This window comes from Streptomyces sp. NPDC045846 (assembly GCF_056431605.1).
In genome coordinates this window covers 110473-153045 of record NZ_JBWKKJ010000016.1, presented here as the reverse complement: position 1 = coordinate 153045, position 42573 = coordinate 110473, and the positions used below count along the sequence as shown (strand labels likewise).

The following is a 42573-nucleotide window of genomic DNA, read 5'->3' as shown; positions in this document are numbered from 1 at the left end:
GACGACCGGCTCCTCCACGGCCCCGTGCTCGGTCATGGTCTCACTCATCAGGCGTCTCCTTGATCATCGGATCCGCCGTCTATTGGACACTCCCGCGCGTCCTTCAGCCGTTTACAGCCGCAGGCTTAGCTTGATCTTTAACGACCGGGGTCGAATTGGTGTGCCCTCGAGCTTGATCGGTGATCGGCGTACGGCAGAGCGGCCATCGTCTGAACATGTGCTCCGGCCGGGACTGTCGTCGGGGGGTGTCGCCAGCAGGGGAATGCCGAGATCGATCTTGACCTCAATCAGGCTTGAGGTTCTACGGTTCTTGTATCAGCGATCATTCCTAGGGGGCAACGCACATGACGACTCAGCACATCTCCGATGCCGAACTCGCCGCTCAGCCGGCTGCGTACTGGACGGGTGTCGCCTACGAGGCTCTCATCGCGTTCACCCGAGCCCAACAGGCCGAACTTGGTTTCACTCAGCCCCAGTTCTGGCTTCTGCGTAACCTCTCGAAGGACGATCTTTCTCCCGACGGCCACGGCATGACCATCCCCGAGCTCCAGGACGCCATGGGCTCTTACATCAGGGCCGAAGACGACCTCAGGGCGGAGGCGGAGGTCCTGCTGGCGCGCGGGTGGCTCACTCGCGATGCCGAGGGACGGCTGTGGATCACCGAGCCGGGCGAGGAGGCTCGTGTCGGTCTCAAGCAGCACGCCCCGGCAATCCGAGCAGGCATTCATCAAGGCATCGATGACGCCGACTACGTCACCACGGTGAAAGTGCTTCAGCAGATGATCCGGAACACCGGCGGCACTCTGGCCTAGGAGCGTGCCTCCGGAAGGCCTCTGGAGGGGGAGCAAGGGCGGGGTCCGACAGTGGTGATCACCGGGGGACCTTGGCCCGGTAACCCGGGCCGAGGACGGTCGCTGAGGAGACAGTCAAGGATGGCTTGCCGGGGTGTGTGCCCAGTCGGCGCCGAGGGCGGCGAGCTGCGCGAGCTGTTGGCCCCTCAACATTGAGGTACGAGGGGACTGTGGCGGGTCAGTACGAGGAAGAAGCGCGCCGAAACTCCAGTACGAGTTCGTGATCTCGACCGGTGGTAACTGGCAAGTTCCGGGGTGGGGGTCCGAGCGCTCGAGTGCCTGGGTAGGGTTGAAGCCCATGGAGAGATGGGGCGCAAGTCTGTATGGGGATCCGTGTGATGGTTGCGGCTTCGAGTGGTCGGTGACCCCGGGGGAAGCGATTCGGGCCGTGGAGGGGCTGCCAGCTCGCTTCCGCGCGCTTGTGGCGGGGCATACGGGATACGAACGGCACCCGGATCTGTCGTGGACGCCCGCCGCGTACGTCAGCCACGTGACTGACAACCTGCGGAACTGGGCTGAACGGCTCGCCGGAGCCCGATTGTCCGGTGCGGTTGACGTACCCGGCTATGACCCGGATCTTGTCGCGCAGGCACGCCACTACAATGCGATCGCTCCAGCCGCGGCGCTGTGGTCCCTGGAACACGCGGTCGATGCCTGGGCTGCATCGGTGACTGCCGCGCTGGAAGAGGGAATCGTGCTGCAGCATGCTACCCGGGGAGCTCAGCGTGCTGAGGATGTCGCACGCAACAACGCCCATGACGGGCACCACCATGCGTGGGATGTCGAGCGCATCCTGCGGCACCAGGCCACCGTGTGAGGCTCGGACGGCCATCACATGATCATCAGGGGTATGCCGGCCTCTGAAGATCACGTGATGGCAGCCGGCCCAGAGCGGAGACATGCCCGCTTCCTGATCTCCCTCGACTCCTCGGGCTGGTCTTCTGTGACGATCGAAAATGGTGCTTCGGTTCCTCGTGGAAGGCGATGCCCGACAAGGGCCTCTTGTAAGGAAAGCGATGCCGGTTCTCCGAAAGATCACAACTCCTGGCCCGCCCCCTTACATCAGCAGCCCTGACGCGTACGCCGAGGGTGAGGAGGGCCGCCCGCTGTCGCCTGTCGGAGCAAGCGCGGGCCAGCGCCAGCGCCCCCATGGCAGGCGACTTCGGCTCTCTGCTCGTTGAAGGCCCGCTTTCATGGCACCGGTCAACTTGCTTGCCCGGGCACGAGTTCGGCACTCGCGGGTCCATTTCCAGCGTCCTAGCGTGTTGATCATTCCCTCACGGACGAGCTCACGCAGGACCGAGCGCCAGACCCACCGAAGCCACGCGTTGAGACCTGCCAGCAGGGCCATACCCGCCCTGCAAGTTCGAAACGTATAGGTGGTCCAAGCAGCGTCAGCGATTGACGTCGACGTTCGTCAGAACGCGCAGTAGACGCGTCGCGCGAGCGGGATCGAACGGAGTTTGGTGAGCGTCCGCCAGTTGCGTTGGCCGCTCCGAGACCGGGGCGTCCTGACGCGGTTGGTGGATCGCATGCGGAGGCGCGAGCGGGCAGGCGGGCCTTGCAGCGGTGGCCCGTTGGGGTCCCAGGGGTGGAAGGCGGCTAGCGTCGTACTTTGAAGCGCAGGTGCAGCACCCTGTCGCCCTGGATCACCACGTGGGGGTCCTCCAGCAGATGCTGCTCGGCGATGGTGCCGAAGAAGCGCAGGCCGGATCCGAACACCACCGGGACCACGTCCATCGCCACCTCGTCCACGAGACCCGCTTCGAGAATCTGGGCACCCGCGTTGCCGGCGTTCACCGCCACGATCCGGTCCCCGGCGAGTTGCTGTGCCCTCTCGATCGCGGCCGTCACACCGTCGACGAAGTGGTAGGACGCCTCGGGGTGCCAGCCCTCTGGCTTGGGCCGGTGTGACACGACGACCACGTGGTCGCCCGCAGGCGGCCTGCCCTCCCAGCCGTTCACCTGGTCGAACAGGTTGCGGCCCATCACGATGGTGCCGACCGACTCCCAGGTCGACCGCACGTAGTCCGCCGAGGCGCGAGAAACCTTGAACGCGCTTCCCGTCCCGGAGTGGTCGAATTCCTCGCCCTTTCCGAGGACGATCGGCACGTCGCCGCTGAAGTACCACTCGTGCAGGGGGCCCACGTCGCCCTTCGTGTCGGCGATGAATCCGTCCACCGACACCACACTCTGCAGGATCACCGTGCCCACGGGGGCCTCCTCGTCGTCTCCTCGCGTTTGCGCCGCAATTCTCGCGTGGCGGGACGGCCGCGTGAAGTGCGTTTGCGCACATGACCAACTTCTCCTCGCCCGTGGGAAGTTGAAGCCGTCTGCCGCACGAGGCTGTGAAGCACTTGCGTCGGCGCGTGCCGCGCCGCCCGGCAGCCCAGGACGCCAGGTGGCTCCTGCGCCAGTCCACGGCCGTAGCAAGGTGCGAGCGCCTGCCACCTGGCTGCCGTGGAGCTGGGCGGCGGTACACAGCTGGCCGAAATGGCGGCGCGAGGGATAACAGATCGGGGAGGGCGACCACTGCGATGGCCCGGCCGGTCCCGAGGGCGGCGTGTGTTCAACGCCGGGGGTGCTGTGCGGTCATGGGGGTGGTGCGCAGTGCCCGCTGTCCGACGGCGTAGCGGTTCCCCGGCCCAGGCGCGCGCCGTCGGCGCCCATGGGCCAAGCGCCATGCGCCTGTGGGTTCGTGTGGGGCTGTCCACGGCAGGAGGACCGTGCTGGAAGCGCCCGGATGCCGTATTAGAGTCGGTCCATGGCTACCTCTGTCGCTGCTCCCTTGGGTAACTTCGGCGTTGCCCATCTCGCGCTGGACGTCCTCGACGACCTCGCCTCGCCGGTGGCGGGCGCTCTCACCAACTGGGGCGACCAAGAGGCGGCCCGGGCAGTCCTTTACGTGGACACTGATCCCGCCAAGGCCGACACCGCGGTCTTTGCCGAGGCGTACGACGTCCCGCTCGATGCCTCCGCAAACTGTGTCGTGGTGGCCGCCAAGCGCGGTGGCGACACCACGCTCGCCGCGTGCCTCGTCCTCGCCGACGCCCGCGCCGATGTGAACAACACCGTGCGCAAGCACCTCGGTGCGCGCAAGGCATCGTTCGCGCCGATGGAGGCCGCTGTCAACCAGAGCGGAATGGAATACGGCGGCATCACCCCCATCGGCCTGCCGCCATCCTGGCCGCTGCTCGTCGACGCGGCGGTGGTGGACACTCCGTTCGTCCTGGTCGGCAGCGGCCGGCGCCGCGGCAAGCTGATCGCCCCCGGCTGGGCCTTGGCACAACTCCCCAGAGTGGAAGTCCTCCAGAGCCTGGCCCTCTGACGCACCCCGCCGACGGGCTCGCCACCTCTCCCTGCTCACGGCCGCCGGGCGTCAGATCATGTTCGACCCCCATTTCGGCCGCGTGACCCTTTCTCAGAACGAGCAACGCCGCCATGGCGTGCCTGGGGGGCGAGGCCTTGTCCGTGCGCCCAGCACTGTGGTCGGACAAGCGGCGTACCCCGCAGCGGAAGGCTGCCCTGTCCGGGAGTTGGTTCCGGGATCTTGCGCCGTGCCGAGCGGGTGGCCTGGCGCGCGGGAGGATGGGCACGGGCGAGAGGCTCGCCCCAGACGCTAGGCGTGTGGCCATTGTGGCGACGCCGCTCCGCCGCCTGCTCCAGGAATGACGCTCAGCTACAGCTCCGCTTCAGGCGCTGGTTCGCGCTGCGCGCCCTGCGCACGAGAGATCACAGCGGCAGCGAGGACGTGAAGCGGCTGCCCTCCTTCAGGAAGCCGGGGAGGGGCGCGGTGGAAGATCGTGTCGTTGAACCCGGCGTCACGGTGCGCAGGGACTTCCGGCGGCTCGTGATGGATCTTGAGGGGGCACTACGCCCAGTCCACGGCGGAGCCACGTTGGACTTGAATGCGCCCCGACGTCACCTTCTACAGTCGATGGCGTGGAACACAGACAGCCCGACGGGGGAACCGCATGGCGGGTCGGTCAACTGGCCGACCTGACCGGCGTGACCGTCCGAACCCTGCGCCACTACGACCAGACCGGCCTGCTGCATCCCTCGGCCCAGACCGTCGGCGGACGCCGCCTCTATGACCACGCCAACGTGGTCAGGCTCTACCGCATCCTCGCGCTGCGCCGTCTTCGGTTCACCCTGGCCGAAATCCGCTCGCTCCTTGACGACCCGGACTGGGATCTCGCGTCCATGGTGGCCCGTCACGCCGCGGAGACCGACCGGGACCTCGCTGCCGCCGCACGGCTGAGCACACATCTGCGAGCCATCAACCGAGAGATCGCCCGCACCGGCGCAGCCACACCCGAGCACCTGTTCACCATCATGGAGGAGATGACGATGCTCGACAGCCCGATACGCAGCACCACGACGCTGCTGGTCTACGAGAACCTCAGCGACGCACACGCGTACCTGATCGGCACATTCGGACTGACCGCAGGGCCGCTGGAACTCGGCCGCGACGGGCGGGCCGTGCACGGCGAGTTGTTTGCGGGGGACCAGGCGATCTGGCTGCATCCCAGCGGTGACGGCCACCACTCACCCCGCGAACTCGGCGGTGTGAGCAGCATGGTTGTCATAGCCGTCGATGATGCCGACGCCCACCACGCCCACGCCGTGCAGCACGGGGCCGACATCCTCAACGCGCCGACGGACCAGCCCTACGGCGTACGCGAATACGGTGCCCGCGACCTGGAAGGCCACCTCTGGTACTTCCACAGTCCGCTCGGCTGATTTGGTGGGGGAGGGGGTGCCAGTGGCCCGCCACTGACTGCCTGGCACTCGTGGTCCACGGTCTGTACAGTCAGGTGCTGCCCGCCGAAGGGCCCGGGCCATGTGCTCCCGACGTCCCGCCACGACCTGTCACCCCCTCGACACCCACCACTTCGTCCCACAGGCCGACCCCGAGGGCTTCGCCAGGGCGGTTCGCGACTTCCTCAGGGGTATCTGAAAAGCCCCCGTGGCAGCGGGAGTTGAGGGACATTCTGTCGGGGGGCAGGTCCTCCGGACGGTCGAGGGGCGGGCTTACGCGGTGCCATCGAGTGGCGCCGTCGGTCATGGCCTGGCCTGCGGCACCACCGGCCCGCCCTGGTTGTTGAAGATGACGTGTGTGTCCGGCGAGGCGTCGGCGAGTGTCATCAAACCGATCGCGCAGACCACGGCGACGATGAGCAGGACCAGGGCGGCGACCACGCACCGTCGGCGGTACTCGCGCCGCCGCCACCTGGCCTGCTCCTTGCGGTACGACGTGGCGGTGCCGTCGGGCACGGACGCGGCCAGGTCGCTGAGGACGGATCGGAGCACCTCTTCCGTTTTCATGCTCACCGGGATTGCTCCTTCATCACGCTCGTCAGTTTCGCCATGCCCCGTGCCGTATGCGACTTGACCGCTCCGGGGGAGATCCGCATCGTCTCGGCGATCTCCGTCTCCTTGAGGTCGAGCCAGTATTTCAACACGAGTGCCTGCCGCTGGCGGGAGGACAGGGTGCGCAGCGCGGCGACCAGGGCACGCTGGTCGTCGTCGAGCAGCACCTGCTGCTCGGCGGAGCGGACGAGGCCGTCGCGCTCGGCGTAGGTGTGGCGGCGCACTACTTTGATGCGGCGGATCCGCATCCGGCTCAGATTGCAGACGATGGAGCGCAGGTAACCGGCGGCGGCCTCGGGCGTCTTGAGCTTCGCCCAGCGGCAGTGCAGTTGGTAGAAGGCCTCCGACACGATGTCCTCGGCGTCCTGTTCGGCGCCGAGCAGCACCGCCAGGCGCAGCAGCCGGGCGTAGTGCTCGTCGAAGAGTTGGGCGATGGCGACTTCCCGGTCGGCGTCGCGCAGGTCGAGGGTGCTGTCCTTGGGGGCGGCCGGGGCGCCGGTCGGTATCCGGTCGGGCAGGGTGGGTTCGGCCGGGCGGGGGCGGAGGGCGCCAGGCCGTGGGAGGAGGGGGTTCACGCGAGAGGTTCCTCAATCATTCGACGACGAAGGCGTATTTGGAGCCGCGGCGTTCCCAGGCCGCGCCGTCGGCGGTGACGTCCGTGCCCCGCGGGACCTTGAGCGCGTCGAGGACGGGGGTGAGCACTGACGCGACGGCGAGGTTCAGGGCCAGAGCGGTCACGGCGACGTAGACCGGGGCGTGCAGTGCTCCGATGCCGACATCGACGACGGAGGAGAAACGGCCGAGGCCCAGAAAGGCGGTACCGGCGACCATGCCGGTGGCCCAGCCGAGGAACAGGGCGCGCCGGTGGAAGAAGCGGGTGAACAGGGACAGGGCGACGGTGGGCAGGAGTTGGAGGATCCAAACTCCGCCGAGGAGATGGAGGTTGACAGCGTCCTGGGGCTTCATGAGGAGGGCGAAGGCGACGGCTCCGGCCATGATGACGAGGACGGGTCCGCGGGCGGCGCGGACCTCGTGCTTGGGGGTGGCGGTCGGGTTGAGGTATTCGACGTAGACATTGCGCACGAACAGCATGGCCATGCTCATCGCCATCAGGACGGCGGGCAGCAGCCCGGCTACGGCGATGGCGCCGAACAACAGCCCCGCGAGCCAGTGGGGGGCGAGTTGGCCGATGAGCATGGGTACGGCGAGCTCACCGTGGCCGGCCTGGGTCTGCACTTTGGCGGCGAGCGCCGCGACGCCGAGGAACGCCCAGAGTCCGAGGGTCATGCTCCAGGCGGGCAGGTAGGTGGTGGCGGCGCGCAGCGTGTGTTTGGAACGGCTGGCCATGGCGGCGACGAGGACCTGGGGGTACATGAGCTGGGCGAGGGCGGACCCGACGGCCAGGGTGGCGTACGCGCTGAATCCCTGCATGGGGACGCCGAACGGCTGTCCCGAGGCCTTCCCGCGCAGCGCGGCCAGTGTGAAGACCTGGCCGGGCGGGCCGAGTCGGTGCAGCGCTAGGGCGAGAAGGACGATGACCGCGGCGCCGATGAGCCCGGCTTTGACAAAGGAGACGCGGGCGCAGGCGCGCAGGCCTCCGGGGTGGGTGACCAGGGCGAACAGCAGGAAGAGCAGGGTGAGTACGGCGCAGCCGGCCACGCCCGTGGGGGTGAGGCCCATGGCTTTGAGGACGGCGGTCAGGCCGACGACCTGGAGACCGAGGTACGGCATCGTGGCGAGGATGCCGGTGAGCGCGGTGGCGAGGGCGAGCGGATGCGAGCCGTGCCGGGCGCGTACGTAGTCGGCGACCGTGACCAGGTCGTGCCGGGCGGCCACATCACGCAGCCGGGGCAGCAGGATCATGATCAGCGGCGACAGCATCATCGTGTACACGAGGGCGTACAGGGCGAGTCCGCCGGTGCCGAAGACCAGGCCGGGTACGGCGATGTAGGTGTACGAGGTGTAGACGGTGCCCCCGAGCAGGAGGCAGGTCGCGGTGGTCCCCAGCCCGCGCCCGCCCAGGGCCCAGCGGGCGGGGTGGGGGAGTTCGTCGTGGGATGGTCTGCGGACTCCGGCCAGCAGCGCGACGCCGACGACCACCGTGAAGCACGCTCCGACAGCCTGATTGATAGCGTCCCCCCGCAGCATCAAATTCCATATAGCGGAATATTATTTCCGCTGGACGGCACTTTAGGTCGGCTCCGGGAAGAGCGTCAAGGAAACGCCGACGGCCGTGTGACCCACGCCACTGGGGTGTTGGCCGGTGCGATGTAAACCCCTCGGGCCGGTCGCGCAACCAACATCCGGAGCAGGCGGCGAAGTTACGGCTCGCCGTCCCGCTCGCGGGAGTCCGCCGCGTGTCGCGCGGTGCCGACCGTCTCTTGGCGGCCTCCCACGCCCCCGTCCCCCATCGCCTGCAGGTCGATGACCGCGGGGGCACGTCCGAATCGACATGCACGGGCCAGCGCCGCCGGCCCGTGGCGAGGAAAGGTGCGGTTGTGTCTGCGGAAGACGACCCGGCGGGCGGCAGATCCCCCACAGCGTGGCGCACGGCCGGGGGAGTGCTCCTGCTCGTCCCCGTGGCCGCCGCGGCGGCCACGGTCGCCGTCCCGCCCGACCGGCCGCGGCTGTTCGGTATCCCGCTCTTCTACCTCCTGCACTTCACGATCTGCCTGCTGAGCGTGGCCCTCGCCGCACTGTTCCGGCATCTGAGCAAGACCCGTGACGGCCGCCGACGGTGCGCCGCTGAAAGGTGATTCCCATGGAGAAACAATCCGACCGGGGCCTCGCGCGCCCACCGGGCAACCGCGCGCCCCGCGTGGCCGTCTGGGTCGCCGTGACCCTCGCGGCCACCGCCGCCTGGGCCGTACTCGCCCTGTCCCGCGGCGAGGAGATCAGCGCCCTGTGGCTGCTGGTCGCCGCCCTGTGCTCCTACGCCGTCGCCTACCGCTTCTACGCACGCTGGATCACCCGCCGTGTGCTGCGCACCGACGACACCCGCACGACCCCGGCCGAACGCCTCGAGGACGGCGTGGACTTCGTGCCCACCGGCAAGGGCGTGCTCTTCGGCCACCACTTCGCCGCGATCGCGGGGGCGGGGCCGCTCGTCGGACCGGTACTCGCGGCCCAGATGGGCTATCTGCCCGGCGTGCTGTGGATCGTCGTCGGCGCGGTCTTCGCCGGGGCCGTGCAGGACATGGTGACGCTGTTCCTGTCCACTCGCCGTGACGGGCGCAGCCTGGGGCAGATGGCGCGCGACGAGATCGGCCCCGTCGGCGGGGCCGCCGCCATCCTGGCCGTGCTCGCCATCATGGTCATCCTGCTCGCCGTGCTGGCGCTGGTCGTCGTCAACGCCCTGGCCGGATCGCCGTGGGGGACCTTCTCCATCGCGATGACCGTCCCCATTGCCCTCTTCATGGGCCTGTGGCTGCGGCTGGTGCGACCCGGCCGGGTGCTCGAGACCAGCGTCATCGGGGCGGTACTGCTGCTGCTCGCGGTCGTCGGCGGCAACGCGGTAGCCGAATCGCCCGCCTGGGCACGGGCGTTCACCCTGGCGCCGACCACCCTGGTGTGGCTGCTGGTCGGGTACGGATTCGTGGCGAGCGTCCTGCCGGTGTGGCTGCTGCTCGCCCCGCGCGACTATCTGTCCACGTTCATGAAGGTCGGTGTGATCACCCTGATGGCCGTGGCGATCCTCGTCGCCATGCCCGCCATGAAGACGCACGCCGTCAGTCGCTTCGCATCCACCGGAGCGGGGCCGGTGTTCTCCGGCAGCCTCTTCCCGTTCCTGTTCATCACCGTCGCCTGCGGTGCGCTGTCTGGCTTCCACGCCCTCATCTCCTCGGGCACCACACCCAAACTGATCCAGCGGGAGTCCCACATCCGCATGATCGGGTACGGCGGCATGCTGACCGAGTCGTTCGTCGCCGTGATGGCGCTGATCGCGGCGTGCGTGCTGGAGCCCGGCCTCTACTACGCCGTCAACTCCCCGGCCGGGCTGCTCGGACCGACCGCCGAGACCGCCGCCGAGGCGGTGCGCCACCTCGGCTTCACCCTCAGCCCCGCCGATCTGCACCAGGTGGCCGCGGCGGTCGGCGAGGAGTCGGTGCAGGCCCGCACCGGCGGCGCCCCCACCTTCGCCCTCGGCCTCTCCCAGGTGCTCTCCGAGGCGTTCGAAGGCGAGTCCGTCCGGGCCTTCTGGTACCACTTCGCGATCATGTTCGAGGCGCTGTTCATCCTCACCACCGTCGACGCGGGAACCCGGGTAGGCCGGTTCATGCTCCAGGACGCGCTCGGCAACGTGTGGAAGCCGCTGCGCGACGTCAGTTGGAAGCCGGGCATCTGGCTGTGCAGCGCGCTGATGGTGGCCGGCTGGGGTTACTTCCTGCTGATCGGCGTCACCGACCCGCTGGGCGGGATCAACCAGCTCTTCCCGCTGTTCGGCATCGCCAACCAACTGCTCGCCGCGCTCGCCCTCGCCCTGTGTACCACCGTTCTCATCAAACAGGGGCGCCTGCGCTGGGCCTGGGTCACCGGTCTGCCGCTGCTCTGGGACGTCGCCGTCACCCTCACCGCGAGCTGGCAGAAGGTCTTCTCGCCGGATCCGCGCGTCGGCTTCTTCGCCCAGCGCGAGCGGTACACCGACGCCCTGGCGAGCGGCAACGTGCTCGCGCCCGCGCGTACCGGCGAGGACATGCGCCAGATCGTCACCAACTCGACCGTGGACGGCGTCCTGGCCGCCGTCTTCGCGCTGCTCGTACTCGTCGTCATGGCCGATGTCGTCCGCGTGTGGGTCAAGGCCCTGCGCGCGCACGCACCGTTGCCCACCTCCGAGACCCCGCACCGGCCGCGCCCCGAGCCGGCCGCGGAGCCGCGGGCGTTCGCGGCCAACGCCGGTTGAGGACATGGCTGTTGGCGCGCGGAATCTGGACGTGCGCCGCGCGCTACCTGGACGAGGCGTCGGGACAGGCCGAGTTCCGCCGCGTGTGCCGGGCGTACGCGGCCACGACCCCCGACGGCCGGCTCACGGCACGGCAACGCAGGGCCCTGTGGCGCGACCACACCCGGCGTGCCGAGCAGGTCACCAGCCGGTGCTGCTGATCGCGATGCGCGCCACCACGGGTGACCGTCGCCGGACCGGCGGCTCCGAAGCGTGATCCAGGTCACGCCGGGTTTTCGCCGTCCGGCGTAAACCCGGCGCCCCTCTCGCGCAACTGACCAGTGGGGGAAGGCCGCAGGGGCTTTCGCCGACCACGGAGCGGACCAGGAGGAGATGTGGTGCGACCGGTGGAAGTGCTGAGGTCGGGCGAGGGCCCGCCGGTGGTGCTCGTCCACGGTGACGTGCTCAGCGCGCGTACGGCATGGGCCGCGCAGGAGGGGCTGGCCGGACGCTACTCACTGCGCCTGGTCAACCGGCGAGGCTATGGCGGCAGTCCGTCCGTCGCGGGGCAGGACTTCCTGGTCGACGCGCACGACGTCGCCCAGGCCCTGGAGGAGGGGGCGCACCTGGTGGGCCACTCCTTCGGGGCGGTGGCCGCACTGATCGCGGCCGGACATCACCCGGGCCGGGTGCGTTCGCTGACCGTGGTCGAGCCCCTCGTCCTCGCCCTCGTACGGGAAAGACCCGACGCCCGTGCGTTCGTGCGTCGTTATGCGGAGATCACCGAGCGGTGTCATTCGCCGGAGTCATTTCTGGAGGAATATCTTGTCCTGATCGGAACGGCATCGAATTCCGTGGCTCAGGCCATGCCCGCGACACTTCCGCCGAGAATGCGCAGAGCCGTGGTGACGCAGATGCGCGGAAAGAGCCCATGGGAGGCGGAACTTCCGCTGGCGGTGCTGCGCCACGCGCCATTTCCCCGGCTCGTGGTGTCCGGCGGCCATCGCGACCTTTTCCAGTCGGCCGGTGCGGCCCTCGCCCGGGCCATCGGCGCCGAGCATCTGGTGCTGGCCGGGGCGGGGCACGTCGTCCAGACGCTCGGGGCCCCGTTCAACGAGGCCCTGACGAGACTGTGGCAGTCCCGACCCGAGCCGCTCAGCGCCTGATCGCTCCCGCACAGCCGGATAATTCAGCCTTCCCCTTTTAGGGGAGGCTCTGTTCGGCGACCCCGGAATTCCCCTGCGGGAAAGCGGGGTTGACCGATCGGAATTCCTCTTGACGGATGGCCGGAAGTCCGCCTAGATTTCCGGTCGGTGGACATCTGATTCCACCTCTCGAAAGTAATGAGCGCCGAGCGGGCCCACGGGGCCCGCCGCGCGGCAGTGAGCCCGGATCGAGCGCTCCTGCCAACTCTCAACCCGAGGAGCTTCTTCGTGAGCGTTACCACGCATGTCGTCCGTTCGTTGACGAACGAGATCGCCACCGAACTGACCGCCGAGACGCTGCTGAAGCTCGCCAACCGCGAGATCGGCGCCATCCACGTCAAGGGCTACTACCCGGTCGACATCGCCGCGGAGGTCGCCCAGAAGGCCATCAACCACCAGGCCCTCGGCAACTACCACAAGCAGCACACCAGCAGCGTCGGCCGCGTCTACATGCCGCACATCGACACCAAGTGGGACGCGGAACTCACGAACCAGTACCACGACCAGGCCCTTCCGGCCATCCAGGACGTGCGCTCCATGTTCCACCCCTACCTGTCGCCGGTGGACCGCGTCCGCCTGGAGCTGCAGGAGCTCTGGCCCGCCGGCGCCAACCTGATGCGGCTGCGCGGCCGAGCCTGCTTCGTCGGTGCGTTCCGCGTCTTCCAGCCCTCGACCTCCGAGTTCTACCCGCACAACGACGCGATCGACCAGGAGACGGACGCCCCCGAGATCGAGGGCGTGCTCAACCAGCTGGTCGCCAACATCTACCTCCAGGTCCCGGAGGAGGGCGGCGATCTGCACCTGTGGCTGCGCGAGCCCACCGAGGACGAGACCCGCACCATCCTCGACGTCGAGGGCCTTGAGCCGGACAGCGTCGAGGAGCCCGTCCACGTCATCCACCCCGAGGCGGGCGACCTCATCATCTTCAGCCCCCGCATGCTGCACGCCGTCACCTCCGGTGCGGGCAAGCACCGGGTCGGCGCCGCCGCGTTCATCGCCACCAAGGGCCCGCAGGAGCCGCTCGCCCTCTGGAGCTGATCCGGCCCGTCCGACCCCCGCTTCGACCGATCCGCCCACTCGCTAAGGACTACGGCATGCTCCCGGCGCTGGTGCGCACGCACGCGACGACTCACCCGAACCGAACGGCCGTCGCCGTGGGTCAGGACCGCCTGACCTACGCCGAGCTCGACGACCGGGTGTCCCGGCTGACTCATCGGCTGCGCGCCCGGGGCATCGCCCGCGGCTGTCTCGTGGGCATCCATCTCGACCGCACCCCTGACGCGGTGGTCGCCCTGCTCGCCATCCTGGCCAGTGGCGCGGCGTACACGGTCGTCGAACCCACCGACCCGGTGGCGGAAGGGGCCGGGCGTCTCGCCACGGCAACCCCCGACCTCGTGGTCACCTCCCGGTCCTACACGCACGACCTGCGCCGGGCCGGACTTCGGGTCCTCGACATTTCGGAGGTACCGGAGGATCCCGAGGTCCCCACCGACGGCGGCGCCCCCGTCCGGGCGCCGCTCGCCGACCCCTCGCCCGGGGACATCGCGTACGTCCTCTACACCTCGGGCTCGACCGGCGTCCCCAAGGGTGTCCAGGTCACCCACGCCAACCTGCGGCACTACACCGAGGCGCTGCTCGATCGCCTCGACATCACGCAACCGCTGCACTACGCCCATGTGACCACTCTCGCCGCCGACCTCGGCAACACCTGTCTGTTCCTGGCGCTGTGGACCGGGGGCACCCTGCACCTGGTCGAGGACGCGACCCGCCGCGACCCCCTGGGCCTGATGCGCTATCTGCACACCGAGCGCGTCGACGTCGTCAAGACCACCCCCTCGCACTGGGGCGTCCTCTTCCCGGCCTTCGGACACGACGCGGGCGCCCGACCGGCGCTGCGCCACCTGCTTCTCGGCGGCGAACTGCTCAGTGTCCCGCTGGCCCGCCGGGTGCTCCGCTCCGGCGTCACCCGGAGCCTGGTCAACCACTACGGACCCACCGAAGCCACGGTCGGCGTCGCGGCGCAGGTCCTGCGCGACGAGGCGGAACTCGAGCGGGCCGGCGCCATCGACTCGGTGCCCGTGGGCACCGCCTTCGGCCACACCCGGCTGTTCGTCCGCACCCCCGACGGCCGCTACCACGAACGCGATGCCACCGGCGAGTTGTACGTCACCGGACCCTCCGTCACCCCCGGCTACCGGGGCGACGCACAGGCCACGGCCGCCGCGTACACCGACGACGTCGATGCCGCGTTCCCGGGGGCCGGACGCGCCTACCGCACCGGCGACACAGTGCGTGCCGATGCCGACGGCGTCCTTGAGTTCCTGGGACGCGGCGACCGGCAGGTCAAGGTCGGCGGCTACCGCGTGGAGCTCGGGCACGTCGAAGCGGGCCTGCGCCGCCTGCCGTCGGTCGCCGAGGCGGTGGCCCTGCACTTCCCGGCCGGCCGTCCCACCCTCGTGGCCGCGGTCGTCGTCCGGGACGCCGAGGCCGAGCCCGCGGGCCTGCGCGAGGCCGCGCGCCGCTGCCTGCCCGCGTACATGGTCCCCGAACGCGTCGAGGTCTTCGACGACTTCCCGCGCAATGCCAACGGCAAGACCGATCAGCGCGCGCTGCGCTCCCTCGTCCAGGAGCGGCTCGCCCGCCGCACCACAGGCGCGGCCCGCGGCCACGACGTCGACGATCCCGTCCTCGCCGAGGTGTTGGCCGTCTGGCGACGCCACCTTGGGCACGGAGCGTTCGGCCCGTACGACGATTTCCGCCTGGTGGGCGGCAGTTCCATCGACGCGATCCAGGTCATCGCCGACCTTCAGGCCCGCGGCCACCAGGTGTCGGCCGCCGCGTTCCTGGCCGAGCCGACGGCCTCCGCCCTGGCCGCGCGCATCACGGCGGGCGCGGCGAGCGAGCAGCGCCCCGGCCCCGGAGCGTCCGGTCCGCGCGACGACGACCGTGCGCTCTCGCCGGCCCAACACTGGTTCTTCCGGCAGGACTTTGCCGAGCCCGACCAATGGAACCAGGCGCTCCTGCTCGACATCGACGCCGGCGTACGGGCCGACGTCCTGGCGGCCGCCGTCGACGATGTCGTCGCACTGCACCCCTTGCTGCACACCGCGTTCACCGGCACCGGGGGCGGACGGCGCCGCGAAGTCGTCCCCGCCCCGCACACCTGCACCACCTCCGCGCTGCCCGTAGGCGAGGATGCCGTCCAGCGTCACATCCGGCGGACCGCCGCCGAGCGGCAGGCCGAGATCTCCCTGGCGACCGGCGCCGTCTTCAAAGCCCACCTGTTCCAGGGCGCGACCCGCGCCCACCTCCTCCTGCTCTGCCACCACCTGTGCGTGGACGCCGTGTCCTGGCGCATCGTCGTCAACGACCTCAGCCGCTGCTACACCCAACGGCTGCGCGGCGAGGTCCCGGCCACCGCGGCGGGCACCACCGGCTTCGGCGCATGGGCCACCCACCTGGCCGGGCACGCCCCCGCTCTGCACGCCGACCTCGCCCACTGGGACGACGTCGAGCGGTACGCGCCCGTGCCCCGGGACCGCGGTGACCTGGAGGGCGACGCGCAGGCCGTCTGGTTCCGTCTGAGCCGGGCAGAGACCGACGCGCTCTCCCGCTCCGGCGCCGCGCGCGGCGGCACTCCGCCGCACGCCGCGCTGCTCGCCGCGTTCGCCCAGGCCCTGGCCGCGGCCGAAGACCGCGTGGAACTCCTCGTGGATGTCGAGAGCCACGGTCGCGCCACCTTCGACGAGACCCTCGACGTGTCCCGCGCCGTCGGCTGGTTCACCTCCACCTATCCGCTGCGCCTCGCGGTGGTCGAGGGCGACACCCCGGCCACCGCCAAGGCGGTGAGCGCCGCCCTCGACGAGGTGCCGCACCTCGGCGTGGCTTACGGCCTGCACACCCAGCCGCGACGCGCCGACGTGTGCTTCAACTACCTGGGCGGCTTCGCCCTCCCCTACGGTGACGACCTGCGCCCCGCGCTCTCGCGGTACGCCGTCGGCCCGGTGCGGGGCGCCGCGAACGAGCGCGGGTACGGACTCAAGCTGACGGCCCGTATCCATGACGGCCAGCTCGTCGCCGACCTCTCCTACGCGCGCGGCCGACGCGACCCGGCACGGATGCGCGCACTCGCCGAATCGACCCGCGCCCATGTGCTCGCCCTGGCCGAACTCCCGCACAGTGAGGGTCAGTTCGTCGTGGAGGATGGCTCCAGCACCGGGCTGCTCGCACAGGTCCCGCTCGCTCTGCGCTGTGAGCCACCGGCACGAGCCACCCGCGCCCGCGGTTCCGTCCTGCTCACCGGCGCCACCGGCTTCATCGGCGCCCATCTGCTGCGCCTGCTGCTGACCCGCACCGACGGCCATGTGCACTGCCTGGTGCGGGGGGCGCACGCCCGCTCCGCCCGGGAGCGGCTGCGCGAGACGTACGCCTGGTACTGGCCGGGCGAGGACCTGGAGGCGAACGCGGGCCGTGTCACCGTGTACGCCGCCGACCTGGCCGAGCCCGGTTTCGGCCTGGACCCCGCCGCGTACGCGAGGCTGTCGCGCGAGGTGGAGGCCGTCTACCATCTGGCCAGCGACACCCGCCTGTTCGGCGACCGCGCCTCCTTCGACCGGCAGAACACCGAGCCCGTGCGCGCCCTGATCCGGTTTGCAGCCGAGGGGCGCCCCAAGGACCTGCACTACGCGTCCACCCTCGCGGTCTGCGGCAGCGCCCCCGAGGGCGAACCGACCGTGTTCTGCGAGGACAGCCTGAACATAGGCCAGCGGTTCCTGAACGAGTACGAGCGCAGCAAATACGACGCCGAACGCCTCGTCCACGACTTCGCGGCCCGCGGCGGTGGCGGCTTCGTCTATCGGTCCGGCAATGTCTCCGGCCACTCGCGCACGGGACGATTCCAGCGCAACGCGGGGGACAACCGGCTGGTGCAGTTGCTGCGCGCGTGCGTACGCCTGGGCCGGGTGCCCGACCTGGGTGCGCGCACGCTGGCCCTGAGCCCGGTGGACACCGTCGCCGAAGGCATTCTGGAGATCTCCCGCAGTCCCCGGGTACGCGGCGGGACCTTCCACGTCGACACCCACCACGAGGTGACCTACGAGGAAGTGTTCGCCGCCCTCCGTGATCTCGGCTGCCCGCTGGAACGGGACGAGGCGACCGAGTTCGGGCCGCTGTTCGCCCGCCACCTGGGCGACGGCGACGAGCAGATCGCCCTCGCGCACTTCTGGGCCGTACGCCCCGAGCGCAACGTCCGCTACGACCACACCCGCACCCGCGGTCTGCTCGCCGAACTCGGGGTCGAGTTCGCCCCGCTGGACCGGGACTGGCTGCGCGCCCACCTTGGCGGGCTCGTGGAGCAGGGGCAGATCCCGATGGTCGTGCCCGCCTGAGCGCGCCGGTCCAACCGGCCGAGCAATGCCAGCAGTACGCACGCAATGACAAGTACCGCAAGAAAAGCAGGGGTTGACATGACACAGGGACGGATCGCCGTCGTCACCGGGGCCTCCTCGGGGATCGGCCGCGCGGTGGCCACCACCTTCGCCCGCGGGGGCGCCCGTGTGGTGGCCGCAGGCCGCGACACCGGCCGGCTCGGCGCCGTACGCGACGAGGTCGCGGGCGGCCCCGGCGCCGTGCTGCCCCATCCGGGCGACATGACCCGGCCCGCCCACACCGAGGAACTCCTCGCGGCGGCCGAACGCGAGTGGGGCGCGCCGGCGGACATTTTCGTCGCCTCCGCGGGACGCGGCCTGCCCGGCACGCTCCTGGGCTCCGACGCCGACCGCTGGCAGGAACTCCTCGAAGCCAATCTCCTCGCCGTGATGCGTCAACTGCGCGCCGTGGGAGCGGAGTTCAAGAAGCAGGCCGAGATCGACGGTGGCGCCACGGTCCGGGACATCGTCGTCATCGGGTCCACCGTCGGACGCCAGGTGTCCGCCGCCAACCCGGTGTACGGCGCCACCAAGTTCGCCGTCCACTCCCTCGTGGAGGCGCTGCGCCAGGAACTGTGCGCCCACACCGTTCGGGTCACTCTGATCGAGCCCGGGTTCGTGCGCTCCGGCTTCCAGGACGCCGCCGGGTACGACAGGGCCTGGTTCGAGGCGGTCGCGCGGGAGAACGGGCCGCTGCTGGTGCCCGAGGACGTCGCCGAGGTCGTCGCGTTCGTCGTGGGCCGCCCCGCCCATGTGCACCTGGACGACATCAGGCTCCGCCCGACCCGTCAGAAGGCCTGAGGGGGCACGCGGTGAGCACATTCCTCACCCATCTGTTCGGCCTGCGTGGACGCACGGCCGTGGTCACCGGCGGCAGCTCGGGCATCGGCGAGTCCATCGCCCGCGCCCTGTGCGGGGCCGGAGCCGATGTGGTGCTCGTCGCCCGGCGCACCGCACCGCTGAAGGAGGCCGCCGCGCGGATGCCGACGGGGGGCGGCGCCGTGTCCTGGCTCGGTGCCGACCTCGGCGACCGCGCGGCGGTGCACCGGCTGGCCGACGCGATCGAGGAGCGCCACCCGACCGTCGACATCCTCGTCAACTCGGCCGGTGTGAACCTCCGTCCGCCACTGGAGGAACTCACCGAGGAGGAGTGGGACCGCACGCTGCGCACCAACCTCGACGCGCCGTTCGTCCTCGGTCAGCGGTTCGGGCCCGGCATGGCCGCACGCGGCTGGGGGCGCATCATCAACATCGCCTCCCAACAGTCCGTGCGGGCCTTCGGCGACAGCGGAGCCTACGGCGTGTCCAAGGCGGCTCTCACCGCGCTCACCCGCTCTCAGGCCGAGGCCTGGTCGGCGCGCGGGGTGTGCGCGAACGCCATCGCCCCAGGGTTCGTGCACACCCCGCTCAACGAGGCGGTCTTCCGCGACCCGGTGCGCACCGAGGCGATGGCGCGTCGCACCATGGCCGGCCGCAACGGCGTGCTGGACGACTTCACCGGCGCCGCCGTCTTCCTGGCCGGTGACGCCTCGGCGTACGTGACCGGACAGACCCTCTTCGTCGACGGCGGGTTTTCCGTCACCTGACCCGCAGTGCCCCCAACCCCCTTTGTGAGGAGCTCCGTTGTCCCGGAACAGACCGGTCGTCGTGCTGGTCGACGCGTACACCTCGGGAAAGTACCTTCCCCCTGAGTTCGCCGCCCTGGGCGCGGATCTGGTGCACGTCCAGAGCACCCCCGAGCTCATGCCGTCGATGCCCGCACCCGACTTGAGCGTCTACACGGCAGCCCTGGTCCACACCGACCTGGAGAAGACCCTCCTTCGGCTGGCCGAGTTCGCGCCGGTGGCCGTGCTCGCCGGGCAGGAACCCGGTGTCGTCCTCGCCGACCTGCTCTCCGAGCGGCTGGGACTGCCCACCAACGGCACCGCCCTGTCCGCCGCCCGCCGCGACAAGTACTTCATGGGGGAGGCCCTGCGGATCGCAGGCCTGCATCGGGCCGAGCAGACGAAGGGCCGCGACCTCGACGCGCTTGTGTCCTGGGCGCGCGACCTCGCCGACTTTCCCGTGGTCGTCAAGCCTCTCAACTCGGCTGCCGGGGACGGGGTGTTCATCTGCGCCGACGAGGGGGAGGTGCGCCGTGCCGCGGAGGAGATCCTGGGCACGCCAACGATCTACGGTGACACCAACGCCGAGGTCCTCGTCCAGTCCTTCCTGCACGGCACCGAGTACGTGGTCGACATGGTCTCCTACGGCCGTCGGCGCTATGTGTGCGGCGTGTGGGAATACCAGAAGCGCCTGCTGCCCTCCGGCCGCAACATCTACGACCGCGAACGCCTGCTGGCGCCCGACGAGGGCCCGGCGCCGGAGCTGATCGCCTACGTGGAGCGGGCCTTGGGCGCCCTCGGCGTGCACTTCGGCCCGACCCACGCCGAGGTCATCGTCACCCCGACGGGCCCAGCTCTCGTCGAGGTCGGCACCCGCATCGCGGGCAACATGCATCCCGGATTCCACACCATCTGCGCCGGAGGCAACCAGGCGAACCTCACGGCCCTGGCCTACCTGGCGCCGGCCCAGTTCGTGCGCGGTTACGCGGGCCGCAGCTACGACAAGCTCAGCGAAGCCGTGTGCTGCACCACCGCCACCACCTTGTCGGGCGTGGTGGAGAGCGTCGACGAACAGGCCGTGGACGAGATCGCGGCCCTGGAGACGGTGACGCGCCTCGATCTGAAGATCGAGCCTGGGGGCGTGCTGCGCCCCACCGTGGACCTGTACTCCAGCACGATGCGGATCTTCATGGCCGGAACCTCCATGGACGCCATCGACCGCGACTGCGCGCGGATCGAGGACATCAAGGACCGGGTCTACCGGCTCCGTGACACGAGTGCGGGTGAGCAATGAGCAACGTCGTCGTCCCGGTCTTCCCCAAGTCCGGCGTCCGGCCGTCCGACATCGGCGACGCGGCCCGGCGCTGCGGCCTTGCCCCGGTGTTCGTCGCCTTCAGCGGCGCACTGGGCGCCGATGAGCGCGCCGAATACGAGGGCTTCGGACCGGTCCACGAGAGCGACGAGCACGACGTCGGCCCGCTCGTCGAGCGCCTGCGCCGGTACGACATCGCGGGTGTGACCGCCTTCAGCGAAGGCCTGCTGCGCTTCACCGCCGACCTCGCGCACCGGCTGGACCTGCCCTACCACGACCGTGGAACGGCGGCCCGGCTCACCGACAAGGGCGCCCAGCGTCGCCGGCTCGCCGAGCGAGGCGTGGACGCCGTGTGGTCGGTGCCCGTCACCAGCCGTGCCGAGGCACTCGCCCTGATGGAGCGGCGGCCGGGGCCGGTCGTCGTCAAACCGGTGCGAGGGCAGAGCAGCATCGACACCCACCTGGTGCGCGGCGCCGCCGACTTCCCCGCCGATGTGGCGCCGAGCGTCGAACGGCCCTTCGTCGTCGAGGAGTTCCTGTGCGGACGTGATGAGGGCGACTTCGGCGATTACGTGTCCGTGGAGTCCCTCGTCGTCGAAGGCACGGCCCACACCATCGGTGTGACCGGCAAATTCCCGCTGATGCCGCCCTTTCGCGAGCACGGCGGCTTCGTGCCCTCGCACCTGGACCCAGAGGAGAGCACGCGGGTGGCGAGACTGGCCGGGGACGCGGCGCTCGCGCTCGGCATCCGCCAGGGCCTGGTGCACACCGAGATCAAGCTGACGCCGCAGGGCCCGCGCATCATCGAGGTGAATGGCCGCCTCGGCGGCTTCGTCGCCGACATGTACCAGCGCGCGCTCGGGACCGACCTGCACGAACTGGGCATCCGCGTCGCGTGCGGACTGCCCGTCGAACTGCCCGGCACGGCCGCCCGCACCGTTGAGTTCCAGTACTTCGGTCTCTCTCCGCTGCCCGGCGGAGTGCTGCGGCGCATCGACGGCGTGGACGCGCTGCTCGCGCAGCCGGGGATCGTGGGCCGCATCCAGCGGCTGCACGAGGGCGAGGCCCTTCCCGCCCAGTCCACGTCCTTCTTCCTCGACGTCCTGCGCGGCACCGCGCCGAGCCACGCCGCGATGCTCGACACGATCGACCGGGCCCTGGCCCCCCTGCGCCTCACGTTCGAGGAGCCGGACGGCCGAACAAGCCTTTGGCAGGCGTGCCGAGGCGCGATGCGGCGCGTCGGACACCCCGGCGCCGACGACGGGTCGCCGTCGCCTCTCCCCATATCTGACACCACAGGAGTCACCTCTTGAACAGCTCCCCCTACCTCAACAACCCGCGTCTGCGTGACCTGTTCAACTGGGTCTTTCTGCGCAAGTCGGGCGGCCGCAACCGCCGCCGCATCATTCCCGCACACGCGGTCTTCCCCGAAGTGTGGGAGCTGGAGCGGAAGTTCCCCGAACTCAAGGCGGAGGTCGACGCGCTGCTCGCCGCCCGCGAGATCCCCACCTACGGTACTTTCGACCCGGCCCGGGCGGCCCAGGTTTCGCAGGAGTGGCGGCTGTACTACGCGTACATGTTCGGCAACACCAATGAACTGGCGAAGAAGGACCTCCCGACGCTGCTGTCCTTCGCCCAGTCCACGCCGAACGTCGTCAACGCGTTCGTCTCCATCCTGGAACCCGGCGTCACGCTGCCCGCGCACCAGGACCCGTATGCCGGAATCCTCCGCTACCACCTGGGCATCCAGGTGCCCACGGACAACCCGCCGCGCATTCGCCTCGCGGACGAGTACTACCAGTGGAAGGAAGGCGAGGGCGTCGTCCTCGACGTCTCCCTGGAGCACGAGGTGATCAACGAGAGCGAACAGCCGCGGGTCGTGGTGATCATCGACTTCCGCCGGCCCATGGGCCCGCTCGCCGGACTGCTCAACCGCTACTGCCTGTGGCAGAAGCGCAAGTTCGCGCCGCAGTTCGTGGAGGCGTCCAAGTACGACGTCATGCACTGAGCCGCCGGGTCGACACCGCTTCCGCAACTCGACCCGCAACCCGCCCGACCCCTCTGCCGGCGCTGGGGGCCTGCACCCCCGGCCCCCGGCGCCCCCCGCCCCGGCCCGCGCGGCCACCCGGGAAGGACTCCCACCTGTGCCCACCAAGACGACGACCGTACAACTGCCCGAGGGGGTCCTGGCCGTCGACCGCGCCGCGGACCTGCCGCGCGAGGGATGGGACGCCCTGGCCGGGCCGTACGACGTGTTCCTCACCTGCCGCTGGCTCGACGTCGTCGAAGCCACCGCGGGGGTGCCCATGACCTACCTGTGGATCGAACGCGGCGGTCGGCCCGTGGCGGGCCTGGCCACCGCCACGGCCACCACCTCCGTGCCGTGGGCGCTCGGCCGTCCCGACGTCGTCCTGCGCAACAGCGCCGACGCCGAACTGCCCGGTGCGCAACGCCTGTTCGCGTCGCTCGGCGCCGACCCGTCGCAGGCGCTGATGCCCGCGCTCGTCGCCGGAGGGCGCCACGTTGGCAGTACCAGGGTGCTGTGCTCCGCCGACGCGACCCACGCCGAGGTGGAGTCCCTGGTCGTCGCGGCCGAGGCACTCGCCCGCGACGCCGGGCTTGCCTCGGTGTGCTTCCTGTACCTCGACCAGCGGGACGTCACACTCACCCGCGTACTCTCCGACCGCGGTTACTCCTCGTACACCACCGGCCGCTACAGCACGCTGGAGGTCCCCGACGCCGGCGGCTTCGACGCCTACCTGGCGGCTCTTCCCCGCAAGCGCCGGGTTTCCATCGCCTCCGAACGGCGCCGCATCCGCGAGTCCGGCCTGCGAGTCCGGCTCCAGTCACTGTCCGAGGCCGACCTCGGCCGGTGCGCCGGGCTGGAGTCGGGACTGCTCGCCAAGTACGGCATCGACATCCGCCCCGACCAGGTACTGACGCAGATCCGCCAGGTCCGGGACGTCTTCGGTGACGACGCCTTCGCCGTGGTCGCCGAGGCGGAGGGAGAGGTGCGCGGCTTCGGGCTGATCCTGCGCCACGGCGAGCACTGGTACGCGCGCCAGACCGGCTACGACTACGCCTACCAGGAACGCACCGGGCTCGCCCTGTACTTCGAAGTCCTCTACTACCGGCTCGTCGAGGAGGCCGCCGCGGCCGGGATCCGCACCCTGCACTACGGCCTCGGCAGCGAGCAGGCCAAGCGGTCCCGGGGCTGCGTCGCGACCGAGCAACGCTGCCACCTCCTGCGCCTGTGACCCGGGCCGCGTGACGGCGCCGGGAGATGCCGGGCACCAGCCCTCCGGACCGGCCCCGCCGCAGTAACACTCGCCTCTCCTCGCCCACCGTCCACCGCTCACCGCCCACCGAAGGGTCGCACCGCCATGACATCCACCGCAGTGAAGGACACCGCGCCCGCGGCCCCGATGCTGCCGCGCGGGCCGGGCGTCGTGTGGTTCGGACTGTCCGAACTCGTCAAGGCCCTGGGAACCGGCTTCTTCTACCCCTTCTCGCTGCTGTTCTTCACCGAACTGTCCGGTCAGTCCTTGCGCTCCGTCGGCCTCGTCCTGACCGTCACCGCGCTCTGCGTGCTCCCGGTCCTCTTCGCGGTGGGCCGCCTGGTGGACCGCATCGGCCCGAAACCCGTGCTCATCGCCGCCGCCGGAGTGCGCATGCTGTGCTTCGTCGGCGTGGTCTCCTTCCGGGGCCTGGTCCCTCTGATGGTGTGCACGCTGCTGCTCGCCCTCGGCAACCGCGCGGAGCAGGCCGCCAGCCCCGTCCTCGCGATCCGTCTCGCACCGCCCGGACAGAGCGGGCGCTGGTTGGCCCTCGTCCGGGTCTCCTTCAACGCGGGCATCGGTGGCGGCGCGCTCCTGGCGAGCCTGTTCGTCGTCGACACCGCGTCCGGCTTCGTCCTGCTCGGCCTCATCAACGCGGCCGGCTTCCTGCTCAACGCCACGCTTTACCTCGGCGTTCCGCCCGGTCGCCCGGCCGAACCCGCCCCGCCCCGCCGACTGCACGGCGGCGCGGACGGGCCCTGGCGCAACCTGACGTTCCTGCGGGTGGCCGGCGCCAACGCGCTTCTGCTGACGGCGATGCTGGCGGTCGAGAGCGCCATGCCCGTGTTCGTGCTGCGCGAACTGCACATGCCCCCCTGGACCGTCGGCCTGCTGTTCGCGGTCAACACCGCGCTGCTCACCGTCCTCCAACTGCCGCTCAGCCGCTTCCTGGAACGTTTTTCGCACCGCCGGGTCCTGGCACTGGGCGGACTTTCTTACGTCGTGCTGTACGCGGCGGCCCTGCTGGCGGCGCCGCTGACCCAGGGTGCGCGGGTGGCGGTCATGGTCATCGGCATGACCGTGTACACCCTGGGTGAACTGGCCGTGTCCCAGGCGGCGATGCTGATGCTGACGGGCATCCCGCCCGAGCGCGAGCGCGGCTCGTACATGGCCTTCAACCAACTGTTCGCCGGCGGCGCCACCGCGCTGGCGCCCCTGCTCGTAGCCCTGCTGCTGGCCAGTCGACCGGACGCACTGTGGTGGGTGCTGGCCGCAGGCAGCGTGGTCGCGGCGCTGTTGGCGGTATCCGGGGGAGGCTCGGGAACGTCACGGGACGCTTCCGCATGAGGGTGATCACGCGACCCGGTGCCGCGGTCCGGCCACGGGGCGGGAGATCGCCTGGGATGATAACGGCGAGCCTCCGGCTCTCGGGGGTCGGCCCCGGACCCGGGTGATCAGAGCCACCCGCCGCCCGCCCCGACCTCATCCGCCTCTACGGGCTGCGGCCGTGGATCGAGCAGAGCTACCAGCAGATCAAGGACGAGCTCGGCTGGGCCGACTTCCAGGTCCGCTCCACCCGCGCCATCAAACGCCACCAGACCCTGGGCAACTGCGAGTTCTCGTTCTGGTGAGCCCAGTGGCTCGCCCCACCCAGGGCGCTGGACACCACCGCACCGGGCCCCTGCCCAGACGACCGGGGCAGAGAGACATCTCAGGGGCTTAAGGAGTCAAGCCGCGGCCGTCGGTGATGAGGAGGTTGGGGAGGTGAAGGCAGCATGTTGCTCGTCGAAGTGCTGCCGGGTTTGAAGGCAGTGGAAGAGCTGTCCGAGCATGCGGTTGAACAGGTTGTGCTGGGCGGCTGCGTGCCAGTCCCCGTGCTCGCGGCGGCCCGTCCGTCGAGCTCCAGGCCCTCCTCGACGAGGTCGCCACGGACACGGGACTGCACCTCTACCTCCGAACTCAACGAACTACCGGTGACAGAGGTGGAGCGGCCGGTGTGTACCCAGTGTGGCGTGAAGTTCAGTCGACTCCACGAGCTCGGGTCCGTCCGGTCGCCGCAGAGTACGGCTGCCAGTTGCCGAGGCGGCAGCTTACGGCTACTGCATGGGGGTTTTGCGTTATATGGGCGGTGTGAACTATTCGGGATCTGTGGCCCGTTTCGGCCGAGATTCAACGGTGCAGCTTTCCCTTGATCGTTTACTTATGCCAGGGTTTGGGTGACCCGCGTCGCTGCCTCAACTGGGCTGTGACGTGCACTGACTCGGGGAGGAACCATGAAGCCCATACCAGGTATAGCGGGCACGTTGAGAGCCACTGCTGTGGCGTCTGCACTGATCGCCACTGTCGCCCCGTCCGCTCAGGCGGCCGACGGCCACGCGGCCATCGCCCGGGCTGCGGCGACAGTCGAGCAGGCAACCGGCACTGGGGACCTCGCTCCCTCTGGAGCGACGGCCTGGAGCGTCACGACGACGGACAACGACACGGTCACCGTGACGGCTCCTCAGAGCGCTGAGGGCACCGTCGAACTGGCCGGACCGGACGGCCGATCGCTGCGCCTGGGTCTGCCAGGCACCAAGAGCGTCGTCGGCAGCAAGGCTGGCGCCGGCACGGTTGTCTATCCCGACGCCGCGAAGAACACGGACATCGCTGTCCAGCTCACAGCCGGGGCGGCGCCCGCGCCCTGACTACCCTCAAGACCAGCTCAGCTGTCACCGCGCAGCACTACGACCTCGGTCTGCCCGCGGACACGACGGCCGTCCCGGCCGACGACGGCGGCTTCCTCCTGGTCCAAGTCCGCGACGACGGCGCCTGGATCGTCGGCTCGATCGACGCCCCCTGGGCGAAGGACGCCAACGGCAAGGACGTCCCCACGTCCTACCGACTCAACGGCAGCACTCTGGTGCAGGACATCCAGCCGAACAGCGACACAGCCTTCCCCGTAGTGGCCGACCCCAGTGTCAGCTTCGGCCGCGGCGTCTACATCAAGTTCAACCGGTCCGAAACCAAGACCATCGCGGGATACTCCTCCGCCTCCAACGCGGTAGTGGCCGCCTGCCAGAAGGTTCCCAGCAGCGTGCGCGGGGTGCCGGTACGCACCATGTGCCGCGGCACACTGGCAACCGCCGCCAAGAGCGTGTCCAACACCTTCAAGTCGGCTGCAAGCCAGGGAAACTGTGTACAGATCCGCCTGCCGTACGCCCCGATCGGGGTCGTCGTCGGATGGCCCGAGTGGAAGAATGTGACGTGCTAGCCGAGATGGAACCCGCACAGGCCCCCCGTAACCTCCTGCGCCGTGTCCTGGCCGAGTTCGCCGGAGTCGTCGCCGTTCTGCTGGTCGTGCAGTACGGCTTCGACCGCGAAGTAACCCTGCGCTCCGTCGTCGTGGCGATCGCGGTCGGCTTGCTGGCTGTGCTCATCGACCCTCTTTGGAGCAGCTGGCGCAAGCGAAATCGCTAGACGGCTTCGTGCATGTTCAGGGACTTCGCTTGTGTCCGAGGCAGAGGTTGGCCGAGCCGATGGGAAGCCACTCAGGCAAAACCCTGAAGGTGCGGTGTCGTTCCACTCCCGCACCCGGCGTTACAGCCTTCCTGCTGACAGCCGGAGCCCGGGGTCCAGTACCCGGGACACCGCCGACCTGCGGTGTCCCGGGCCAGGGGATCGTTCCGGTGCGGGCACAGCCGACAGTCATCGTGTCTGTCCGCTGGCGGCGGGGCGGGGCCGAACAGGGGGACGACCCGGGGAGGCTCTCGTCAGCCTCCTGCCGTCCAGGTCTCCGCTGGGCGGGCCCGGGCCAGCGCGCCGACGCCTCCCTCGGCCCTGTCCGGTAGAGGTTCCTGGCGCGAGCGCCAGCTCGGTCAGGATGCCTGTCGTTGTTGTCCGTTGCTTCATATCGTTGGCTTGCCAGAGTCGGCGGGGAGAGAAGGCGGAGTTACGGCGCCGTACAGCCGGTATTCCAGCCTTGGGATCTTCAGCTCCGGGGCGTGAACCGTTGGAGGAGACGCTCCCGCTGCGCGTTGCCCAGGCCACGCACCCGGCGGCTTTCGGAGATCTGGATGTCGTCCAGGATCCTTTGGGCGCGTACCTTGCCGACATCGGGGAGCCCTTCGAGCAGCGCCCGGACCGCTTCGGAGGTGCTGTCCAGCACGTCACGCAGCGACAGTTTCCCGTGCTTGAGCGCCTCCTTCACGGCGGCGCGCTCCTTGCGGGCGGCAGATGCCTTCGCGAGCGCGGCCCGGCGCTGCTCAAGAGTCAACTGGGGCAGAGCCGTGGGGCGGTCCTTTCGTCCTACGGAAACCGAGCGGCCCTCATCATGACCTTGTGCCGAGGCTTTGACCAGCGGGTTCAAGGCCCACGTTCACGGTGACGTGGCGGGCGATTGCGGGCGCCCATTTGCGCCCCGCGCGGCAGCGGGTGGGACTCTTTTCGGTCATGCCCGCTCCACGACGTCGGTGTGCAGGTCAGTTGGATGGCATCGTGACGAGTCCGGCCCGTCAGGCTCCCCCGTCTTGGCGGGCCGGGCCTCTGCCGCGACAGAGGCGACGAGAATCAGCCCGTACTGGGTGAGCGCCTGGGGGCGCGACTGCCTCGCGGGTCTAGGTCAGGCCAGGCCGTTTTTAGAAGGTGCTGTTGGGTGGGTCGTCTGGAGAAGTCGCCGGCGGACATCCAGCTGGTGAGGTCTCGGGCGATCTGGTCGATGCCGGTCTCGGTGCCGACGGCGTGTTCGCGGCGGATGACCTCGTAGCCGCCTTCATCCAGGACCGCGACGGAGGTGAACCAGACCGGGTCGCCCTCGTCGGGCTGGATGACGACGAAGTGACGCCGAGCGCTTCGATCGTCGGCGTCCGTCCGTGACAGACGGCCCATCGGTTAGCGACGCCGCACCCCGATGCTCCGCAGCTTGGCTGGGCGGGGGTCAAGTGAACTGAATGGCCTGGGTATCCTCTGGTACGCGCAGGGGGCGGCGCACGGCGTGACTTCAGCGCTCACGTCCCACAAGCATCAGCGGCTGTAGCCGCACATCGCCAAGCAGAAGCAGAAAGCAAGGGTGGGGACCGCATGTCCGACAAGCCGCGCAAGCCCGCGCACCGGCTCTCCAAGAGAAACCGCTACATAGCCTGGGGCGTGGCCGGTGCCGCCGTCGCCGCGACGGGCGGCCTCATCGCGCAGAGCGCGTCGGCTGCTCCGGCGTGGCCCGCGCAGAAGACGTACACCGGGCTCGCCTTCGACACCTGCGCGGCTCCGTCCGCCGCCGCGATGAAGGCCTGGAAGCCCGGACCCTATGGCGCGGCGGCCGTCTACGTCGGCGGCAAGAACCGGGGCTGTTCCCAGCCGAACCTCACCGCGTCCTGGGTAAAGACGGTCACTTCCCAGGGCTGGAAGCTCATCCCCATCTATGTGGGTGCCCAGCCGTCCTGCCAGAGCGGCTCCAGCCCGGAGAAGATGACGACCTCCAACGCGTCGTCCCTGGGCGCCTCCGACGGTGCGGACGCGGCGGCCAAGGCTTCCGCGCTCGGCATGAAGCAGGGCAGCGCGATCTACCTGGACATGGAGCCGTACGACATCACGAACGCGTCGTGCAACAACGCGGTCCTCACCTACGTCCGTTCTTTCACCAAGACCTTGCGTGCCAAGACATACCGGGCCGGCTACTACGGTTTCAGCACCTCCAGTGCCAAGGCCATCGCCACCGCTGCCGACCGGACCGACCTGCCGGGCAACCTCTGGTACGCGAAGTGGGACAACACCAACACAACGACCAGTGACTGGCCCTGGGCGAGCAACCTCTACACGGATCACAGCCGTGGCCACCAGTTCACGGTCAACAGCAAGGAGTCCCGCGGCGGTTACACCATCACCGTCGACCGTGACGCCTGGGACGGCCCGGTAGCCATCGTCGGCTGATCGGACCCCCGGCCCGGCCTCCCCGCGATTCATGCGGGGGCCGGGCCCTTTGCGTTTCCGCGCTCGTCAGACCAGTGGTGTCTTCCTGCTCGGTGCCCAGGGTGCCCCCGACGATCTCCGTGATCCCCGCCCCGACAGCGCACACGCCCGCGACAACCAGGACCGCGAACAGCACGTCCGGCAGCGGCCGAAAGGGCGGCGAGGGTGAGCGGGCGGGGACCCGCTGACGTGGCGACGATGTCGGCGAGAAGCCGGTAGGCGGCGCCCGGGCCCGAATCCACTGCATCTGGACGGCCCAAGCCCGCGCACAGCAGCGGCCGGGTACCGACCCGCTCGAGGCGTACGCCATCCTCCACCGCGCTCTGTGGGGTTCTCTCAGCGCGGACTTTCACTGGTGAAAGTGGTCCGGCCCCTGAAACGCAACCAGGCCCGGCTCCCCAGCATCCTTAGGTTCAAGAGGTTGTCGCAACACCCCAGGTCGCGGGGGAGCCTTCATCGGGGTTGGGGGCTCGATACCGCTGGTCAATGGGGGGAGCGATGGTGACGCTGTAGAAGAGCGTGCCGCCGGGTTCCATGGCAGTCAGGTGTGAGACGCAGTCGGGACCGTGGGGGGCGGTGTAGGTGACCAGCCGCCGGTCCGCGGGCGCGGGAGCCTGGCGCATCCGGCTCACGGGGGAGAAACCGCAGGCCAGGAGATGCGAGGCCGTCACGGGCGTTGTTGCGCCCACTGGCGTGCCGTCAGGGCGAAGTCGAGTGTTTCGACTTCGCCCGAGCCGGGCTCTCGCGAGTACTCCTGGCGGTCGCCATCGGGATGTTGTACGCGCCGGAATCCGGCGCGTTCCAGGACACGGACCGAGGCGGTGTTACGGGCATCGCAGTCCGCGGATACCTCCAGCAGCCCCCGTCCGAACAGGTTCTCCACCACGGCCCTGACCGCTTCGGTGGCGTAGCCGCGGTGGTGGTGTTTGGCGGCCAGGGTGAAGCCCACGACTGCGTGCAGCCGGTCGTCGCTGAGCAGCACACCGAGATCACCGGCGAGAGCCCCGCCGGCCCTGAGCCCGATTGCGTACTGGAACCAGCCGGGCTGTTCGGGGTCTCGTGCCATGTAGCGGCGTACTTGCTCAAGCGCGGCTTCGGGAGTGAGGGGAGAGGGCCAGGCCTGGTACCTGGCGATGTCGGGGTTGTTGCGATACTCGGCCATCGGAGCCGCGTCGGCGAGGGTGAAGCGGCGCAGGACCAGACGGGGAGTCTCTATCTCAATCATCCGGGCAGCCTGGCACGGCGCCGTGACGCGGGGCAGGGGTTTTCCTGAACGGCCGGCCGGGGGCCTATTCACCGAAGCCGCCGGGGTCATTTTCGGTGTGCAGGCGGGTGTCGAAGTCGGCTGCCCAGGCGTTGGCCCAGGTGCGCATGCTACTTCCTCTGGAACCTCAAGATCCTCGTCTCCAGGTATCCACGATCCAGGAAGGTTCACTGGAGCTTCTTCGAGCAACCGGCCGTCCCGGCACGCAGGCGTTATGCCCCGACACAACCTGCCTCTTACCTGCCTCGACCTCGCGCGGCTGCTTGCCCGGCCGGGGGCCGTGGTTGACGGCGGGTGGTAGCCGCCCTTGTAGGGCTGCCGGGGCCTGTTCCTCAGAGTGGCGGGCAATCGGAGAGCCTCACCGAAGCGGCACGCTGCTGATTGTCGGGCACCGCAGCCCTGCACTGACAATCCGTGCGGCACGCTGGACGGCGTTCGCCATCTTGGTGATGTCTTGTGCGGGCGTGACCATGGCGCAGACGGCTCCGACGATGTCGCCGTGTTGAGTGGTCACTGGCGCGGCTGCGCAGCACACCCCCGTGATCAGCTCCTCCCGATCCAGGCATAGGCCCGTTTCCCGGATGGCGGAAGCCTCGCGTGACCAGGACGCGGGCAGGGAGCTCAGGGGCGCCTCGGGCGGGGCGAATGCCACCAGAACCTTGCCTGCGGAGGTATGCCAGGGCCAGCTTGCCCCCGGGCGAACCGGCGCCAGGTGGTCCACCATGCCTGGAACACCGAAGGCGGCCAGCGTCCGCCCCTCGCGCAGCACACAGATCGCGACCGAGGCGTCCGTGGCAGCGGCCAGCTGCCGGATCGGGGTGTCCGCCGCGGCGCGCAGCCGTGGATGTGGCTGCCACCCCAGGCCGAGACGGAACACCCGGGAACCCATCCGGTATTGGCAGCCACGATGCTCGACCGCGCCCAGTTCGGCCAGCTGCTCCAGGAGCCGGTACGCCGTGGCCTTGGGCAGCCCGCTGCTGGCCGACAGTGCTGTCAGTCCGGCTTCCTCCGCCTCCCTGAGCGCTTCCAGCAACGCAAAGGCGCCCTCCAGCACTCCGCGCCCGCGAGACGGCCGTTCATCTGCGAGTTCTGTCGTCGAGCCGACCATCCGATGCCCCCTCTGCTTCAGCATGGGGACCAATTGCACCGGGCGGGGCTAAACGCATGATAAATGGCAGACCGGCGGCGGAACCGAAAATTATTAATTCCGGATGCGTTCGATATTCCTCCTCTGAGGGGCCTGATTCCGCTGCGGCAGGAGAGGCTGAATCGACTGATCTGCTGTGTGTGGATCGAGTGCCTGGCGTGAACGGTCCGCTCAACGGACCGTGATTCGCCGCGCCGAGGAGGCTTCGCTAGATTGGGCACCGCTTCGATTCCCGGTATGAAAAACCGCAGGAGCAGGCCAGAGAATATGGCGCTGTGAATGAGTTCCGTACGTGAATGCGGATCGTTAGCATCCGGTCCACGGACAGACTTACCTGAAGTACGGTTCGGCGAGGGCGGCCCCGTCTCGACCGAAACAGATCCTTGCGATAAATGCGCGCTGCACGACTGCGCCCGGAAAACAAGGAGTGGATTCATGTCGAGCCGAGTGGCGACTATATCCGGCGGTCCGAACGTCATCGTGTGGGACATCACCTACGCCTGCCCGCTGCGATGTACGCACTGTTATTCCGAATCGGGACGGCGTGCTTCGAGGCAGCTCTCCCTCGTGGACATGTTGCGGGTCACGGAGGCAATGCTGTCGTTGCATCCGGCGGCCATCGTGCTCGCGGGCGGCGAACCCCTGATGGTGAAGGGCCTGCGGGAGGTCGTCGACCGCATGGTGGACGCCGGAGTGGAGCCTCACCTCTACACCGGTGGGTGGTCGCTGCGGCGGTCGGCGGTTGAGGACGTACTGGCGAAATGCGCGGACGTCAGCGTGAGCGTCGACGGGGCGACGGCCGAGATTCATGACGCCGTCCGCGGCCGGGTGGGCTCCTTCGACCGCGCCATGGCCACTCTGGCGCTGCTCGACCGGTGGGCCGCCCGCCAGAGGGCCCGTCATGCCCAGTCATGCGTATTCGCGCTGGATGCCACCATCGTACGCAGCAGCTTCGATCAACTGGAGTTGTTCTGCACCGATATTGCTCCGCGGTTTCCGGAGCTGCATCAGCTGTCCTTCGGTGCGGCCATGCCGATCGGGCTTGCCAGCCGGCCCGGGTTTGTCGAACATGAACTCCTCACCGATGAGCAGGCCGACCTCCTGGTCGATCCCCAGCACATCGAATGGCTTCGCTCCTTCGTGCCGCCATCGGTCCACGTATCGGTCACCGACAATCGCCTGCTGCGCTACCACCCCGATCTCCTCGCCCAGGACCGCATCCCCGCGATGCAGGTGGAACCGGACGGCCGGGTACGGGCGATGGCGATATACGAGGGCACCGTGGGCAGCCTGCTCACCGATCCGCCGATGGAGCTGTGGAAGCGCTCGGTCGCGAGGTGGAGCGACCCATTCGTGATCGAAACCCTTTCGTCGGTCTACACGATGAAGGACTGGGCTGCGGCCACTCGCCAGCTCGACCACCGCTTCGGGACGGACGACGACCGTGCCCGTATCGATGCCCGTCCACCTCTACTTTCCCAAGCCCTTCCCGCTGGATGAACACGCACTGCCCGGCGGGAAGCAGTTCATTCGTTGCGACGCTGAAAGGGGGTGTATTCGCATGGAATTCGACGTGACTGCCCTGCAGGTCCTGGAGGAGCCCGAGCCCGAGCTCGGCCTCTTCCCGTGCTGCGGCACCTGCTGAGTGCCACCGGTCCGGCCCGCTTCCCACACCGATCGCGCGTGGGGGGTGGGCCGGATCCCCCCTGTCGGTCCACCGCCACGGAGCAGCGATGTCTCACTCTCATTTCCGCCATGTGCGGCTCGCGCCCGCACCCGCAGCGGCCAAGGCCGTCGCGACAGCCGCTGCGGTGGGCGCGGGGCTGCTGCTTCCGGTGGCGCTGGCCCGGGTGGTCGACCGGGCACTGGCGGGCGGTGACACCGATGCCTTACTGCTGGTGTTCGCCGGGCTGTTGCTGCTGCGCGTGGTGGCCGAGGCAGGCGGTGAGATGGCAGGGGTGGCGGCAGAGACCTCGGTACTCGGGCGGCTTCGGTACCGGCTGGTGCGGCAGGTGTTCATGCTGGGTGTGCCCGGTTCCCGGCGCCATGCGCTCGGCGACCTGATCGCCCGCCTGAGCGGAAACGCCGCGTCGGCGGCCAAGGCGGTGCCCTATCTGATCGAAGCCGGAGTGGAGATCCTGGCTGCGGGCTGCGGGATGGCAGCCCTGTGCTGGATCGACTGGCAGGCCGGTCTCACCTTTCTGGTCACCGCGGCTCCACTGGCGTTCGCGATCCGGCGGCTCGCCCAGCGGTCGTCCAGCGCGTTCGCCGAATATCTTCTTCAACTGTCCGCCATCGCGGGCCGGTTGGCCGATGCGGTGTCCGGGCGCAGGACCATTCGCGCCTGCGGAACCGGACGCCGGGAAGCCGCGCGTGTGCTGTTTCCGCTGCCGGAGCTGGCGCGAGCGGGAATGGCCACATGGCAGGTCCGGCGCGCTGTCTCCTGGCAGGTGGCATTCGCTCAGACCACCATCCGGGTCCTCGTCCTGCTGGTCGCCGGGACGGGTGTGGCCGACGGCCGGATCTCCCCCGGCGCCTTCTTCGCGCTGACCCTCTACCTCACCATTGCCCTGGGGTTCGTCCAGCAGGTGGACACCCTGCTCTTCCTGGCCGACGCGCGGGCCGGCGCCGCCCGCGTCCAGGAGCTGCTGGCAGAGCAGCGACCGGCCGGCGGGGGGACGGCTCAACTGCCCGCCGGGCAGGGCGAGGTGTCCTTCCGCGGCGTCTCGGTCCGCCACGGCGAGCGGACCGTACTGGATGCCGTCAGCCTGGACGTACCGGCCGGCGCCGTGCTGGCGGTGGTGGGCCCGTCGGGCAGCGGCAAGACCGCCCTCGGGCTGCTCGCGGGCAGGCTGATCGACCCCGATGAGGGTGAGGTGCTGCTGGAGGGCGTCCCGCTGCGTGCCCTGGATCCCGGCGCCGTTCGTGCCGCCGTGGGGTACGCCTTCGACCGCCCGGTTCTGCTCGGCGACACCATCGGTGACGCCATCGGCTTCGGGAACCGGGCGGGAGGCAAGGTTGAACGTGCGGCCCGGATCGCTCAGGCCGAGGACTTCATCCGCAGGCTCCCTGACGGGTTCGACACCAAGCTCGACCAAGCTCCGCTGTCCGGCGGGGAGTTGCAGCGGCTCGGGCTGGCCAGGGCGATCGCGCATCAAGGGCGCGTGCTGGTTCTGGACGACGCCACTTCCAGTCTGGACACCGTCACCGAGGCCAAACTGGCTGCTGCGTTCGTCGAGGGGCTGGCCGGCCGCACCCGCCTGGTGATCGCGCACCGTGCCATCACGGCGGCGCGGGCCGACCTGGTGGCCTGGCTCGATCAGGGACGCATCCAGGCGGTTGCGCCCCATCACACCCTGTGGGCCGCCGAGCCCCGCTACCGTGCCGTCTTCGGGAACGCCGGGTGAACCGGGCCGGGCACACGCTGCTGCTGAGTGTGCTCCGCCAACGGCGGGGGACCCTGGCGCGGATCTTGGTCTGGTCCGTCGTCGAGACCGCTCCCGTCGGGGCTTCGGGACTGCTGATCTCCACGGCGATCGACCACTTCCTGTCGCACGACGTGCTGCCCGCCGCCGGGGCACTCACCGCGCTGCTGGTGGCCGCGCTGGTCGGGGCGGCGGCCACCCGCCGGCTCTTCCCCTGGATGGCCGCGGTCATCGAACCGGTGCGGGACGCGTTCGTCATCGCGCTGGTGGAGGGGGTGCTGGCCGATGCCGTGAACTCGGCCCGCCCGCCGGACCTGGCCTCCGTCGCCCGGCTCACCGAACAGGTGCAGACCGTCCGGGAAGTCCTGCACGCCCTGCTCCGCATCATCCGCCAGATCGTCTTCGCCTCGGTGGCCGCGCTGGTGGGACTGAGCCTGCTCGCCCCGCTGGTCGCCTTGATCAGCGGCGGGCTGGTGCTGGCGGCGATGGCGCTGTTCGCCTGGCTGCTGCCCGGCCTGGCCGCGCGCCACAAGGCGGTGCTGCTCGCCGAGGAGGAAGTGGCCCAGCGGGCGGGCACCGCTTTCAGCGGGGTCCGCGACGCGATCGCCTGCGCGGGCGAGCACCGGGTCATCACAGGCGTCGACCAAGCCGTGGACGAACAGCGGCGGCGGGCCCGTGCGCTGGCCAGGGCCACCGCCGCACGGACTCTGGTGGTCTTCGTCGGAGGCCAGCTGCCGGTGGTCGTCCTGCTGGCCAGCGCGCCTTCACTGCTGCACCGCGGCTACCTGAGCCTCGGCGAGCTGGCCGGCGCGGTCACCTACCTGACGGTCGGTCTGGAACCGGCGCTGCGCAAGATGCTGGAGGTGCTGGCCACCTGGGGACTGGAGATGGCGGTGAGCATCACCCGGCTCGGGGAGGGGTTCGCCGAGCCTGCCGCGACACCGGCCACCAGCCCCGCCCCGGACGCGTACGACCTTGAGGTCGACGGCCTTACTTTCGCCTACGGGCCGCACGCCACTCCGGTCGTCCAAGACCTCCACTGCACCGTGCCGGAAGGGAGCCACCTGGTGGTCGTCGGCCCCAGCGGAATCGGGAAGTCCACGCTGGCCGGGCTGCTCACCGGGCTGCTGACGGCGCAACGTGGACGGGTGCTGCTCGGCGGCGCCGACATCGGCGGCATCGACCAACGCGAACTGCGCCGGCTCGTGGCTCTGATACCGCAGGAGGCATACGTCTTCGCCGGCACGCTTCGGGAGAACCTGACCTACTTGGCGCCACGGGCCACCGCGGCCGAGATCAGCGAGGCTTTGGCTGCGGTCGGCCTGCGGCCGGTGACCGACCGGCTGGGTGGGATCGACACCCGGGTCGGCGCGGGCGGCGCCGACCTCTCGCAGGGCGAGCGGCAACTCGTCGCGCTGGCCCGGGTGTACCTCTCGCCCGCCCGGCTGGTGATCCTGGACGAGGCCACCTCCGGGCTCGATCCGGAGACCGAGGCGAAGGCCGAGGCCGCATTCGCCCGACGGCCCGGAACGCTGATCGTCATCGCGCACCGGATCAGCTCCGCCCGCCGCGCCGACCAGGTGCTCCTGCTGGACGGGTGCACCGCTCGCTTCGGCACTCATGACCAGCTGGCCGCCGCGTCCGCGCTCTATGCCGACCTGATCGGCAACTGGGACCACGAGCGTGGCTGTCCGCTGACGTATTCCGGCAACAAGGGAGAGAAGGATGCTGGTTGCTGACCGTCCTGGCTACATTCTGTGGGACATCACCTACCATTGCCCGCTGCGCTGCGTGCACTGCTACTCCGAATCGGGCAGGCGGCCGTCGCGGCAACTGAGCCTGCGGGACAACCTCCGTGTCGCGGACGCGATCATCTCGCTCGCCCCGGACAACGTCGGGCTGGGCGGTGGTGAAGCACTGGTGGTGCCGGGGATCTTCGAGATCATCGAACGGATCACGCGTGCGGGGATCGGGGTGTACCTCTACACCGGAGGGTGGCCGCTGCGGGAGCGCGCGATGGAAGAGATCCTGCGGTTGCGGCCCCAGGTGAACATGAGTGTCGACGGGGCGACAGCGGAGGTCCACGACCGGATCCGCGGCCGGGCCGGCTCGTTCGACCGAGCCATGAAGGCGCTGCAGCTGCTCGACGATGCATCGAGTGAGGCACGGCGGCACGGTGAACCACCACTGGTGTTCGGCATCGACAGCACGGTCCTGCGGAGCAGCTTCGGCCAGCTGGAACTGTTCTGCACCGAAGTGGCCCCCCGCTTCCCGCAGATGGGCTTCCTCTACCTCAGCGCCGTGGTGCCCTCCGGTCTCGCCAACCGTGAAAGCTTCGTGGAGCAGGAACTGCTCACCGATGAGCAGGCCGCCCGGATGGCCTCGCCCGAACTCGCCGAGCGCCTGAGGTCCCTGGCACCTGCCTCGCTGGAACTGTCCCTGTCCGACAACTGGGGTACGAGTATGCACCCCGACCGGATTGCGGCAGGAAGCTTCTTCGCCGCGATGGCCGTGGAACCGGACGGAGCCGTGCGGGCGATGTGCATCTACGAGGGAGTGGTGGGCAACATCCTCGAGGAGGACCCGCGACTGCTCTGGAAGCGCTCGGTCGCACGCTGGCATGACCCGTTCGTGGTGGACACCCTCAAACCAGTCCGCACCATGCGGGAATGGGCCGACGCCGCCCGCCGGATCGACCGCCGCTTCGGCACCGACGACGACCGGGCCCGCATCGAGGGGCGCCCGGAACTTTCCGTGGCGCTGCCGCTCCGAGGACGATCATGACCGTCGACGATCCGCTGCTCATAGACTGCGCCCAGGCGGTACTCGCCCGCCACGACGGCCTCGGCTGGCAGGCCAAGCCGGACACGTTCTGGTGCTACGTCGAGCCCCCGGGTGGGCGTTCGGTACGGCAGGGGTGGAAACTGCACCTCTCCGCGACCCCTTTGTCCGCGCCCCTTGTCCTGGCCAGAACGGCGGACGTGCTGCTGCGCCGGGCCTGCCCGTTCAAGTTCGCGAAAACCCTTGCCCAGGTCGAAGAGCTCGGCTCCCGGCTGTGCAACCGGGGTGCGGGCGGCAAGTTCCTCACCGCGTACCCCGAGTGCGACCAGGAGGAGCTCGGGGAGCTGGCCGAAGAACTGCACCGGGCGACCGCCGGCCTGCCCGGACCGGGGATCCTCTCGGACCGGCCCTACCGGCCGGGCAGCCTGGTGCACTACCGGTTCGGGGTGTTCACCGGAGTGCCGATGCTGGGCAACGACGGCAGTTACGAGGCGATGCTGATCGCGCCGGACGGCCGGCTGGTGCCCGACGAGCGCAAGGCGTGGTTCTCACCGCCCTCGTGGGCTCCGCCCGATCCGTTCCACCCCATGGCCGAGGCCGCGCCGACGGCGCCCAAACCCGTGCTGCTCGACGGCCGTTACCTCGTCCGGAAAGTCATCCGTCATGCCTTCACCGGAGGCGTATTCCTGGGCTCCGATCAGAAAACCGGGGCCGAGGTCGTCATCAAGCAGGCCCGGGCGCACACCGGGGCGGGACCGGAGGGGCAGGACATCCGTGACCGGCGACGGCACGAGGCGGAACTGTTGGCACAGTTCGCGCCCTCGGGTCGGACCCCGCACCCCGTCGGCGTCTTCGAGCAACAGGGCGACCTGTTCCTCGTGCAGGAATCACTGCCGGGCGTCACCTTGCGCCAGTGGGTACGCGAGAACCTCGAACCGGACGACGGCGGGTCGTGGGGCGGGCCGGTCTCCCAACTGCGCGACATCGCCTGCGAACTCGTGGAGCTGCTGCGGCTGGTGCACGACAGCGTTTTCGTCACCCAGGACTTCACCCCCGACAACATCATGGTCCTGGCGAACAGGGAGCTGCGCCTGATCGACCTCGAGCAGCTCGCCAAGCCCGGCACCCAGGTCAAGCGGTCCCACACCCCGGCCTACGCCGCACCGGAGCGACTCGACGCACCACCGTTCGGGTTCGCACCCGCACCTTCCGCCGGTCTGTACAGCCTGGGCGCCACCTTGTTCTACCTGGTCAGTGGCGCCGACCCGGCACTGACCCCGGACGAACCGCAGGAGCGAACCACTGCGGAGCGCATTGCGAACTGGCTCCAACGTATTGCCCCGCGCAACGCCGCAGCACGGCTGATGGCACCGGCCATCGTCGCCCTCCTGGATGCGGTTCCGCAGCGACGCCCCGGTCTCGACGCCGCGCTCGCCCTCCTCGTCCGAGCGGAGGAACCCGAAGCACGCCCCATGGCCGACCGGATCGGCGACCACGACCTGGACCGCCTGATCTCCGACGGATTCGCTTACCTGCTGGACACCATGGACCCGAAAGACGACCAGCGCCTGTGGCCAGCGGGCCGGAACGAAGCGGGAAGCGATCCGCTGAACGTCCAACACGGCAGCGCCGGTGTACTCGGCGCGCTGGTTCGCGGCTGCAAGGGCGAGCCGGCACTCGTGGAAGCCGTCCAGGCTGCGGCCGACTGGACAGCGCGCCGCGTCGGACGCGAACCACGCGCGCTGCCCGGCCTGTATTTCGGGCGTTCCGGAACGGCCTGGGCACTGCTGGAAGCCGGCCAGCTCCTCGGCGACGACCGGCTCCGCCGCCTGGCAGCAGACCTCGCCCAACGGGTGCCCGTCCGCGGGCCGAATCCGGATGTCTGCCATGGGACTGCCGGAGCGGGCCTCGCCCAGCTGCGGTTCTGGGAGGCAACCGGAGAGGAACAGTTCCTGACCCGGGCGCGGGCCGCAGCCGACGCGCTCGCCACGGCCGCCGAACACCGCGACGGCCAGGTGAGATGGCCGATCGCCGCCGACTTCGCCTCGGCCCTGGCGGGCGTCGTCCACTATGGCTTCGCCCACGGGGTGGCCGGCGTGGGCACGTTCCTGCTCGCGGCGGGCAACGCGGCCGGCCAGCCGCACTATACGAAGCTCGCCACGGCCGCCGCGGACACTCTGGGCTCCCTCGCACGCTTCGACCGGGGCGCCGCGTACTGGCCCAGCGACGACAAGGGCGGGCTCCTGAAGACCAACTGGTGCAGCGGCTCCTCCGGGATCGGCACCTTCCTGATCCGGATGTGGCAGAACTCCGGCGAGGACCGGCACGCCGACCTCGCCATCAAGGCGGCCATAGCCGTCCGCCGCTCCCGCTGGCACATGGGAACCTGCCAGTGCCACGGGCTGGCCGGGGACGGCGACTTCCTGCTGGACCTGGCCGAGCTCCTGGGCGACAAGCGCTACCGGGAGTGGGCGGCGGAACTCGCGCAGAGCATCCAACCCCGTAACGCCGTGCGCCACGGCCGCCTGGTCCTGCCCGACGACACCGGCATTTCGGTGACGGCGGGCTTCAGTACCGGCCTCAGCGGTGTGCTGGCCTTCCTCACCCGCCTGCGCGACGGCGGCTCCCGGCTCTGGCTGCCCAGATCCCTCATGCAAGGGCCGCGACCCGAGGCGGCTGCTGCGCCCGGTCGCTGTGAGTGAGAGCACGTCGTCCCGAACAGACCTACCAGCCGAGGGGGCCGGGGGCGGTGTGGTGGCGAAGCGGTGCCAGCCCTGCCAGGTGGTGACCGGCCACGGCCCGCTGGCTGCTTCCTCGCCGACGACAGCGCTCACGTCGACCCTGCGTCGTTTCCGTGCCGCTGCGCTTCACCTGGGCGTCTTCCGTGGCAGGACGGCTGGGATTCACCATTCGAGGACCTTTGCCTGGGCGTCGTAGAGCCCGTACCCGGGAGAGGGAGCAGGGCTGCCTGGACACTCGTCGTCGGCGTCGTCCTCGTACGGCGGGGCTTTCCCCGGGGGCGGTGGGTTCCCCTGGCGCCGCTGACGGAGCCCGTACCGCTCACGCTCCAGTTGGTCGGCGAGCTGCGCCCGGCCTGGCCCACCAAGTCCCCTTGACCGCAGAAAGACCCCTGCGCCAGTCTCTCTGTGCAGCTGGAAAGCCGGAGGGGGAGTGCAGTGCTCTCGGCCGGTGGCGGTAATTCCTTTGGGGTCTGCTGATTGGACTGGTTAAGGTCTGGGGGCTCTGGGTGCTCGCAAGCTCGGGGCTTGGCGGTGGTGGTTTCACTGCCGAACGGCGGCCGCGCCTGCCTGCTGTCTGCGTGACGGGGGGTCCGTCTTATGGCGGGCGGCTGCCGTGTATCGCATGCCAGGGGTGTTTGGGCGGCCGGTGAGGGCCTGGGTTTGGGGCGGGTTGATGGATCGCGAATCGGCATTGAAGGCGGCGGACAAGTACCTCCGTAATGCCGCGCACTCGAGGCGTGGTGATGTCATCTTCTGTGAGGATGCCTCAGAGGTGGCAGGCTGGCTGGTCGTTGACTGGGGGAAGCCGGACGTGCCGCAGCCGGGTCCTGAGGAGAATGTTGGCTACCAGCCGATCGTTGTGAATCTGACGACTGGTGAAGTTCGCTCAGCAGACGCCAATGACATGTTCCTTTGGTGACGGCGTCTCCCAGTCCCTGATACCGGCCTCTCGAAAAAACGAGTCGGCCTGGTGAAGCGAGATCCCGGTCTGGATACTCGGCGTAGGGCGCCTCAGTTTCGCCGGTCGGGTCGAGAAGCGGCGTGGGTGCCAGCCGCAGGCGTGGCATGCGAGCGATGCCTTCGCGAATTCGACGGAACCATTTTCCAGGGAACACTACGCCCCGCCCTGTAGCCAGACCGGCCCGCGGAGCGGGATGGGGCTTGGAGGCGAAGCCGGAAGGGCGTCGGGGGTGTGAAGCGGACTCGCCAGGCCGAGCAATACGAGGCCAAGTCCGAAGCGGGACGGGGACTTCACGCCCTCAGGGGTGGCCGAGCAGAGCGAGGCAGACCGTACCCTCCCCCTGCTGTCTGGGGAAGAAAGAGGTTCGTATGCGGAAGGTGCCACCG

General features: G+C 69.7%; 35 protein-coding genes and 3 pseudogenes. 29 read left to right on the top strand and 9 right to left on the bottom strand.

The window, feature by feature from the left end; genetic code table 11:
• The first annotated feature begins 344 nt into the window (after positions 1–344).
• Complete coding sequence (locus tag AC07F3_RS35135; protein ID WP_479118717.1) at positions 345–812, top strand: MarR family transcriptional regulator; 468 nt, start codon at positions 345–347, stop codon at positions 810–812.
• Between the two features lie 529 nt (positions 813–1341).
• A complete protein-coding gene (locus tag AC07F3_RS35130; protein ID WP_479118716.1) occupies positions 1342–1668 on the top strand; it encodes a hypothetical protein in 327 nt (108 codons plus the stop codon).
• 785 nt (positions 1669–2453) lie between these two features.
• Here the strand turns inward: AC07F3_RS35130 and AC07F3_RS35125 are convergent.
• Entirely contained in the window at positions 2454–3065 is a 612-nt protein-coding gene (locus tag AC07F3_RS35125; protein WP_479118714.1) for a dihydrofolate reductase family protein, read from the bottom strand.
• A gap of 550 nt (positions 3066–3615) precedes the next feature.
• Between AC07F3_RS35125 and AC07F3_RS35120 the strand changes: the two genes are divergently transcribed.
• Together AC07F3_RS35120 and AC07F3_RS35115 are read left to right on the top strand one after the other, a co-directional pair.
• Positions 3616–4179 (top strand): YbaK/EbsC family protein, encoded by a 564-nt coding sequence (locus tag AC07F3_RS35120; protein ID WP_479118712.1) that lies wholly within the window; start codon positions 3616–3618, stop codon positions 4177–4179.
• Between the two features lie 614 nt (positions 4180–4793).
• The gene (locus tag AC07F3_RS35115) at positions 4794–5594 is read left to right on the top strand and encodes a MerR family transcriptional regulator (protein ID WP_479118710.1); all 801 of its coding nucleotides are present in this window, start codon (positions 4794–4796) and stop codon (positions 5592–5594) included.
• Positions 5595–5915: 321 nt separating this feature from the next.
• On the opposite strand, the gene AC07F3_RS35110 is transcribed toward AC07F3_RS35115, so the two are convergent.
• Genes AC07F3_RS35110 through AC07F3_RS35100 form a run of 3 tightly spaced genes read right to left on the bottom strand, consistent with a single transcriptional unit; the run spans position 5916 to position 8324 of the window.
• Positions 5916–6185, bottom strand: a complete 270-nt coding sequence (locus AC07F3_RS35110; RefSeq protein WP_479118708.1) for a hypothetical protein — start codon at positions 6183–6185, stop codon at positions 5916–5918.
• Positions 6182–6799, bottom strand: coding sequence for an RNA polymerase sigma factor (locus AC07F3_RS35105; RefSeq protein WP_479118707.1), 618 nt, complete (start codon positions 6797–6799; stop codon positions 6182–6184). The genes AC07F3_RS35110 and AC07F3_RS35105 overlap by 4 nt, the downstream gene beginning before the upstream one ends.
• Before the next feature lie 16 nt (positions 6800–6815).
• Entirely contained in the window at positions 6816–8324 is a 1509-nt protein-coding gene (locus AC07F3_RS35100; RefSeq protein ID WP_479118705.1) for a sodium:solute symporter family protein, read from the bottom strand.
• A gap of 398 nt (positions 8325–8722) precedes the next feature.
• Here AC07F3_RS35100 and AC07F3_RS35095 point away from each other — a divergent pair, with 398 nt between their 5' ends.
• The 14 genes and pseudogenes from AC07F3_RS35095 to AC07F3_RS35030 all read left to right on the top strand — a co-directional run.
• Entirely contained in the window at positions 8723–8980 is a 258-nt protein-coding gene (locus AC07F3_RS35095) for a hypothetical protein (RefSeq protein WP_479118704.1), read from the top strand.
• A 5-nt stretch (positions 8981–8985) separates the two neighbouring features.
• Complete coding sequence (locus tag AC07F3_RS35090; RefSeq protein WP_479118703.1) at positions 8986–11124, top strand: carbon starvation CstA family protein; 2139 nt, start codon at positions 8986–8988, stop codon at positions 11122–11124.
• Positions 11125–11135: 11 nt separating this feature from the next.
• Complete coding sequence (locus AC07F3_RS35085) at positions 11136–11324, top strand: hypothetical protein (RefSeq protein ID WP_479118702.1); 189 nt, start codon at positions 11136–11138, stop codon at positions 11322–11324.
• A gap of 177 nt (positions 11325–11501) precedes the next feature.
• Entirely contained in the window at positions 11502–12269 is a 768-nt protein-coding gene (locus AC07F3_RS35080; protein WP_479118701.1) for an alpha/beta fold hydrolase, read from the top strand.
• Positions 12270–12536: 267 nt separating this feature from the next.
• Positions 12537–13346: a 2OG-Fe(II)-dependent halogenase WelO5 family protein gene (locus AC07F3_RS35075; RefSeq protein ID WP_479118700.1), complete on the top strand. Its 810-nt coding sequence runs from the start codon at positions 12537–12539 to the stop codon at positions 13344–13346.
• Positions 13347–13402: 56 nt separating this feature from the next.
• Positions 13403–17695, top strand: a complete 4293-nt coding sequence (locus AC07F3_RS35070) for an amino acid adenylation domain-containing protein (protein WP_479118698.1) — start codon at positions 13403–13405, stop codon at positions 17693–17695.
• A gap of 78 nt (positions 17696–17773) precedes the next feature.
• Positions 17774–18535: an SDR family oxidoreductase gene (locus tag AC07F3_RS35065; protein WP_479118696.1), complete on the top strand. Its 762-nt coding sequence runs from the start codon at positions 17774–17776 to the stop codon at positions 18533–18535.
• An 11-nt stretch (positions 18536–18546) separates the two neighbouring features.
• Positions 18547–19320 carry an SDR family NAD(P)-dependent oxidoreductase gene (locus AC07F3_RS35060; RefSeq protein WP_479118695.1) on the top strand — a complete coding sequence of 258 codons (774 nt, stop codon included), beginning with the start codon at positions 18547–18549 and terminating at the stop codon, positions 19318–19320.
• A gap of 37 nt (positions 19321–19357) precedes the next feature.
• On the top strand, positions 19358–20632 hold the full coding sequence (locus tag AC07F3_RS35055; protein WP_479118693.1) for an ATP-grasp domain-containing protein: 1275 nt from the start codon (positions 19358–19360) through the stop codon (positions 20630–20632).
• On the top strand, positions 20629–21963 hold the full coding sequence (locus AC07F3_RS35050) for an ATP-grasp domain-containing protein (RefSeq protein WP_479118691.1): 1335 nt from the start codon (positions 20629–20631) through the stop codon (positions 21961–21963). Before AC07F3_RS35055 ends, AC07F3_RS35050 begins: the two co-directional genes overlap by 4 nt.
• Positions 21960–22658, top strand: coding sequence for an aspartyl/asparaginyl beta-hydroxylase domain-containing protein (locus AC07F3_RS35045; protein WP_479118689.1), 699 nt, complete (start codon positions 21960–21962; stop codon positions 22656–22658). Before AC07F3_RS35050 ends, AC07F3_RS35045 begins: the two co-directional genes overlap by 4 nt.
• A 136-nt stretch (positions 22659–22794) precedes the next feature.
• Entirely contained in the window at positions 22795–23907 is a 1113-nt protein-coding gene (locus tag AC07F3_RS35040) for a GNAT family N-acetyltransferase (protein WP_479118687.1), read from the top strand.
• Between the two features lie 126 nt (positions 23908–24033).
• The gene (locus tag AC07F3_RS35035) at positions 24034–25275 is read left to right on the top strand and encodes an MFS transporter (protein ID WP_479118686.1); all 1242 of its coding nucleotides are present in this window, start codon (positions 24034–24036) and stop codon (positions 25273–25275) included.
• Between the two features lie 137 nt (positions 25276–25412).
• A pseudogene (locus AC07F3_RS35030) lies at positions 25413–25625 on the top strand (IS701 family transposase); the annotation flags it as partial.
• 30 nt (positions 25626–25655) lie between these two features.
• Here the strand turns inward: AC07F3_RS35030 and AC07F3_RS35025 are convergent.
• A pseudogene (locus AC07F3_RS35025) lies at positions 25656–25820 on the bottom strand (IS110 family transposase); the annotation flags it as partial.
• 381 nt (positions 25821–26201) lie between these two features.
• On the opposite strand from AC07F3_RS35025, the gene AC07F3_RS35020 reads away from it, so the two are divergent.
• The 3 genes from AC07F3_RS35020 (at position 26202) to AC07F3_RS35010 (ending at position 27384) form a co-directional block, all read left to right on the top strand.
• Positions 26202–26612: a hypothetical protein gene (locus tag AC07F3_RS35020; protein ID WP_479118685.1), complete on the top strand. Its 411-nt coding sequence runs from the start codon at positions 26202–26204 to the stop codon at positions 26610–26612.
• A gap of 257 nt (positions 26613–26869) precedes the next feature.
• Entirely contained in the window at positions 26870–27178 is a 309-nt protein-coding gene (locus AC07F3_RS35015; RefSeq protein ID WP_479118684.1) for a hypothetical protein, read from the top strand.
• The gene (locus AC07F3_RS35010) at positions 27172–27384 is read left to right on the top strand and encodes a hypothetical protein (RefSeq protein ID WP_479118682.1); all 213 of its coding nucleotides are present in this window, start codon (positions 27172–27174) and stop codon (positions 27382–27384) included. The genes AC07F3_RS35015 and AC07F3_RS35010 overlap by 7 nt, the downstream gene beginning before the upstream one ends.
• A gap of 511 nt (positions 27385–27895) precedes the next feature.
• On the opposite strand, the gene mihF is transcribed toward AC07F3_RS35010, so the two are convergent.
• Together mihF and AC07F3_RS35000 are read right to left on the bottom strand one after the other, a co-directional pair.
• Entirely contained in the window at positions 27896–28180 is a 285-nt protein-coding gene (gene mihF / locus AC07F3_RS35005) for an integration host factor, actinobacterial type (protein WP_479118681.1), read from the bottom strand.
• A gap of 371 nt (positions 28181–28551) precedes the next feature.
• Positions 28552–28740 (bottom strand): annotated as a pseudogene (locus AC07F3_RS35000) (hypothetical protein); the annotation flags it as partial.
• Positions 28741–28983: 243 nt separating this feature from the next.
• Here AC07F3_RS35000 and AC07F3_RS34995 point away from each other — a divergent pair.
• Positions 28984–29829 (top strand): glycoside hydrolase domain-containing protein, encoded by an 846-nt coding sequence (locus AC07F3_RS34995; RefSeq protein ID WP_479118680.1) that lies wholly within the window; start codon positions 28984–28986, stop codon positions 29827–29829.
• 706 nt (positions 29830–30535) lie between these two features.
• Here AC07F3_RS34995 and AC07F3_RS34990 read toward each other — a convergent pair.
• Entirely contained in the window at positions 30536–31093 is a 558-nt protein-coding gene (locus AC07F3_RS34990) for a GNAT family N-acetyltransferase (protein WP_479118678.1), read from the bottom strand.
• Positions 31094–31490: 397 nt separating this feature from the next.
• Complete coding sequence (locus AC07F3_RS34985) at positions 31491–32264, bottom strand: IclR family transcriptional regulator (protein WP_479118677.1); 774 nt, start codon at positions 32262–32264, stop codon at positions 31491–31493.
• A 450-nt stretch (positions 32265–32714) separates the two neighbouring features.
• Here AC07F3_RS34985 and AC07F3_RS34980 point away from each other — a divergent pair, with 450 nt between their 5' ends.
• From AC07F3_RS34980 to AC07F3_RS34950, 7 genes are all read left to right on the top strand, one after another.
• A complete protein-coding gene (locus AC07F3_RS34980) occupies positions 32715–33779 on the top strand; it encodes a radical SAM protein (protein ID WP_479118675.1) in 1065 nt (354 codons plus the stop codon).
• Positions 33736–33924, top strand: a complete 189-nt coding sequence (locus AC07F3_RS34975; protein ID WP_479118673.1) for an ALQxL family class IV lanthipeptide — start codon at positions 33736–33738, stop codon at positions 33922–33924. The genes AC07F3_RS34980 and AC07F3_RS34975 overlap by 44 nt, the downstream gene beginning before the upstream one ends.
• A 112-nt stretch (positions 33925–34036) precedes the next feature.
• On the top strand, positions 34037–35686 hold the full coding sequence (locus tag AC07F3_RS34970) for an ABC transporter ATP-binding protein (protein WP_479118672.1): 1650 nt from the start codon (positions 34037–34039) through the stop codon (positions 35684–35686).
• The gene (locus AC07F3_RS34965; protein WP_479118670.1) at positions 35683–37443 is read left to right on the top strand and encodes an ABC transporter ATP-binding protein; all 1761 of its coding nucleotides are present in this window, start codon (positions 35683–35685) and stop codon (positions 37441–37443) included. The genes AC07F3_RS34970 and AC07F3_RS34965 overlap by 4 nt, the downstream gene beginning before the upstream one ends.
• Positions 37430–38488 (top strand): radical SAM protein, encoded by a 1059-nt coding sequence (locus AC07F3_RS34960; RefSeq protein ID WP_479118668.1) that lies wholly within the window; start codon positions 37430–37432, stop codon positions 38486–38488. Before AC07F3_RS34965 ends, AC07F3_RS34960 begins: the two co-directional genes overlap by 14 nt.
• Entirely contained in the window at positions 38485–41187 is a 2703-nt protein-coding gene (gene lanL, locus AC07F3_RS34955; protein WP_479118666.1) for a class IV lanthionine synthetase LanL, read from the top strand. The genes AC07F3_RS34960 and lanL overlap by 4 nt, the downstream gene beginning before the upstream one ends.
• 712 nt (positions 41188–41899) lie before the next feature.
• Positions 41900–42145, top strand: a complete 246-nt coding sequence (locus AC07F3_RS34950) for a hypothetical protein (protein WP_479118665.1) — start codon at positions 41900–41902, stop codon at positions 42143–42145.
• The last annotated feature ends 428 nt before the right edge of the window (positions 42146–42573 follow it).

Bases quoted from the DNA above. Each gene is read 5' to 3' on its own strand.
- AC07F3_RS35135 (WP_479118717.1), top strand. From the start codon at position 345: ATGACGACTCAGCACATCTCCGATGCCGAACTCGCCGCTCAGCCGGCT.
- AC07F3_RS34990 (WP_479118678.1), bottom strand. From the start codon at position 31,093: ATGATTGAGATAGAGACTCCCCGTCTGGTCCTGCGCCGCTTCACCCTC.
- AC07F3_RS34985 (WP_479118677.1), bottom strand. From the start codon at position 32,264: ATGCTGAAGCAGAGGGGGCATCGGATGGTCGGCTCGACGACAGAACTC.
- AC07F3_RS35070 (WP_479118698.1), top strand. From the start codon at position 13,403: ATGCTCCCGGCGCTGGTGCGCACGCACGCGACGACTCACCCGAACCGA.
- lanL (WP_479118666.1), top strand. From the start codon at position 38,485: ATGACCGTCGACGATCCGCTGCTCATAGACTGCGCCCAGGCGGTACTC.
- AC07F3_RS35035 (WP_479118686.1), top strand. From the start codon at position 24,034: ATGACATCCACCGCAGTGAAGGACACCGCGCCCGCGGCCCCGATGCTG.
- AC07F3_RS34995 (WP_479118680.1), top strand. From the start codon at position 28,984: ATGTCCGACAAGCCGCGCAAGCCCGCGCACCGGCTCTCCAAGAGAAAC.
- AC07F3_RS34950 (WP_479118665.1), top strand. From the start codon at position 41,900: ATGGATCGCGAATCGGCATTGAAGGCGGCGGACAAGTACCTCCGTAAT.
- AC07F3_RS35065 (WP_479118696.1), top strand. From the start codon at position 17,774: ATGACACAGGGACGGATCGCCGTCGTCACCGGGGCCTCCTCGGGGATC.
- AC07F3_RS35120 (WP_479118712.1), top strand. From the start codon at position 3,616: ATGGCTACCTCTGTCGCTGCTCCCTTGGGTAACTTCGGCGTTGCCCAT.
- AC07F3_RS35050 (WP_479118691.1), top strand. From the start codon at position 20,629: ATGAGCAACGTCGTCGTCCCGGTCTTCCCCAAGTCCGGCGTCCGGCCG.
- AC07F3_RS34975 (WP_479118673.1), top strand. From the start codon at position 33,736: ATGCCCGTCCACCTCTACTTTCCCAAGCCCTTCCCGCTGGATGAACAC.
- AC07F3_RS35020 (WP_479118685.1), top strand. From the start codon at position 26,202: ATGAAGCCCATACCAGGTATAGCGGGCACGTTGAGAGCCACTGCTGTG.
- AC07F3_RS34960 (WP_479118668.1), top strand. From the start codon at position 37,430: ATGCTGGTTGCTGACCGTCCTGGCTACATTCTGTGGGACATCACCTAC.
- AC07F3_RS34980 (WP_479118675.1), top strand. From the start codon at position 32,715: ATGTCGAGCCGAGTGGCGACTATATCCGGCGGTCCGAACGTCATCGTG.
- AC07F3_RS35090 (WP_479118703.1), top strand. From the start codon at position 8,986: ATGGAGAAACAATCCGACCGGGGCCTCGCGCGCCCACCGGGCAACCGC.